The 57,297-nt window shown below is 43.9% G+C and carries 55 protein-coding genes and 1 other RNA gene (2 of these 56 cut by a window edge); 28 read left to right on the forward strand and 28 right to left on the reverse strand.

The features are described from left to right. From VRU48_RS02640 to VRU48_RS02655, 4 genes are all read left to right on the forward strand, one after another. Window positions 1-349, forward strand: partial view of a M56 family metallopeptidase gene (locus VRU48_RS02640; protein WP_330106374.1) — the 3' portion only. It extends 1,631 nt beyond the left edge of the window; 349 of the gene's 1,980 nt are visible here — the last part of the coding sequence; its start codon lies beyond the left edge, outside the window; it ends in the stop codon at window positions 347-349. A gap of 27 nt (window positions 350-376) precedes the next feature. Then, window positions 377-2,827, forward strand: a complete 2,451-nt coding sequence (locus tag VRU48_RS02645; RefSeq protein WP_330106375.1) for an outer membrane beta-barrel protein — start codon at window positions 377-379, stop codon at window positions 2,825-2,827. Window positions 2,828-2,975: 148 nt separating this feature from the next. Continuing rightward, window positions 2,976-3,869 carry an NAD(P)-dependent oxidoreductase gene (locus tag VRU48_RS02650; protein ID WP_330107751.1) on the forward strand — a complete coding sequence of 298 codons (894 nt, stop codon included), beginning with the start codon at window positions 2,976-2,978 and terminating at the stop codon, window positions 3,867-3,869. A gap of 118 nt (window positions 3,870-3,987) precedes the next feature. Then, on the forward strand, window positions 3,988-5,082 hold the full coding sequence (locus VRU48_RS02655) for a serine hydrolase domain-containing protein (RefSeq protein WP_330106376.1): 1,095 nt from the start codon (window positions 3,988-3,990) through the stop codon (window positions 5,080-5,082). Here VRU48_RS02655 and VRU48_RS02660 read toward each other — a convergent pair whose 3' ends face one another. After that, entirely contained in the window at window positions 5,083-5,799 is a 717-nt protein-coding gene (locus VRU48_RS02660; protein ID WP_330106377.1) for a L,D-transpeptidase family protein, read from the reverse strand. 8 nt (window positions 5,800-5,807) lie between these two features. Further along, on the reverse strand, window positions 5,808-6,143 hold the full coding sequence (locus VRU48_RS02665) for a MerR family transcriptional regulator (protein WP_199139355.1): 336 nt from the start codon (window positions 6,141-6,143) through the stop codon (window positions 5,808-5,810). A 118-nt stretch (window positions 6,144-6,261) separates the two neighbouring features. On the opposite strand from VRU48_RS02665, the gene alaS reads away from it, so the two are divergent. Beyond that, complete coding sequence (gene alaS, locus VRU48_RS02670; RefSeq protein WP_330106378.1) at window positions 6,262-8,868, forward strand: alanine--tRNA ligase; 2,607 nt, start codon at window positions 6,262-6,264, stop codon at window positions 8,866-8,868. Window positions 8,869-8,971: 103 nt separating this feature from the next. After that, window positions 8,972-10,156 carry an ATP-binding protein gene (locus VRU48_RS02675; protein WP_330106379.1) on the forward strand — a complete coding sequence of 395 codons (1,185 nt, stop codon included), beginning with the start codon at window positions 8,972-8,974 and terminating at the stop codon, window positions 10,154-10,156. A gap of 64 nt (window positions 10,157-10,220) precedes the next feature. Here the strand turns inward: VRU48_RS02675 and VRU48_RS02680 are convergent, their stop codons facing one another. Together VRU48_RS02680 and VRU48_RS02685 are read right to left on the reverse strand one after the other, a co-directional pair. Continuing rightward, window positions 10,221-10,718 (reverse strand): hypothetical protein, encoded by a 498-nt coding sequence (locus VRU48_RS02680; RefSeq protein WP_330106380.1) that lies wholly within the window; start codon window positions 10,716-10,718, stop codon window positions 10,221-10,223. Between the two features lie 18 nt (window positions 10,719-10,736). Further along, window positions 10,737-11,195, reverse strand: coding sequence for a hypothetical protein (locus tag VRU48_RS02685; protein ID WP_330106381.1), 459 nt, complete (start codon window positions 11,193-11,195; stop codon window positions 10,737-10,739). Window positions 11,196-11,336: 141 nt separating this feature from the next. On the opposite strand from VRU48_RS02685, the gene gatB reads away from it, so the two are divergent. The 5 genes from gatB to VRU48_RS02710 all read left to right on the forward strand — a co-directional run bounded on the left by gatB (window position 11,337) and on the right by VRU48_RS02710 (window position 17,472). Beyond that, on the forward strand, window positions 11,337-12,800 hold the full coding sequence (gene gatB / locus VRU48_RS02690) for an Asp-tRNA(Asn)/Glu-tRNA(Gln) amidotransferase subunit GatB (protein ID WP_330106382.1): 1,464 nt from the start codon (window positions 11,337-11,339) through the stop codon (window positions 12,798-12,800). Between the two features lies 1 nt (window position 12,801). Beyond that, window positions 12,802-13,911, forward strand: coding sequence for a TlpA disulfide reductase family protein (locus VRU48_RS02695; RefSeq protein ID WP_330106383.1), 1,110 nt, complete (start codon window positions 12,802-12,804; stop codon window positions 13,909-13,911). A 103-nt stretch (window positions 13,912-14,014) separates the two neighbouring features. Continuing rightward, the gene (locus tag VRU48_RS02700) at window positions 14,015-14,704 is read left to right on the forward strand and encodes a response regulator transcription factor (protein WP_199139343.1); all 690 of its coding nucleotides are present in this window, start codon (window positions 14,015-14,017) and stop codon (window positions 14,702-14,704) included. Window positions 14,705-14,873: 169 nt separating this feature from the next. After that, on the forward strand, window positions 14,874-15,596 hold the full coding sequence (locus VRU48_RS02705; RefSeq protein ID WP_330106384.1) for an RluA family pseudouridine synthase: 723 nt from the start codon (window positions 14,874-14,876) through the stop codon (window positions 15,594-15,596). An 85-nt stretch (window positions 15,597-15,681) separates the two neighbouring features. Further along, a complete protein-coding gene (locus tag VRU48_RS02710; RefSeq protein ID WP_330106385.1) occupies window positions 15,682-17,472 on the forward strand; it encodes a chloride channel protein in 1,791 nt (596 codons plus the stop codon). Window positions 17,473-17,560: 88 nt separating this feature from the next. Here VRU48_RS02710 and VRU48_RS02715 read toward each other — a convergent pair whose 3' ends face one another. Together VRU48_RS02715 and rnpB are read right to left on the reverse strand one after the other, a co-directional pair. Next, window positions 17,561-18,964, reverse strand: a complete 1,404-nt coding sequence (locus VRU48_RS02715; protein WP_330106386.1) for a sigma-54-dependent transcriptional regulator — start codon at window positions 18,962-18,964, stop codon at window positions 17,561-17,563. A gap of 58 nt (window positions 18,965-19,022) precedes the next feature. Beyond that, window positions 19,023-19,397: RNase P RNA component class A (gene rnpB, locus VRU48_RS02720), an RNA gene on the reverse strand. A gap of 51 nt (window positions 19,398-19,448) precedes the next feature. Between rnpB and VRU48_RS02725 the strand changes: the two genes are divergently transcribed. Continuing rightward, window positions 19,449-20,645: a hypothetical protein gene (locus VRU48_RS02725; protein WP_330106387.1), complete on the forward strand. Its 1,197-nt coding sequence runs from the start codon at window positions 19,449-19,451 to the stop codon at window positions 20,643-20,645. Window positions 20,646-20,685: 40 nt separating this feature from the next. On the opposite strand, the gene VRU48_RS02730 is transcribed toward VRU48_RS02725, so the two are convergent. The 6 genes from VRU48_RS02730 to VRU48_RS02755 all read right to left on the reverse strand — a co-directional run bounded on the left by VRU48_RS02730 (window position 20,686) and on the right by VRU48_RS02755 (window position 25,128). Then, window positions 20,686-21,108 (reverse strand): c-type cytochrome, encoded by a 423-nt coding sequence (locus VRU48_RS02730; RefSeq protein ID WP_330106388.1) that lies wholly within the window; start codon window positions 21,106-21,108, stop codon window positions 20,686-20,688. A gap of 1 nt (window position 21,109) precedes the next feature. Beyond that, window positions 21,110-21,763 carry an SCO family protein gene (locus tag VRU48_RS02735; protein WP_330106389.1) on the reverse strand — a complete coding sequence of 218 codons (654 nt, stop codon included), beginning with the start codon at window positions 21,761-21,763 and terminating at the stop codon, window positions 21,110-21,112. Between the two features lie 70 nt (window positions 21,764-21,833). Further along, entirely contained in the window at window positions 21,834-22,814 is a 981-nt protein-coding gene (locus VRU48_RS02740; protein WP_330106390.1) for a transporter family protein, read from the reverse strand. Then, window positions 22,804-23,835, reverse strand: a complete 1,032-nt coding sequence (locus tag VRU48_RS02745; protein WP_330106391.1) for a cytochrome-c peroxidase — start codon at window positions 23,833-23,835, stop codon at window positions 22,804-22,806. Before VRU48_RS02745 ends, VRU48_RS02740 begins: the two co-directional genes overlap by 11 nt. Window positions 23,836-23,840: 5 nt before the next feature. Then, on the reverse strand, window positions 23,841-24,614 hold the full coding sequence (locus tag VRU48_RS02750) for an MbnP family protein (RefSeq protein WP_330106392.1): 774 nt from the start codon (window positions 24,612-24,614) through the stop codon (window positions 23,841-23,843). A 136-nt stretch (window positions 24,615-24,750) separates the two neighbouring features. Next, window positions 24,751-25,128 (reverse strand): hypothetical protein, encoded by a 378-nt coding sequence (locus VRU48_RS02755; protein ID WP_330106393.1) that lies wholly within the window; start codon window positions 25,126-25,128, stop codon window positions 24,751-24,753. 240 nt (window positions 25,129-25,368) lie between these two features. On the opposite strand from VRU48_RS02755, the gene VRU48_RS02760 reads away from it, so the two are divergent. Then, on the forward strand, window positions 25,369-27,363 hold the full coding sequence (locus tag VRU48_RS02760) for a beta-mannosidase (protein ID WP_330106394.1): 1,995 nt from the start codon (window positions 25,369-25,371) through the stop codon (window positions 27,361-27,363). 320 nt (window positions 27,364-27,683) lie between these two features. After that, the gene (locus tag VRU48_RS02765) at window positions 27,684-29,465 is read left to right on the forward strand and encodes a hypothetical protein (protein WP_330106395.1); all 1,782 of its coding nucleotides are present in this window, start codon (window positions 27,684-27,686) and stop codon (window positions 29,463-29,465) included. Between the two features lie 92 nt (window positions 29,466-29,557). Here the strand turns inward: VRU48_RS02765 and VRU48_RS02770 are convergent, their stop codons facing one another. Then, window positions 29,558-31,291: a phospho-sugar mutase gene (locus VRU48_RS02770; protein WP_330106396.1), complete on the reverse strand. Its 1,734-nt coding sequence runs from the start codon at window positions 31,289-31,291 to the stop codon at window positions 29,558-29,560. Between the two features lie 250 nt (window positions 31,292-31,541). On the opposite strand from VRU48_RS02770, the gene VRU48_RS02775 reads away from it, so the two are divergent. Beyond that, complete coding sequence (locus VRU48_RS02775; protein ID WP_330106397.1) at window positions 31,542-32,855, forward strand: aspartate kinase; 1,314 nt, start codon at window positions 31,542-31,544, stop codon at window positions 32,853-32,855. Between the two features lie 14 nt (window positions 32,856-32,869). Here VRU48_RS02775 and VRU48_RS02780 read toward each other — a convergent pair whose 3' ends face one another. Further along, window positions 32,870-33,037, reverse strand: coding sequence for a hypothetical protein (locus VRU48_RS02780; protein ID WP_330106398.1), 168 nt, complete (start codon window positions 33,035-33,037; stop codon window positions 32,870-32,872). A gap of 5 nt (window positions 33,038-33,042) precedes the next feature. On the opposite strand from VRU48_RS02780, the gene lysA reads away from it, so the two are divergent. Continuing rightward, a complete protein-coding gene (lysA, locus tag VRU48_RS02785) occupies window positions 33,043-34,218 on the forward strand; it encodes a diaminopimelate decarboxylase (protein ID WP_330107752.1) in 1,176 nt (391 codons plus the stop codon). 121 nt (window positions 34,219-34,339) lie between these two features. Here the strand turns inward: lysA and VRU48_RS02790 are convergent, their stop codons facing one another. The 5 genes from VRU48_RS02790 to VRU48_RS02810 are packed head-to-tail and all read right to left on the reverse strand — an operon-like array spanning window position 34,340 to window position 39,254. Then, window positions 34,340-34,555, reverse strand: coding sequence for a YidH family protein (locus VRU48_RS02790; protein WP_330106399.1), 216 nt, complete (start codon window positions 34,553-34,555; stop codon window positions 34,340-34,342). A 48-nt stretch (window positions 34,556-34,603) separates the two neighbouring features. Further along, window positions 34,604-34,954: a DUF1801 domain-containing protein gene (locus VRU48_RS02795; protein WP_330106400.1), complete on the reverse strand. Its 351-nt coding sequence runs from the start codon at window positions 34,952-34,954 to the stop codon at window positions 34,604-34,606. A 39-nt stretch (window positions 34,955-34,993) separates the two neighbouring features. Continuing rightward, window positions 34,994-35,374: an SRPBCC domain-containing protein gene (locus VRU48_RS02800; RefSeq protein WP_330106401.1), complete on the reverse strand. Its 381-nt coding sequence runs from the start codon at window positions 35,372-35,374 to the stop codon at window positions 34,994-34,996. Then, entirely contained in the window at window positions 35,361-38,039 is a 2,679-nt protein-coding gene (locus VRU48_RS02805) for a DUF3857 domain-containing protein (protein WP_330106402.1), read from the reverse strand. Before VRU48_RS02805 ends, VRU48_RS02800 begins: the two co-directional genes overlap by 14 nt. Before the next feature lie 24 nt (window positions 38,040-38,063). After that, window positions 38,064-39,254: an acyl-CoA dehydrogenase family protein gene (locus tag VRU48_RS02810; RefSeq protein WP_330106403.1), complete on the reverse strand. Its 1,191-nt coding sequence runs from the start codon at window positions 39,252-39,254 to the stop codon at window positions 38,064-38,066. 127 nt (window positions 39,255-39,381) lie between these two features. Between VRU48_RS02810 and VRU48_RS02815 the strand changes: the two genes are divergently transcribed. After that, window positions 39,382-39,747 (forward strand): dihydroneopterin aldolase, encoded by a 366-nt coding sequence (locus VRU48_RS02815; protein ID WP_330106404.1) that lies wholly within the window; start codon window positions 39,382-39,384, stop codon window positions 39,745-39,747. 1 nt (window position 39,748) lies between these two features. Continuing rightward, a complete protein-coding gene (locus VRU48_RS02820; protein WP_330106405.1) occupies window positions 39,749-41,155 on the forward strand; it encodes an FAD-binding oxidoreductase in 1,407 nt (468 codons plus the stop codon). A gap of 220 nt (window positions 41,156-41,375) precedes the next feature. Here the strand turns inward: VRU48_RS02820 and VRU48_RS02825 are convergent, their stop codons facing one another. Further along, window positions 41,376-41,864: an acyl-CoA thioesterase gene (locus VRU48_RS02825; protein ID WP_330106406.1), complete on the reverse strand. Its 489-nt coding sequence runs from the start codon at window positions 41,862-41,864 to the stop codon at window positions 41,376-41,378. A gap of 75 nt (window positions 41,865-41,939) precedes the next feature. On the opposite strand from VRU48_RS02825, the gene VRU48_RS02830 reads away from it, so the two are divergent. The 3 genes from VRU48_RS02830 to VRU48_RS02840 all read left to right on the forward strand — a co-directional run bounded on the left by VRU48_RS02830 (window position 41,940) and on the right by VRU48_RS02840 (window position 45,439). Next, complete coding sequence (locus VRU48_RS02830; protein WP_330106407.1) at window positions 41,940-42,374, forward strand: Hsp20/alpha crystallin family protein; 435 nt, start codon at window positions 41,940-41,942, stop codon at window positions 42,372-42,374. 280 nt (window positions 42,375-42,654) lie between these two features. Beyond that, entirely contained in the window at window positions 42,655-43,968 is a 1,314-nt protein-coding gene (locus tag VRU48_RS02835; RefSeq protein ID WP_330106408.1) for a nicotinamide mononucleotide adenylyltransferase, read from the forward strand. A gap of 505 nt (window positions 43,969-44,473) precedes the next feature. After that, window positions 44,474-45,439, forward strand: coding sequence for a glycoside hydrolase family 43 protein (locus VRU48_RS02840; RefSeq protein ID WP_330106409.1), 966 nt, complete (start codon window positions 44,474-44,476; stop codon window positions 45,437-45,439). Between the two features lie 104 nt (window positions 45,440-45,543). On the opposite strand, the gene VRU48_RS02845 is transcribed toward VRU48_RS02840, so the two are convergent. Next, a complete protein-coding gene (locus VRU48_RS02845) occupies window positions 45,544-45,981 on the reverse strand; it encodes a GNAT family N-acetyltransferase (RefSeq protein WP_330106410.1) in 438 nt (145 codons plus the stop codon). Window positions 45,982-46,099: 118 nt separating this feature from the next. Next, window positions 46,100-46,591: a YajQ family cyclic di-GMP-binding protein gene (locus tag VRU48_RS02850; RefSeq protein ID WP_330106411.1), complete on the reverse strand. Its 492-nt coding sequence runs from the start codon at window positions 46,589-46,591 to the stop codon at window positions 46,100-46,102. Between the two features lie 210 nt (window positions 46,592-46,801). Between VRU48_RS02850 and VRU48_RS02855 the strand changes: the two genes are divergently transcribed. The 3 genes from VRU48_RS02855 to VRU48_RS02865 all read left to right on the forward strand — a co-directional run bounded on the left by VRU48_RS02855 (window position 46,802) and on the right by VRU48_RS02865 (window position 50,448). Further along, a complete protein-coding gene (locus VRU48_RS02855) occupies window positions 46,802-47,386 on the forward strand; it encodes a hypothetical protein (protein WP_330106412.1) in 585 nt (194 codons plus the stop codon). 114 nt (window positions 47,387-47,500) lie between these two features. Beyond that, entirely contained in the window at window positions 47,501-49,558 is a 2,058-nt protein-coding gene (gene ppk1, locus VRU48_RS02860; protein WP_330106413.1) for a polyphosphate kinase 1, read from the forward strand. A 5-nt stretch (window positions 49,559-49,563) separates the two neighbouring features. Further along, entirely contained in the window at window positions 49,564-50,448 is an 885-nt protein-coding gene (locus VRU48_RS02865; protein ID WP_330106414.1) for a Ppx/GppA phosphatase family protein, read from the forward strand. Window positions 50,449-50,511: 63 nt separating this feature from the next. On the opposite strand, the gene VRU48_RS02870 is transcribed toward VRU48_RS02865, so the two are convergent. The 4 genes from VRU48_RS02870 to VRU48_RS02885 are packed head-to-tail and all read right to left on the reverse strand — an operon-like array spanning window position 50,512 to window position 52,966. Next, complete coding sequence (locus VRU48_RS02870) at window positions 50,512-51,117, reverse strand: alpha-ketoglutarate-dependent dioxygenase AlkB family protein (RefSeq protein WP_330106415.1); 606 nt, start codon at window positions 51,115-51,117, stop codon at window positions 50,512-50,514. Further along, entirely contained in the window at window positions 51,104-51,349 is a 246-nt protein-coding gene (locus VRU48_RS02875) for an Ada metal-binding domain-containing protein (RefSeq protein WP_330106416.1), read from the reverse strand. The genes VRU48_RS02870 and VRU48_RS02875 overlap by 14 nt, the downstream gene beginning before the upstream one ends. Before the next feature lie 53 nt (window positions 51,350-51,402). Next, entirely contained in the window at window positions 51,403-52,116 is a 714-nt protein-coding gene (locus VRU48_RS02880) for a 2OG-Fe(II) oxygenase (protein ID WP_330106417.1), read from the reverse strand. A 1-nt stretch (window position 52,117) separates the two neighbouring features. Then, window positions 52,118-52,966 carry a methylated-DNA--[protein]-cysteine S-methyltransferase gene (locus VRU48_RS02885; RefSeq protein ID WP_330106418.1) on the reverse strand — a complete coding sequence of 283 codons (849 nt, stop codon included), beginning with the start codon at window positions 52,964-52,966 and terminating at the stop codon, window positions 52,118-52,120. A gap of 186 nt (window positions 52,967-53,152) precedes the next feature. Between VRU48_RS02885 and VRU48_RS02890 the strand changes: the two genes are divergently transcribed. Genes VRU48_RS02890 through VRU48_RS02905 form a run of 4 tightly spaced genes read left to right on the forward strand, consistent with a single transcriptional unit; the run spans window position 53,153 to window position 56,267 of the window. Further along, complete coding sequence (locus VRU48_RS02890; RefSeq protein WP_330106419.1) at window positions 53,153-55,036, forward strand: DUF7477 domain-containing protein; 1,884 nt, start codon at window positions 53,153-53,155, stop codon at window positions 55,034-55,036. A gap of 6 nt (window positions 55,037-55,042) precedes the next feature. After that, the gene (locus tag VRU48_RS02895; RefSeq protein WP_330106420.1) at window positions 55,043-55,459 is read left to right on the forward strand and encodes a MaoC/PaaZ C-terminal domain-containing protein; all 417 of its coding nucleotides are present in this window, start codon (window positions 55,043-55,045) and stop codon (window positions 55,457-55,459) included. Between the two features lie 11 nt (window positions 55,460-55,470). Next, the gene (locus VRU48_RS02900) at window positions 55,471-55,983 is read left to right on the forward strand and encodes a GNAT family N-acetyltransferase (RefSeq protein ID WP_330106421.1); all 513 of its coding nucleotides are present in this window, start codon (window positions 55,471-55,473) and stop codon (window positions 55,981-55,983) included. Beyond that, window positions 55,980-56,267, forward strand: coding sequence for a SemiSWEET family sugar transporter (locus VRU48_RS02905; RefSeq protein WP_330106422.1), 288 nt, complete (start codon window positions 55,980-55,982; stop codon window positions 56,265-56,267). Before VRU48_RS02900 ends, VRU48_RS02905 begins: the two co-directional genes overlap by 4 nt. A gap of 78 nt (window positions 56,268-56,345) precedes the next feature. On the opposite strand, the gene pgl is transcribed toward VRU48_RS02905, so the two are convergent. Then, a complete protein-coding gene (gene pgl, locus VRU48_RS02910) occupies window positions 56,346-57,065 on the reverse strand; it encodes a 6-phosphogluconolactonase (protein ID WP_330106423.1) in 720 nt (239 codons plus the stop codon). A 53-nt stretch (window positions 57,066-57,118) separates the two neighbouring features. After that, window positions 57,119-57,297 carry the 3' end of a glucose-6-phosphate dehydrogenase gene (gene zwf, locus VRU48_RS02915; protein ID WP_330106424.1) on the reverse strand. Its footprint extends 1,336 nt past the window's final position, so the window shows 179 of its 1,515 coding nt (coding positions 1,337-1,515); its start codon lies off the right edge, out of view — the gene reads right to left on this strand; its stop codon occupies window positions 57,119-57,121.

Raw genomic sequence — 57,297 nt, forward strand, 5'->3', positions numbered from 1 at the left:
GCCTTTAACTCCTTTGCAAGGAAACCTCGATGTTCCGGCTGCGGTTAACCCGCCTGCAACACCAGTGGCTCCCAAAACATCGACCAAGGTAGGCAGAACCACCGAAAGCATCTCCGTAACCGATGGTGGCGACATGAGCGGAAAGGAATTTTCTGACCAGGTGAACCGCGAAATGCTCAAAGACGGAATCATCAAAACCACAAACAACTTGAGTTATCGCTTAGATGGAACCAGTTTTGTGGTAAATGGACACGCCATCGATGCAGAAACACATCAAAAGTACAAAGCCAAATACCTGAAAAAACCAGGAACAGCACTAGTTTACAATTACGAAGTGCGTTCTAAATAATCCCTTACCAAACTAACTTCCCCATTTATGAAACTGAAATTATTGGCTTTTTTAGCTATATGGATAAATATTGCCCTAACAGTTCGGGCCCAGCAGCCAGCAGCCAAAATATATGGCACCGTAAAAGACAACGACGGCAAAAATTTTGAATATGCAACCGTGGCTTTGTATCGGGCAAAAGATTCGGTATTGGTTAAAAGCGCCTTTACCGAAGCCGATGGCAAATTTAGCTTTGAGCAATTGGCCAACAATACCTACCTGATTAAGATTGCGGCCATGGGCTACAACAATTACAAAAGTGCACTGTTGCAAATTGATGCCGGCCAGCAAAACATCAACCTTGGCGATATCAAACTCAGCGCAACGGCCCATACGTTAAAAGAAGTAAGCATTACGCAGAAAAAGGCATTTGTAGAGCGTAAAATAGACCGAACAGTGGTTAATGTAGATGCTTTGATTTCAAATGCAGGTACCACGGCGCTCGATGTACTGAGCAAGTCGCCGGGAGTTTTGGTTGACCAGGATGGGGGCATCAGCCTGAAAGGCAAAAAGGGCGTCAATGTTTTCATCGACGATAAGCCGGCCTATTTATCAGGTGCCGATTTGGAGAATTACCTAAAATCCTTGCCCTCATCAGCCATCGATCAGATTGAACTCATGACCAACCCGCCAGCCAAGTACGATGCGGCAGGCAATGCGGGGGTTATCAATATCAAAACCAAAAAAAGCAAAGTGGTAGGCTTTAACGGCGGATTGAATTTAGGCCTAAACCAAGGCGAACTGACCCGCTCTAACAACAGCTTCAATTTTAATTACCGCAACAACAAAATCAATGTGTTTGGCAACCTGAGCTATAACCTGAACAACAGTTTTACCGATCTTGACCTGAACCGCGTTTACAAAAAACCAGATCAGAGCATAAAATCGTTCTTTAACCAGAACAGTTATTTCAAAAGGCATGGCAATGCCTTTAACCTGAAAACAGGCTTGGATTTTTATGCCTCAGAACAAACCACTTGGGGCGTAGTACTCAGTGGCATGACCCGGGTTTCGAACCAGGTCAACAACAACACCAGCAACCTGTTTAATCCGGCCATGCAACCCGATTCGATCATCGTTGCCCGAAATGTTGACGATATCAATTTCAAAAACGGAGGCGTTAACTTCAACATGAGGCACAAATTCAAGAAAGAGGGAGGAGAACTTACTTTTGATGCCGATTACATTACCTATCGCAACCAAACCGATCAGGTGTACTACAACTATAGCTATTTTGCAGATAAAACCCTCAAATCGCATGATATTTTGAGTGGAGATCTTCCTTCAAACATCGATATTTATTCATTAAAGACCGATTACAGCTATCCTTTGGGCAAAACCTGGAAACTGGCATCGGGCCTGAAAAGCAGCTATACCAAAACCGACAATACTGCCGATTACCGCAATACGGTGAATAATGTGACCTCGCCAGACTACAACAAAAGCAACCACTTTTTGTACAAGGAAAACATCAATGCGGCTTACCTGAACATGAGCAGCGAAGGCAAACGGTTTTCCGTACAGGCCGGCTTGCGCTTAGAAAATACGGTTTCCGACGGCCATCAGTTGGGCAATGCCATGAAACCCGATTCAAGTTTCAAAAGAAGCTACACCAGTTTGTTCCCCACTTTCTACCTTACGTATAAACTCGATACCTCGGGCCACCACCAATTGGGCTTCAATTATGGCAAGCGGATTGATAGACCATATTATCAAGACCTGAACCCGTTTTTCTCGCCTTTAGACAAGTTTACCTATTATGTAGGCAATCCTTTCCTGAAACCGGCCTATACGCAGAGCATTGAAATTTCGCATAGCTTTAAAAACATGCTGACGACTACGTTTAGCTACAGCAGCATTAAAGACGAGGTAAACGAAACCATCGAAATTGTTGATGGTACCTATTACAGCAGGCCTGGAAACGTGGGAAAAAAGAAAATCCTCAGTATTTCGATGGATGGGAATTTTGACCTCACCAAATGGCTCAGCATCCATGCTTATGCCGAATTCTCGAATTTCCGTTCTAAAACCGATTTCTATACTGGGTTCTTAAAAACCAACGGTAACTTGTTTGCCGGAAATACCAATGTGCAGCTCAAATTTACGCCTACCTGGAGCGGCGAATTGAACTACAGGTACCAAAGCAGCTTTCGCGATGTGCAATTTGATATAGGGGCACTACAAGAAACCGGATTGGCCGTGCAAAAAAAGCTCTCGCAAAAAACAACTTTGAAATTGGCCATGAACGATATTTTCAGAACGCGTGTTTTCAATGGGGTAATCAACAACTTGGCCAACACCGAAGCCAATTGGCGCAATAGGAGCGATTCGAGAAATGTGGCCCTGAGCCTGAGCTATCGTTTCGGAAAAACCTTCTCTACGAAGGCCAGAAGTGAGCAATCGGGCGCAGAAAGTGAAAAAAACAGGGTGAAAAATTAGTTTAGTTCAGATAGATTTCGTCATGTAGGACTTGACTTGGGATAAAACCTGAGTCAATGTCCAATGGCGATATAGCAGTGAGATGCCGTTTAGGCATCTTTTTTTATGGTTATAGGTTTTGCTGTTAACGGCGATTATTGCCTAAACAATCCCTAACTTTGTTGCTTTTCAACCTTTCAACACTACAAAAATGGAACAAACGCAAATCGGCTGGATAGGCCTGGGTAAAATGGGCATTCCTATGGCCGGCAATTTAATCAAGGCAGGCTATCCCGTTTCGGTTTACAATAGAAATCAGGCTAAAGCCGATGCCTTGTTGCAAGAAGGTGCTGCCTGGGTTGATTCGCCTGCTGAACTCATTCAAAAAACGGCAGTTGTGTTTTTAATGGTCAGCGATGATGTTGCGGTTAATGAGATTTTTAACGCAGAAAACGGATTGCTTTCCAATAATTTAAGTGGAAAGATCATTGTCAACATGAGCACGGTTTCTCCCCAAATCAGCAAGGAAATGGCCGAACTATGCCAGCAAAAAGGGGCTTCTTATCTTGATGCACCAGTATCTGGCAGCGTAAAGCAGGCCCAGGAAGGATCCTTGGTTATCATGGTGGGTGGCGAGGAAGAACCCACAGAACAAGTAAGACCATTGTTTGATGTGTTGGGCAAAATGGCTTTAAGACTAGGTCCTACAGGGGCAGGAAACGCGGCCAAATTGGCCATTAACAGTCTGCTGGCACTTTACGCTTTGGGCTTGGCCGAAACCGTTGTGTTTGCCCGTAATCAGGGTGTTCAGGTTGCCGATTTGCTCCAGTTGCTCAATAACGGCGCGCTAAGCAATGTGTTTACCAAAATAAAAGGCGATGCCATTCTGCAGGATAATTACGAAGCGGCCTTTGCACTTAAGCATATTGTAAAAGACCTTGGCTTGGCCAAAAAAGAAGGCCTGCAGTCGCCATTGGCGCAAACCGCTTTCGCTACATTTGAAGCCGCCAATAACCAATTGGCCGAAGAAGACATCATTGCCGTTATCAAAACGCTGGATTAAAAACAATACAAATGGTTTTTACCTATGGAAATAAATGCACTGGTCGCTACCGACTGGTGCATTTATAGTTTATAGCCAGCAGATTAAACCTTTTCTAAATTTTGGCATCTTTAAAGGTATGAAAACGCTTAAAATTTCCCTGCTCTGCCTGTTTTGCCTTGGTGTGCTGCAAAGCAAAGCCCAATATAACTTCAGTAAAGTCGATGCCTGGCTCTCGGCCAATGCCGATAATTTCAGTGGGCGTGCCTTTCTGACGATTTACAAAGACGGAAAAACAGTTTATGCCAATTCGGTTAACCAACCTAATGCCAGGCAAAAAATAGGCGCTCGTCTTTTGGCCAGGCAACAACAGAAAGCAGTGAGTTTGGACAATTATACAGCTACAACGGTTTTATCCATTGCCAGTTGCAGCAAATGGCTGAGCGCGGCCTTGGTGATGACTTTTGTTGACGAAGGCAAGCTGAAGCTAAGCGATACGGTAGGCCGGTTTTTGCCGGTGTTAAGCCAAAATGGAAAAGGAAAGATTACCATTAGCCAATGCCTTTCGCACCTAACGGGTATTAAAGCTGCCGCTCTGAGAGATGACCTTGCAGACATGAGAAAAGCCAACAACATGGACGAAACGATTGCTTTTATCGCAGCTTTGCCCATGGAGGGCGAACCCGGAAAAGTATTTCATTACAGCAATGTTGGCTTGCAAATAGCAGGAGCAGTGCTGGAAAAAATAAGTGGCAAGAGCTTCGAAACCCTATTTCAGGAACGAATTGCCCAACCTTTAGGCATGAAGAATACAAGTTTTGGCCAGAAGAAGGTGGTTTTGCCCGCAGGTGGTGCTAGCAGTACCGCCGAAGATTATGTTAGCTTTTTAACCATGATCCAGAATAAAGGACTGTACAAGGGCAAAAGGATCTTAAGCGAAGCCAGCGTTGCCCAGATGCAGGTAAACCGCATAACTGCCGATGTAAAAGTAGCTTATACCCCTGCAGAAGCGGGTAGTGGTTTGGGCTATGGCTACGGCGAGTGGGTAACCAAAAGCTCTATCTTGGCCAATTTGAGCCCTTATGTAAGCAGTCCGGGTTTGTTTGGCGGTTTTCCCTTATTGGAGAAAGAGCACGGCTATATAGCTGTTTTAATGACTTATAACCTGAAAAATAAAGGAAGGCAAGCACAGTACGAAACCCTAAGGCAATTGATTAACGAAGCCGTAAAATAATTATTTCTTGATTTCTATAGGAGTATCTTGGTAAACCAATTCCCTAAATTGGGTCATGTCGGCATTACTTAAGGCTACGCAGCCATTGGTCCAGTCTTTTTTCTTTTTCACGCCTTTAGAAGTGCCATGCACCATAATGTTGCTGCCCGGTGTTAGGCCCTTTGCTTTGGCTCTTGCCGAATCGATTTTATTGGGGTAGGAAATATGGAAAGAATGAAAGGTAGAACTGTTCCATCTTTGCCAGTCCAGTGTGTAGGTTCCTTCGGGCGTACGGCCATCGCCTTCATATTCTTTTTGGCCTACCGGATTAGGCCCAAGTGCAACGGGGAAGGTTTTTACGGTTTTGCCGTCTTTGAGCAAGTACATTTTTCGCTCGCTTTTGATAACCAGTACTTTATTCACCAGATTACGGCGCCTAAAGTTTTCTTCTGCAAGGGCAACGGCTTTGTTGTAGTCGCTTTTCATTCCCCATTTTAATATCGACTTCACAGAGAAGAGTATTTTGAGGTAGTTTTTGGTTTGGCCAGCCGTATCGCCGGTTATTTTTTTATAGGCCAAATAATCGTCTAAATCGCCTTGCGTAACCACAATGTTTTGTTGCTTGGCAAAGGTCGACGAGGTATCGGCAAATAAAACCTTGGCCCTTTGGTCGTTTTGGGCATTCGAATGGCACGAAACGCATAATACAGTTGCAAAAAACAAAAAGAGCCTGAGCATACGAGCGATTAGATTTCTTCGTTCAATTTAAGCAAAAAATCTTTCAGGCGCTCTAAAGAAGCGATTACCTTCTGGTTTTCCTTCACGTCGCTGCTGTTGTTTTTCAGGTGTTCTTTGGCCCCTTTTAGGGTAAAGCCCTTTTCGTCTACCAAGTGGAAGATGATTTTCAGGTTCTCGATGTCTTCAGGTGTAAAAAGCCGATTTCCCTTCTTGTTTTTCTTGGGCTGCAGTACGTCGAATTCCTTTTCGTAGAACCTGATTTGCGAAGCATTTACGCCAAACATTTCGGTAACCTCGCCCATGGTATAATACATTTTATTGATTTCTCTCTCTTTGTACGGCATGTTCTAAACTGATAATGAGTAATTTGTGGCTTTTATTTGAAGTATTCAAATGTAAAGGGATTTTAGTAGAATACCGCAATAAAATTTTAATTTTGTTCTCCTAAATTTTCTACACGAGATGACAGCAAAAGAAATAAGACAAACCTATCTGAGTTTTTTCAAAAGCAAACAACATCATATTGTTCCTTCGGCGCCCATAGTGGTTAAAAACGATCCAACCCTCATGTTTACCAATGCCGGCATGAACCAGTTTAAAGATTTGTTTTTGGGCGAGGCTGCCATCAAATATCCGCGTGTTGCCGATACCCAACGCTGTTTGCGCGTTTCGGGCAAGCACAACGACTTAGAGGAGGTGGGTATCGATACCTATCACCACACCATGTTCGAAATGCTGGGCAACTGGAGCTTTGGCGATTATTTCAAGAAAGAAGCCATTGCCTGGAGCTGGAAATTGCTAACCGAAGTCTACAAAATTCCGAAAGACCAATTATACGTTTCAATTTTTGAAGGCGACGAGAAGGAAGGCCTGCCACGCGATACTGAAGCCTATGAGCTTTGGAAGCAATATGTACCCGAAGACCGCATTATTTTAGGCAACAAGAAAGATAATTTCTGGGAAATGGGCGATACCGGACCTTGTGGACCCTGCTCGGAAATCCATGTGGATTGCCGCAGTGCCGAAGAACGTAAGGATGGCAAGGGCAAGGATCTCGTTAATGCCGATCATCCACAGGTTATCGAAATCTGGAACAATGTATTTATGCAGTTTAACCGCTTGAAAGACGGTTCGTTAAAGCCGCTTCCGGCACAGCATGTGGATACCGGGATGGGTTTTGAGCGTTTGGTGCGTGTGTTGCAAGGCAAATCGTCAAACTACGATACCGATGTTTTCCAGCCATTGATCCAGTTTGTGGCCGATAAATGCGGAATCGCCTATGGCCATGCCGAACAAACCGATATCGCCATGCGCGTAATGGCCGACCACATTCGTGCCATTTCTTTTGTTATTGCCGATGGTCAATTGCCGTCAAACAACAAGGCAGGCTACGTGATCCGTCGTATTTTGCGCAGGGCCGTGCGTTATGCCTATACTTTCCTCAACCTGAAAGAGCCTTTCCTGAACCAATTGGTACCTGTATTGGCCGAGCAGTTTAAGGGTGTTTTTGACGAGCTTTACCTGCAAAAAGACTTTGTGCAAAAAGTGGTTTTAGAAGAGGAAGTTTCCTTTTTGAGAACTTTAGCTACAGGCATTCAACGCTTTGAACGTTACGAAACTAAAGATGCTATTGATGGCAATTTTGCCTTCGAATTATATGATACCTTTGGTTTTCCGATAGACCTTACCGAGCTGATGGCCAGAGAAAAAGGCTGGTCGGTTGATATGGAAGGTTTCAACAAGGCCTTAGAAGAACAAAAGAACCGTTCGCGCGCCGCAACCGCTATCGATACCGAAGATTGGGTAATTGTGAATGAAGGCAACGATACCGAATTTGTAGGCTACGACGACTTTGAGGCCGAAACAGAAATCTTAAAATACAGAAAGATCAATGCCAAAGGCAAGGAACAATATCAAATTGTATTGCGCCAAACCCCTTTTTATGCCGAAAGCGGTGGTCAGGTAGGCGATACCGGCCGTTTAGAAGACCACAGTCGCCTGTTTTCGGTAGCCATTACCGATACCAAAAAAGAAAACGGCATTGTTGTGCACTACGCCGATACCCTGCCAACCGATGTAGAAGGCAAATTTTGGGCAGTAATTGACGAAGACAAACGCGCTTTAACAGAAGATAACCACTCGGCTACACATTTGCTACATGCCGCGCTTAAAAAAGTATTGGGTACGCATGTAAACCAGAAAGGAAGTTTGGTTAATGCCGATTACCTGCGTTTCGATTTTTCGCATTTCGCCAAAATCAGTGACGAAGATTTGCAGGCCATAGAGCATATCGTAAACGGAAAGATCAGGGAAAACATCGTGCTTAAAGAGCAAAGGAACGTACCTTACGACGAAGCCATTAATTCGGGTGTAACAGCGCTGTTTGGCGAAAAATACGGCGATTTTGTACGGATGATTACATTTGACGATCATTTCTCGAAAGAGCTTTGCGGCGGTACGCACGTAAAGGCCACCGGACAGATCGGTTATTTCAAGATTGTTTCAGAAAGTGCTGTAGCTGCTGGAGTTCGTCGTATCGAAGCCATTACAGCGGCCAAAGCCGAAGAGTTTATCGTTAACCAAAGCAAGGAAATTAATCAGTTAAAAGGGCTTTTAAAGGGCAATCAGAGTATGAGTGCTGCGGTGCAGGCCTTGATGGAGGAAAATGCCAAGCTGAAAAAAGAAGTTGAGAAAAGCATTTTGGCCAAAGCTGGCGATATGAAACAAGACATTGCAGCCAAAGCCGAAAATATCAATGGCGTTAATTTCATTGCCGTGCACGTTGATTTGCCTAACGCCGAAGCCGTAAAAAATCTGGCTTTTGAGGTGAAGGCCATGGTGCCACATCTTTACCTGGTATTAACTACACTGATTGATGCCAAGCCGGGTATTACCGTAATGATTTCGGAAGATACCGTAAGCGAACAACTGAACGCGGCAAAAATTGTACGCGAGTTGGGCAAGGAAATTCAAGGTGGCGGGGGCGGACAGCCATTTTATGCTACCGCAGGCGGTAAAAATGCCGAAGGATTGGAACAGGTATTAATTAAGGCCAAAACATTTTTATAAGATTATTTAAAGAGGCGAAAGCCTCTTTTTTTTATACGCTATTTTTATTTACTCAATATATTGAGTAATTTTACTCAGTATATTGAGTAAATTGTAAAATACTATGGAACGTATTGAATTACAGAAAGTTATAAAGGTGATTTATGAGCCAAAAAAGTTTATACAAGTGCTTGTTGGGCCTAGGCAGGTTGGCAAAACTACCTTGGTAAACCAATTGGTCGAAAAAATCAATATGCCTTATCTTTTTGAATCGGCTGATGCTGTTCCGGCTTCTGATCAGGTGTGGATTGAGCAATTATGGAACAGTGTTAGGCAAATGATGCGCGATGAAGCGCAGACCGAATATCTACTGGTTATCGACGAAATTCAGAAAATTAACAATTGGAGCGAAATCGTAAAGCGCCTTTGGGATGAAGATGTACGTTTAGGCTTTGATATTAGGGTTATTTTGTTGGGCTCTTCTCGGTTGCTTATTCAGCAAGGACTAACAGAATCTTTGGCGGGCAGATTCGAACTTACTTATTTGGGCCACTGGAGTTTTGCCGAAATGGAAAAAGCCTTTGGTTTTACCGCCGAACAATATGCCTGGTTTGGGGGCTATCCTGGTTCGGCCCATTTAATTGGCGATGAAGAGCGTTGGAAAAAATACGTGACAGATGCGCTTATAGAAACCAGTATTTCTAAAGATATTCTAATGCTGACCAGGGTTGATAAACCCGCATTAATGAAGCGCCTGTTCGAATTGGGTTGCTTGTACTCGGGCCAGATACTCTCCTATACCAAAATACAGGGCCAACTGGCCGATGCGGGCAACACCACTACGTTATCTCATTACTTACAGCTTTTAGATACAGCTGGCCTGTTGGGTGGCATTGAAAAATTCGCGGCTGATATCATCAGAAAGCGTTCTTCAAGCCCTAAGTTTCAAGTGCATAACAACGCCCTGATCAGTGCGCAACACAATGCCTTTTTTGAGGAGGTAAGACAGCAACCCGCCGAATGGGGCAGGATTGTAGAATCGGCTATTGGTGCTCATCTGCTCAATTCGGCTTTGGTAGAAGGATATAAGATATTCTATTGGAGAAACAGAAATGACGAGGTCGATTTTGTATTGGAAAAACGTGGCAGAATTGTCGGTATCGAAGTGAAAAGCGCTGGCTTTGTAACCAGGACATCGGGCATGGATGCCTTCAATAAGATGTACCTACCCCATAAAACCTATTTGGTGGGTGCCGGTGGCATTCCATGGCAAGAGTTTTTAAAGATGTCGCCTTCGCAGCTGTTTTAACTGAAAGAGAAACCAAACAAAAAGGGCTTCAAATTATTGAAGCCCTTTTCAGTGTTATTTTAGGCTAATGTTTGTCTTTGTCGTGGCCTTTGCCATGTCCGTTGTTTCCATTGCCTTTGCCATACATTTTTTTGGCTTGTCCTGGAGGCATGCCGTGCGGATGTCCCTTTACAACGTAGTACCTTTTGTCGTCACTGTTTCTGATAACCATTTGCCTACCGCCCCAGTTTTTGTACTTCACATATTTAACCCTGTCATCGTTGAAGTTTAAATAAGGCCTGTCTCTGTTAATGACTACTTTGTAGCCGTTATAAAGATCGTAGTTGTTGTATCGGGCAGGTAAGTTGGCGCTGAAAATCCATCTGCCTCCATCCAAATAAACGAATTGGTGCTTTGGTACGTAATAGTAGCTTTCTATATCGGGCAGATAGTAATACTGGGCATAGTCATAGCCTGTTGGCCCCCATAAAGGTTGCGAGCCGATATTGATGTTTACGTTGATTTGTGCCTTGGTGCTTACTGATGCAATTCCGAGCATGAGTAAGAATATTAGCTTTTTCATGATTGTGCTATTTAAAGATTAGTCCCTGTGGCCTTTGCTGCCTTTGTGCTTGCCACGGTCGTGTTTGTCGAACCTTTGTTCGTGTCTTTCGTACCTAACGCTACGGTATTGTGGTCGGCCAAATGCCGAATGTCTTGCCTCCGGCCTCGAATAGTTTGTATAAACACGACGTTCTAAATAAGGATGTGGCCTGTTGATCACTACTTTTCTGGCATTATAGAGGTTATAGCTCCGGTACCTGTTTGGCAAATAGGCTCTGTGCACCCATCTGTTTCGCTCTAGGTAAACAAACTGGCGGGTGGGTACATAATAATAGCTGTTGATTTCTGGCAGATAATAGTAATCTACATAATCGTATCCTCGAGGGCCCCATTGTGGCTGTGCGCCAATGTTGATGCTTACGCTAACTTGTGCTTTTGCAGGTTGGTATAGGACACTGGCCAAGCCAACTGCTGCGATTAGGATGAACTTTTTCATAATTTTCGATTTTGCGTGTGCCAACGTAAATCCAATTCTGTGCCACAACCAGAATATTACCTTATTTCAATGAAATTGATACATTTTTCATTTATCTTTGGCAAGCATTCAATGCCCATTTAAACAGAAAATTGCCCATTAATGAGTACAAAAACTGCCGCAGAAAGTGTAAGCTATGAATTGGTTTCTGGATTGGAAATACATGTACAGTTAAATACACAATCTAAAATCTTTTCTTCAGATAGTGCTGTTTTTGGGGCCGGTCCGAACCAACATATTTCGGCAGTTTCATTGGCTTTGCCAGGCGCTTTGCCCAAGCTCAACAAAGAAGTAGTGGCCAAAGCCATCAGGATAGGTCTGGCGCTCAATTGCCAGATCAATCAATACAATTTCTTCGACCGCAAGAATTATTTCTATGCCGATTTGCCCAAAGGCTATCAGATTACCCAAGATAACAGTCCGATTTGCAAAAACGGCTATCTGGATGTAGTATTGGCCAACGGCGAAGAAAAACGCATTGGCATTAACCGCATCCACTTGGAAGAAGACGCCGGAAAAAGCCTGCACGACCAAGATCCGCAGTATTCTTATGTGGATTTGAACAGGGCAGGTGTACCGCTGATTGAAATTGTAACCGAACCCGATGTACGTTCGGCCGAAGAAGCGGCGGCCTTGCTTACAGAAATCAGAAAACTGGTGCGCCACCTGAACGTGAGCGATGGCAATATGGAAGAAGGTTCCCTGCGCTGCGATGCCAATATCTCTATCCGTAAAAAAGGAGAAAACAGTTTTGGAACACGTTGTGAGGTAAAAAACCTCAATTCAATACGTAATGTACGCCGGGCCATGGATTTCGAGTTTGGCCGTCAGGTGGAGGTGCTGGAAGCCGGCGGAGCCATTAAGCAAAGCACCTTGAATTTTGATGCAGATGCTGGTACTACTTCGCCGATGCGGACCAAGGAAGAGGCCAACGACTATCGTTATTTTCCCGACCCAGATTTGCCTCCAATAGTTATTTCAGACGAGTGGCTCAACGAAATCAAGGCCAATATGCCTGCCTTGCCCAACGAAATAGCCAAACAGTTAATGGCCGAGCTTAGCCTGAATAAGGCCGAAGCAAACATGCTGGCCGAAGACAGCGAGTTGCTGCAGTATTTTGAACAAGGTAAGGAAACAGTAAGCAATCCCAAAAGTTTAATCAATTGGTTGCTTGGGGCTATCAGATCGTTGCTAAGCGAACAAGAGATTGGCATAGCCGATTATCAGGTAAAGCCCCAACAGCTGGCGCAGGTAATCAACCTGGTTGACGCCAAAAAAATCAGTCAGCAAAACGCCTTGCAACAATTATTGCCGGCCTTGGCCAAGCAGCCAGATCAGGATGCAACGAATCTTGCCGAACAGCTCAATTTGCTGATCGTAGAAAATACCGACGAGCTGAACCAGTTTATTGAAGAAGTGCTGGCCAAGTATGCGCCACAGGTACAGGCATACAAAACCGGTAAAAAAGGCGTTTTAGGATTGTTTGTTGGCGAGGTAATGAAACTGGCCAAAGGAAAGGCGGATGCCAAGAAAATCAATGACCTTATTATAGAAAAATTAAAATAACATGAAGAAATTAAGCTACGTCTTGGGTTTAGCCCTGGCCTTAACCGCCTGTAAAGACAACACCAAGTTTGTAATTGATGGCAAGATAGAAAATCCGGGTGCCGAGAAAAAAGTATTTCTCTATGGCATGGGCGACAACAATATGAAGGTGCTGGACTCGACCACGCTTTCTGAAAAAGGAGAGTTCAAATTCAGCAACGTATCGCCTGAAGCCAACTTTTTTAGGGTAAACATCGGTACCAGCGAATATATTTTGGTAGCCAAGAACGGCGATAAAGTTGATTTTAAGGCCGATTTGAGCAATCCAAAACACGATTATACCATGAGTGGCGCAGAAGATGCCGATAAGCTGATGGAATTTAACAAGCTAAAAACAAGCTATAGCGACAAAATAGAGGTTATTAAATCCGATTTTGAGAAAAAAGTAGCTGCCAATCCGGCCGAACGCGAGGCTCTGGTAGCGCAGATTTCGCCGGTATACATGAAAGCGGTTGACGATTTGAACAAAGCTATCGTCAAGTTTGCTTTAGACAATACCAAATCGCTGGTTAGTTTTTATGCCATCAGCCTGATCAATCCAACCGGAAACGAAGATTCGATGGTTGCCTATGCCGAAAAGGTAGACGAAAACCTGAAAAAGAACAACAGCGCAGTTAAAAACTTCGTAGAAAAGGTAAGCAAGCTCAAGGCCGTACAGGTAGGGCAGCAAGCGCCTGATTTTACCATTAACGGATTAGATGGCAAGCCTGTGCATTTGGCCGATTTTAAAGGAAAATATGTATTGCTCGATTTCTGGGCATCGTGGTGCGGACCATGCAGAAACGAAAATCCAAACGTGGTTAAGGCCTACAACAAATACAAAGACAGGAACTTTACCATTTTGGGCATTTCGCTCGATAAAGACAAGAGCGCTTGGGAGCAGGCCATTAAACAAGACGGGCTGACTTGGAACCATGCCGGCGAATTAAAGGATTTTGAAGGTTCAACGGTAAGATTGTACCAGGTAGAAGCTATTCCGAGTTCGTTTTTGCTTGATCCTAACGGCAAAATCGTGGCGAGAAACCTAAGAGGCGAAGAATTGGATGCTTTCTTAAACAAAACCTTACCTTAAGCCTAAATCAATGTTAAAAATATTACATGTATTAACAATTTGTTAACTTCGCTTTAACGTTGTAGTACAATTGTATTCTTACTTTCGTAATAAAAAATAAACGATGAGTACAGCCAAACAAAAGATATTAATTGTTGATGATGAGCCGGATATTTTAGAGCTGATCGAATATAATTTAAAGAAGGAAGGGTACCAGGTATTTTTAGCAAGCAACGGCCAAGACGGCATTTCTGTAGCTAAAAAAGTGCATCCCGATTTGATTATCCTCGATATCATGATGCCTAAAATGGACGGGATTGAGGCTTGCCGTTTAATGCGGGCCATTCCGGAGTTCAAGAATACTTTTATGGTGTTCTTAACCGCCAGAAGCGAAGAATATTCTGAAATTGCTGGTTTTAATGTAGGTGCCGACGATTATATTGCCAAGCCGATCAAACCAAGAGCTTTGGTGAGCCGTATCAATGCCATATTGCGCAGAAATGCCAGTGGCGACGAGGTTTCTGATAACAAAGTTGAAATTGGCGATTTGGTAATCGATAGGGAAGCCTATTTGGTTTTTAAAGATGGCGAAAAGGTAATCTTGGCCAAAAAAGAATTCGAATTGCTGTACCTCTTGGCCTCTAAGCCGGGCAAGGTCTATACCCGCGAAGCCATTCTGAAAAACATTTGGGAAGATTCGGTGGTGGTAACCAACCGCACCATCGACGTGCATATCCGTAAACTGAGAGAAAAATTGGGCGAAAACTATGTGGCTACCGTAAAAGGCGTGGGCTACAAATTCGAACTTTCTTAAACCATAAAGCATTTTATAGCGAAAAGCCTTGGCCTTGGTGTCGAGGCTTTTTTGTTTTCTGTCGTTGTGAAGAGAAACAAGGAAGCCTGTTTGCGGTAGGCAGGAACATCAACGAATGAACCAATGAACGGATAAAATTCGTACTTTTGCAGAAATATTCAATTACTGAGTGAAATATCCTGCATTTAAAGACCTGATCCTATTCGAAAACGATGACTATATCGTTGTAAACAAACCTCCGTTTATTGCTTCGCTCGACGAGCGCAGTGCGCCTGGCAAAATCAACATTTTGCGCATGGCCAAGCAATACGCAGACGATGCACAGGTTTGCCATCGCTTGGATAAGGAAACTTCTGGGGCTATTGTTATCGCCAAACACCCCGAAGCCTACCGGTCGCTTTCTATGCAGTTTGAACGCAGAAAGGTAAACAAGATCTATCACGCCGTAGTAGATGGCCAGTTTCAGTTCGACAACCTTTTTGTCGATTTGCCCATTTTAAACGATGGCAACAAAAACGTAACCATCGATAGGCAGGAAGGCAAGCGCGCCGAAACCTATTTCAACTCTTTAAAATACTATAAGCATTATACTTTGGTAGAATGTAAGCCGGTTACCGGCCGGATGCACCAGATACGCATCCACTTGGCTACGCAGCGTGCAGCCATTTGTGGCGATGCCATGTACCGTGGCAAACCGGTATTTCTATCGAACATTAAAAAAGGCTACCGTTTGGCCAAAGACGAAGAAGAACAGCCTATTATGAAGCGTTTTGCGCTCCATGCCAAGCAGATTACCTTTAAAGGCTTAGACGGTCAGGATATTACGGTAGAAGCGGCTTATCCGAAAGATTTTGCCACGCTTTTAAAGCTGCTCGATAAATTCGATGCGTAAAAGGTACGTGTAAAAATAGGCTATCGGCAGGTAGCCCCATCATGCGCTCTATATTTATTTGATCACCCAAAATCAACTTTGTCTGATGTATGCAGGATTTGTAGCTAATGTTAACCGGCTTAATGAGTATAGAAAAAGTAAAATCTCCAACCGGAATTTTCTGGTTGTTGCGGCCCTGATTGTTGGCGTTTTGGCCGGCTTGGCGGCAGCGCTGCTCAAAACCATTACCCATCATATCGAAAAGTTTTTGCAAACAGACCTGCATTGGCAATACAAATACTATTTATACCTGCTGTTTCCTTTAATCGGTATTTTTCTTTCGGTGGCTTATGTACGTCGTTTTATCAGAAAAGGAAAGTTCGAAACCGGTTTAACGCCATTGCTGTATACCATTTCTAGAAATTCGAGCAAGTTGGAGCTCCATAATTCCTATTCGCAAATTATTACGGCCGCCTTAACCGTAGGTTTTGGGGGTTCAACCGGACTGGAAGCGCCTATCGTAACCAGTGGTTCGACTATAGGCTCGGCAGTGGGCCGTTTTTTGGGCCTTTCTTACCGCGAGATTACGCTTTTGCTGGCTTGTGGCGCAGCAGGGGCCATAGCTGGGGCTTTTAACAGTCCCATTGCGGGAATTGTATTTGCCATAGAAATCCTGTTGCCCGAATTTACCATTCCGGCTTTCATACCTTTGCTTTTGTCGGCAGCCACGGCAGCGGTAGTAGCCAGGTTCTTTTACAACGAGCAATTGTTTTACCTGGTAACCGAAGGCTGGGAGGTAAACGCATTGGGCTTTTATGTGGTTTTGGCAGGCCTAATCGGCTTGTTCTCCATTTATTTTGGCAAGGCTAATTACGCCATCAAAGGCTTTTTCTATAAAATCAAACATCCCTACAAAAAGGTAATTATTGGCGGATTGATGCTGGGCGCCTTGGTTTTCCTGTTTCCAACTCTATACGGCGAAGGCTATATCACCATCAAGAACCTGTTAAAAGGCGATACTACGGCAGTCATCAACAACAGTATATTTGCCGATTACAGCATTTTTCCGGCGGTTATTCTGCTTTTTACAGTCATTACCGTGTTTGCCAAGTCGGTGGCTACGCTGGTTACGCTTGGCGCGGGCGGTAACGGTGGTATTTTTGCGCCGAGTTTGATTATCGGCGGACTGATTGGCTTTAGTGTGGCTTTTAGTATCAATACTTTAGGGATTGCTCATGTAAATACAGCCAATTTTATTGTGGCCGGCATGGCTGCATCGCTGGGGTCGATTATGCACGCCCCTTTAACGGGTATCTTTCTGATTGCCGAAATTACCGGAGGCTATGTGCTGATGGTGCCTTTAATGATTACCACGGCTATTGCCTACCTCATTAACCGCAGTGCCAACAAATATTCCATCTATACCAAGCCTTTGGCCGATAAAGGCCAGCTTTCGCACCACGAAGACAAAGACACTACGGTACTGAACATGATGAAGCTGCGCTACCTGGTAGAAAAGGATTACCTGGTGTTAAAGCAGGGCGATTTGATCAAGGATAAAATGGGAGAGGTGCTGCAATCGAAACGCAACCTGTTTCCGGTAGTGGATGAACAAGGAAAACTCTTTGGCCTGTTGTACGTAGAAGATATTCTGAAGGTAGCCGTCGGACAATCGATAGACGAAACCTTAGCCATCGACGAATTGGTACAGCCTGTGCCTCAATTATTACCTATCGATGCCGATTTGAAGCAGGTACTCCAGCTGATGGAAAACGAAAATGTATGGATTTTGCCGGTAGTTGACAGCCAGGAGGAATATGTTGGCTTTGTTTCAAAAACCGCCATATTCAATAAATACAGAGCCATGTTGAGCCGTCAGGCCGATTATTTGAGTTAGCCACATCTAGGGCTAAAGCTATCAAAATAAAAAAGTCAGTAGTGTTAAATTTAAGGCTACTGACTTTTGACTTCGAACTACCGATTAATTATTCGCTTCTTTTTAAACCGAACTTTTCGATTTTGCTGTACAGGTGACTTCGTTGAATTTCGATGTCGTCGGCGGTTTTAGAAACGTTCCAGTTGTTTTTTTCCAGTTTGAACTTGATGAATTCTTTCTCGGCGTGGTCTTTATAATCCTGAAAATTCGAAAACCTGTCGTAATCTATTGCCGAGCCTCCATGCGTAGCCGTGGCATGTCCATTTCCGTTTGCAGCGCCAATGTTGGTGCCGCCAGTAGGGTTGGCAAAAGCTACTACATCATTTTCAGTGATGACTTTGTCGCTCAAGATGATCAAACGCTCAATCATGTTGTGCAGTTCACGTACGTTACCGGTCCATGGCAGGCCTTTAAGTGCATTCATGGCGGCATCGTTTATTTTCTTTACCGGCATGCCGTAATCGTTGCAGATTTCTTCTAAAAAGTGTTGTGCAATGACCGGAATATCGTCGGTTCGTTCTGTTAAATGCGGTACGTGGATGTTGATGACGTTGAGGCGATGGTAAAGGTCCATCCTGAAATTGCCATCCTCAATCTCTTTTAAAAGATCTTTGTTGGTGGCTGCAATTACGCGAACGTTTACATCCAGTTCTTTTTCGCCACCCACACGGGTAATTTTATGTTCTTGCAGGGCGCGCAATACCTTGGCTTGTGCCGAAAGGCTCATATCGCCAATCTCATCCAAAAACAAAGTACCACCATTGGCCAGTTCAAATTTGCCGATACGTTGTTTAACGGCAGAGGTAAACGAACCCTTTTCGTGGCCAAATAACTCACTTTCGATGAGTTCTGAAGGTATGGCCGCACAGTTTACCTCAATTAAAGGGCTCTCTGCACGGTTCGATTTTTCATGAATCCATCTCGCTACCAGTTCTTTACCGCTTCCGTTGGCTCCGGTAATCAGTACACGGGCTTCGGTAGGGGCCACGCGGTCGATGGTTTCCTTGATGCGGCCGATGCTTTCAGAATCGCCAAGGATATGACGGGTTTTGCTTACTTTTCGCTTTAAAACCTTGGTTTCGGTAACCAAAGTACCGCGGTCTAAGGCATTGCGAACGGTAATTAAAAGCCTATTCAGGTCAGGTGGTTTAGAAACAAAGTCGAACGCGCCTTTTTTGCTGGCTTCAATGGCTGTTTCTACGGTCCCGTGGCCAGATATCATGATAAACGGCAGGTCTGGTTTGAGGGCAAGCGCATTTTCGAGCACTTCCATACCGTCCATTTTGTTCATTTTGATGTCGCAAAGAACAAGGTCGTAGTTGTTCTTTTTGATAAGCTCCAGCCCGTCTATGCCGTTGTCTATATCGTCAACGTCGTAGCTTTCGTATTCCAAGATTTCGCGCAAGGTACTCCTTATCGCCCGCTCATCATCAATTATCAGCAATTTTGCCATGGGTGTGTTCTTCTTTTTAACTTTTCGCTAATATATTGTTTTTATTTAATCGTCAAATAAAAAATGCAAACCGATAAGCCGGGTTCTGTCCCCGATAAATCGGGTTTCTATCATTAATCTAGTATAAATGTTGCCATTTATCTCTAACGACCTACCCACTAACATCGGGCGAGCAGCCCTACGTGCGTTAGCCTATTTGGTCTTTCAACTCCCGGGGTTTACCAAAACGCTAATCGCTTAGCGAGCTCGTGAGCTCTTACCTCACGTTTTCACCCTTATCCCGATCAGATCGGGACGGTATATTTTCTGTGGCACTTTCCGTCACTCAGGTCTTCAATCCCAAGTTCCTTCCCGTTAGGAAGCGAGATGCTCTATGTTGCCCGGACTTTCCTCCTTTCTGTTTAACCAGAACGGCGATAGAATGGTTTGCATTTTTGCAAAGATAACCATTATATTTAATGATGATATCATAACGCTCATCCCAATGGAAGGTTTCGCCGCAGAAAAAGCCAAATTGGCTTCGCAATCCAATACCGTTTCGCCACAACACAGCACCAATGGAGCCTATTTGGTTGATAATAGGCCCAGCTCGGGCAACGCAGTTGTACAAAGGGTTAAAGGACTTGCTGTAGGAACAATGGTTGAAGTAACCAACGGGAATAAACCCTGGTATGGAGAGATCAAGGAGGACAAAGGCAATAGCTATGTTATACGTTTAGGCGGCGGCGATGATAAAAACCTGCACGAAGTAGCACAGGAACACGTGAAGGCTCATCCGACCTATGCAGCCATGAACAAGAAAAGGACATTGACGCTTGATGGGCAGCATGGCACAAACACGGCTAAGAATGTAGAATCGTTAGCCCAAGGCTTAGATTTTCAAAAGCAAGGGGCCAACGACGCTACCCAGTACAGCGGACCAGGCTTTTACTATTTTCCAAAGGGAAATTCGATGGATAAAGATGCGAAAGGATATGGACATGGGCATAAATTAGATATTTATACAACGGGACTTCATCAAGAAACGCGGGTTGCTGGAGATGTTGAAGGCGCGATCAAAACCTCCGCAAGTCTCGAGCTAGGACTGAGGGGCTTGAAAGGAAATGAGCTGGCACTAAGTTCTGTTAACCATCCGATGAACATGTGGGCAGAACGCCAAAGCGATCAAGGACGGGAAAAAGTAATCAGACCTCATTTATACGATAAAGGCCAATTGCTTCATGCCTTAAAAGTAGCGGCTGCATTGCCGGTGATGGATCCCAAAGGGCACCTGAAAACCAAGGAAGGCGAAAGAGACGATACGATTCTCGAATCAATTGGCGGAGAGGCCTATCACAACACCACTGATCCTGTTGAAGAAGCAGATAAGATGGATGACGCCGGAAGCCATAAGTTTACGGATTATGAAAATGCAGATAGACCAGGCCACGAGCTCATAGAAAATAAATATGGAGATCTAAAAATGCCCTATGCTATTTTTAAGGTATTGGTTAATGTAGCCGAATTTGATTTTAAGGCCAGGGCACATGATCCGGCAAAAGCCACAGCGCCTCAGGTAACCAGTGTAGGCGATAGCTTGGGCGAATCGATACTTCCATCTAAAGAAGAATTAGCGGCCATTATCAAAGCCGCAGTAAAGGCAAATCCTGATTGGTATCATGCGGAAGACCATGAAAAATGACAAAAGGCCTTCAAATTCGAAAGCCTTTTGATTTAAATTTCTATTTACAGTTTTGCAGATCGGCGGTAACCTTTTGGTAATCGTACATGCCTTGGTTGTTGCCAAACGAATTGGTGATGTAAACCATTACCTGTGCCACATCGATATCGTGGAGGTTCGGAAAATCGGGCATTTTGCCTTGGTAGGCTTTGCCGTTGATGGTAATAGGCTCGCTAGTGCCGTTTTTGATGATACAGGCTAGTTTAGCCTTGTTATCCTTTAAAAACACCGTATCGGTCAGTGGCGGAGCCAATTCGCCTAAACCCTCGCCGTTTTCGCCATGGCAGTTTTGGCAGTAGGTTTTGTAAAGATCCTTGCCGTTGGACATATACTTGGCCTTTTCTATTTCGCTGGCATCTTGGCAGGAATAGATTATTGCGGCTACAGTAAGCCAGAAAACGGTAAATAAAACGGTTTTGCGCATGTTATTCTTTTTCGGCCAATAAAGTAGCGATGTCTTTTTTCAGCTTTTCTACCTCTTCGGTTTTGGTGCCATCGTAAGCGCCACGCATGCGTTTGTGCTTGTCAACCAATACCAGCCAGCCTTGGTGGATGTAGCCGTCTTTGGCCGTGCTGTCTTCTTGTACGGCGACCAGGTAATTATGCTCGGCCAAATGATAGATTTCGTCTTTGCTGCCATATACAAAAGTCCATTTTTGGGTATCGACACCCAATTTCTCGGCATATTTTTTCAATACCGAAGGCTTGTCGTACTTAAAATCAATAGTATGCGATAAAAAAGCCACTTCGGGATTGTCTTTGTAGGCTTCGTAAACCGTTTTGAGGTTGCGGTGCATGGTAGGGCAAATGGTGGTACACGAGGTAAAGAAGAAATCGGCCACGTAAACCTTGTTTTTAAACTGGTCTTGCGTAATCATTACACTGTCCTGGTTAAGCAGCTTAAAATCAGGAATGGTTTGATATACCGTATCTACTTTTTCAACACCGGCCGCGTCTTTTACTATTTTTGCTTCGCGCTGACCGTAGAAAGGCAGTTTTTTATTGTTGTTACAGGCCACTAAGCCTAGGGCAAATACTACAGAAAAACCTGCAATTGCGATGTTTTTAAATTTGATCATGATGATTAAAATTTAGTTTACAAACATACGCTAAACCCCTAAGATGTTCAGCGTATGCCTGACGATTTGTTTAAGATTTTAATAAATAATACAATTGGTTGATGTTATAGGTAATGCCCAGATAAACCTTGGCAGCACTTTGCGGATGATCGGTTTTGGCCTGCCACATATTGGTTTGCATGCCCAGGTTCAGCGCAATGTTTTTGTAGTACAGATCGGCGCCGATGCCACCCATCAGGTTGTTCATTTCGTGCTCTCCGGTTTTGATGCCTTTATAGGTTTCGCCGGCTGAATTTTCGTAAAAGAACTGTACTGACGGCATAACTTGCCAGTTTTTGCTCAATTTTTGGGTATAAAAGAAGTTGAGAAAAGTGGTGCTGCTGTTGGCAATACCTTCCCGCTCGCTGTTTTCTCCGTTTATTTTGTAGGAAGTATTCAGGCTCATCCCGAATTTTTTGAAGCCCAACAGGTAATTCGCGTAAATAAAACCATCGGTACTGCCGGTTCCGGGTTGCATCAGGGCCGAATAGCGGATGCCGTCTAAGGTCTTGATGTTGTTTTTCCCGGTAGGCAATTTTAGGCCGGCACCAACAATTAAACGCTGGTTAAGCACAGGCTGGTCGAGTTTTCTGATCAGGTGATAGCCCGCATACAGATTGATATCGCCCATACCCGAAATGGAAGAGGTATAGCCATTGTAACGCTCGCTATTCGAATTATAGGGAATAATGGCATTCAGTTCGATACGTTTGTGCAAGAAATAACGGCCTCGCAATTCCATGGTACGGTAAGCTTCATAATCCTCCGGATTGTTGTTGTGGCCGGTTAGCGGTTGGCTTCTATCGTCTTTAGGGATGAAGAAACTGCTTCCCTTTGGAAAAAACTGATGATTTTGACCTCGATAACCGTTAAATGAACGGTAGCGGTACAGCAGGCCAAAACTGCTCTGGTTGTCGTAGGGCGTTAAGCCCATAAAGCAACCGCAGATATCGCAGGCAAATGCACTGGTGCTGGTAAGGCATAAGGCGAGGAGCAGGAATTTACTCCTCACTAAAGATTTTATTTTTGATGAATTCATCGTCGGTTAGTGTTTTTAGAAAAGAAATGATTTGTTGTTTTTGTGTGGCCGACAAGGCTATGCCCGTTTTGAGCAAGGGGTCTAAGTTGGGTGCTTGCTGTATGCCACTGTTGTAGTGTTCCAAAACCTTTTCGAGGGTGTTGAAACGGCCATCATGCATGTAAGGTGTAGACAGCTCGATATTTCTCAAAGTTGGCACCCTGAATTTGCCTTTGTCGCTCTCCAAGCCGGTAATCATTTTACGGCCTTCGTCGGTGCTGTTTACATCCAATCCGTTGTTTCTGTAGCTGCCGTCGGTAAACAAAGGCTCTTGGTGACAACTGGCACATTTGTCCTTAAACAGCTGGTAGCCCTGTTGCTCGTCGGCCGTAAAGGCATATTGCTGTGGATTGCGCATTACCTTGTCGTACTTGCTGTTGGCCGAAACCATCACGGCTGTAAACTGGGTTAAAGCCCTCAACAGGTTTTGCGAAGTAATGGAGTTTTGTCCAAAAGCGTCGGCAAAAAGCTGTGGATAGGGGTTGGTGCCTTTCAGCAGGCTGACAATGGTATTCAAGTCGGTTCCCATTTCGCAGGCATCGGTAATGGCATTTATAGGAACAATTTCAAGGTTTTTGGCACCGCCATCCCAGAAAAACTCCTTTTGCCAAGCCAAGTTGAACAACACCGGCGCATTGCGCTTGCCCAAACAATTGTTTACGCCATGGCTTACGCTGTGGTCTAATTGCGCAAAGGCCGCAAATTGCTGGTGGCAGCTGCCGCACGATACGCTTTTATCGGCCGAGAGCCTCACATCGTAAAACAGCTTCTTACCCAACGCAAAGGCCTTATTGCTTAAAGGATTGCCCTCAAAGTTGTAGGTTGGCGAAGGAAAATTGGCCGGTTTTACAAAAGTAATCGGTTCTTCTGCCGGTTTATTGGCTTCCCGCTTGCTGCAGGCATACAGCAGAGCCATACTCGCCAGCAAGGCTAAATAGATTTTTAGATGTTTCATACGCCCTAATTATGGATATGATCTAACTGAAATAAGCCATCGGCATAATTATCGGCCACAATAACCGAGTTGGCACCGCCCATGGTAAAGTTCAGGCTGCCGAATTTGATGTTTTGATTGCCGGTAAATAAGCTGGCCACATTTACTTTAAAGTGCAGTTGTGGCTTCTTATCGACCCTAATCCTCAACGGATTGGCAGGGCTAAACGAGGTGCTGAACGTTCTGATGGTGTTATTCGGGTCAACAATGCCTCCAATGTGGAAAGTAAGGCTTTTGTTGGCCGCGGTCGATTGTGGCGAAGTGCCCTCAAACTTAACGAAGATATAGCCGCTGTTCCAGGTCCAGAACATGCCCAACGCCGGATCTAGCGCGCCAGTTTGCGCGCCAGCTAGGTTTCTTTCCTTGTCTACGCCGATAATGAAGGAAATTTTGGTGTAATCGCCTGCAGGGACGTTGTTAAGGCTATTGAGCAGGCTTGCCGGTTTGGAGGCATCCACCAATATATAGCTTTCGGGTGCACTGTAAACCGAACCATCGGCTTTGGTCAGTTTGATGTTGCTCACATAATATTTGAATACAGATACGTTAAAGCTGTCGCCGTTGGCATTGGTGTAGTTCTGTGTTTCCAGTACGAGTGGACTGCCGTTTACTACGTTGTCGAATTCGAGGGTAAAAGCACCTTTCTCGTCGGCAGGTGTAACGGTTTCGTCTTTTTTGCAAGAAGTAAATACGAGGGTCAAAAGCACAGCAAATGAGATGGATATATTTTTGATATTCATTTTTTTTAAGATTAATAAGGTTAGGGCATAACAAGCCCATCAATTGAATTGAAAAATCAATAGGTAGCTTGGGCCAATTGCATGGCAAAGCCAATCGCTCGAAAGCGAATAAACAATTAACCGTAAAATGATGGAGTTAGCCCAACTGGGGCGGGTGGAAGATGGAAACAGCCGTTTTGATCGGCTTTTTTTGCAGATAGTTAGGTACGGCCGTGGCCAAACGAACTTCTAAAACCGGTGCCAAGAATGCTACGGTTTCCGGAGCCAAACTTTCGACCATCCTTTTTAGGGTTTCCTGATCCTGCTTGTTCTTTTGCTCCAGTTCTTTCAGCTTGATGTCCATAAAGCACTTGCCCTCGCAATGTAGCTCGGGTTTGTCTTTATTGGTACATAAAACGGAAGAAATATAAGCCTTGTTAAAGGCATAAGAAGTGGCCAACAGCCAATAGTTAAAGCAGTTGGTGGTGATACCAACGACTAAAAAAATTGCGATGAGTTTTCTGTAGCCAGCCATTGGGCGCAAAAGTAGGAATTAAATCCTTGCGAAGCCATAAAATGGATATGTTTTTTGAACAGTTTGCAGTTTCGATCTGAGGTTGCCATTTTGCCATCGAACAATTTAACCATACAGCAATTGAATACTTTAACAAATAAGCATTTTAACCATTTAACAATTTTAACAATTTTAACAATTGAACAACCTAGCAATTTATCCACTACCATAAATCACCAAAATTTTGCCATCTTTAAGACTATGAAAAACAGGTCCACCCAATTTGCTTTGATGTTGTTCCTTGCGCTCTTTGCTTGCAGGACAAACGCACAGGTAGTTATCCAAAAACTCCATGTCAACTGGCAGTTTCAGGAGCAGGACGATGCCAAATGGTATCCGGCAAAGGTTCCAGGCGAAGTGCATACCGATTTGTTGCGCAACAAACTGATTCCAGATCCATTTTATCGTGATAATGAGAAGAAAGTGCAGTGGGTAGAAAAAGAGAATTGGGATTATAAAAGCAATTTTGGCGTTGAAGCAGGGGTTTTCAGTCAAAAGCAAATCGAACTGGTTTTTGATGGCCTCGATACTTACGCCGATGTATATTTAAACGGGAAGCTCATTTTACAGGCCGATAACATGTTTCGCCAATGGCGGATAGACGTTAAAAAATGGCTCAAGGCTAAAGATAACCAACTGCGAATTAGGTTCTATTCGGCACAGAATAAAGTCGATTCGATGGCCAAAGCCGATCTGCCTTTTGTTATTCCAGACAATCCCCGTGCCTATGTGCGCAAGGCCCAATTTCATTTTGGTTGGGACTGGGGACCAAAACTTACTGGTTGTGGCATTTGGAAAGAGGTGCGATTGGAGGCCTACAACCAAAAACCTGCAGAAAAGCCTTTTGTAGCCCCTGTTCAGGTAGAATTGGTCCAAAAACCCGACGATAAAGGCAGTTCGTTCTATTTCAGCATCAATGGCAAGCCCACTTACATGAAAGGCGCCAATTATATTCCCTCAGATGCTTTTGTAACGCGGATGAAAAAATCCGATTACCGAAAAATGTTGCTCATGGCCAAAGAGGCCAATATGAATATGCTGCGCGTTTGGGGTGGTGGTATTTACGAATCAGACGATTTTTATAACCTCTGCGATTCGCTGGGCATTTATGTTTGGCAGGATTTTATGTTTGCAGGTACCATGGTGCCCGGCGACAAGCATTTTATAGACAATGTGCGGGAAGAAGTCAAATATCAGGTCAAACGTCTAAGACACCATAAAAGCATCGTGGTATGGTGTGGCAACAACGAAATAGACGAAGCTTTTAACCGCTGGGGCTGGCAAAGCCAGTTCAGGATGCGGCCACAGGATTCGGTTAAGCTTTGGCAGGATTATACCCGATTATTCAGAGATAGTATTCCGAAATGGATTAAGGAAGCTGGCGATGCAAGGCCTTATGTCAGTACCTCGCCAAAATATGGATGGGGTGTTAAAACGAGCATTACCGAAGGCGATAGTCATTATTGGGGAACCTGGTGGGGTGGCGAGGATTTCGAAGTTTTTGAAAATAAAACCGGTCGTTTCATTAGCGAATACGGCATGCAGGCCATGCCTAACTACTCAAGCATCTTGGCTTTTACGCAACCACAAGACAGGTATTTGGCTTCTGATGTAATGCAAAGCCACCAAAAGGCGGGTAATGGTTACCAAAAATTGAACGGTTACCTCAAGAATTACATGATTGATGCAGACCGGATTAGCAAATTATCGGTTGAGGATTATACCTACCTGACCCAATGCGTGCAGTACTATGGTTTTAAAAACATGATCTTGATTCACCGAAGCAAAGAACCCTACAACATGGGCACCTTGCTGTGGCAGCTCAACGATTGCTGGCCGGTAGCCAGCTGGAGCATTACCGATTATTACAATCGTGCGCCAAAAGCGGCCTGGTATGCCGTAAAAGAGGCTTATCGAGATGATGTGAGGCCGACAAGAGATACTGTTAGACCAAAAGATCTGAAACTGAGCGACCCGCAAATCAGCTATCAGGTTAAAGGCAATCAAATCGTGTTGCAAGCCAAAACCTTTGCTAAATATGTTTTTGTGGATATAGCAGGCTATACAGGCAAACTGAGCGATAATTATTTCGATTTGGAACCTGGCAAAGAGAAGGTAATTACTTTTGATTTGAAAGGATTGGACGGTAAAAAGCCCGTCGTTAAAATAAAATCGCTTTGGGAAGTGGTGAAATAGACTAAAGCATAAAGACCAAAGACTAAAGTTTGTTTTGCCAAGAGCGATTAATTCCCCTCCACTGGAGGGCTGCCCAAGGAGCGGGGTGGTTAGTTGGCAAATAACTCCGAATAGATGTTTTGTTTAATCGCAAAAGGCATGAAGTTTTCGCAAAAAAGAAGCTAATGAATTGAACCTATTGGTAGCAAGTGTCAGCATAAAACCAAGAACAACTTAAAACGAAATAATGAGTGCGGAAAATCCGTAGGCAAAAAGGGTGAAAATACCTAAAACTAGGTTGGGTCTATCTGTTAATTTAGTTTCATTAATCATTCAAAACAATGAAACAGAAACAGTTATGTCTCGCTGTAATTGCGCTACTCATTTGTAGCCATGTATCGGCACAGTTTAAAATCGATCTCAGTAAGCCACTGCAACCTAAGGTAACGTTGCCAGACGTTCCGAAACCTAAGCTGCCGAAAATCGTCATCGGCAAGAAACCCTTGGAGAACTTTAATAAAGTTGTTCAGGATGCGGTAGACGGAGCGGGCAAGCTTATTCCGGAGAAAGTGCAAAAGCTAGCTACTCAGCTTGTGGGAGAAAGCGCTAAACTTTCCGGTGATGTCATTAATATTTACAGGGTAAACAATCAGGTTATATCTCAGCTAACGCTCAACGGGCTTGACCTTTACAAAGATATTTCAGAGCCGGTTACTGAACAGCTGATTAAGCTTAAAGATGGCACGTTGAATGCCGTAGGAGTTACTTTGCCAACCGATATCGATAAGGTTTTGAACGAATATATCAGCCAAAACCAAACTGGATTTGAACAGTTGTATAAGCTTTATTCAAAATCCCTTGAAATAGAGGATAAATTACTTGACGGCAGTGCGCAAAGCCTGAAAGAGTTTGGTAAGTACCTGCTGCTTTCAACTAACGGGTTTCCAGGAATGAAGAAAGGAATGCCTTTGCCTAAGCTCCAAGGATTAACAACGCTCAGTATGAACCCACGTTTGCTGCAGATTATGCTGGACCAGTTGCTCAAAGATGCCTACCGTACTGGCAACGACCATTCAAAGCCTTTTCAAGTGATTGCAGTTTCATCAGGCTCGCTAAGGTACGACGACCAGCATAGTGCTTTTGTGCTGGAGCTCAATGATGCGAAAATAAGACACAATCAGCCAACAGGATTTGCAAGATTATCTGCTACACTTAATATTAAAAAGTTAAGGTTGCAAGTTATACCCGTTTCTATGGCTAATGGAGCCCTTACGGTAAAGACCAGACTATGTTATCTCGATGTAGAAGACCTTTTGCCCAAACTTGATGAAATGCTGTGCTGGGTCTTTGAAGATAACGTGATGAGCAAGATAAGCAAAACCTTTATGGTATCCGAACTGTTGAATACCGAAGCCAAAATAGAAAAGTCTAACATAGACCACCTTATCTTGCGTAGCCAACCATTTGATGCATCTGTTTTTGCAACCAGCCAGCAAATGGGAATTGTGTATAAAGACAAAGTCAATACGGTGCAAGATACAGAGCTATCAGGCCATGATATGGAAGTTAAATTTAACGAGGGTTTTGTGCTTAAGCTCATTAACAATGCCTTAGACAGTACAAAGGGGGTGAAAGTAGCCATTGATAAGAAGGCCACAGAATTTGACGAAAGCAAGAACCACATTTTTCTGAAGCACATTAACAAAGTAGATTTCAAGGCCAATGGCGCTTTATATATCGGAGCAGAGTGTTCCGTGCACTTTAGGCGTTTTTTGGGTAAAAAGCCTAAGATCAACATCCTGTTTTCAAATGTTGGGCTTAACCTTTATCCTGTATTGGAAACCTCGGCAAATGATGCCAAGCTAAAAATGAGCCTTGTTCCCGTAGTCGATTCGCTTGCCTTGACGGGTAGTTCAGTAAAAAGTAGGATCATTAGGCGCATAGCCAAGCTGTTCAAGGCCTCAAAAGCTTCGATAGTACTACAAGATATGCCTTTAAAATCGCTCATGACATTCAATTTTAGCAATCCGCTTAAACCAGAAGAAAAACTTTTGCCAATAGCGCGTGATTTAAAGCTGTTGAAATCAGAAAACGATTGGCGCGTGATATTGGATTTTAAATAGAAAACGATTTTTGGGAAGAAGCAATAACGGAAAAAGGTTGGCATTTCGCCAACCTTTTTTAATATACGTATGGAAGTAATGTCGAATACGGATTACGCCTGCAAATCTTCCATAATGGTTTTGATCTTGGCATTCAGTTTTTCTTCGGTTGCCTTAAAATCGGCTTTGTTGGCCAAGGGTTCATTTACGCTACAGTAGAACTTGATTTTAGGTTCCGTACCACTCGGGCGGGCCGAAATAATGCTGCCATCGGCGGTAATGAACTGCAAAACATCTGATTTAGGGAAACCCAATTCCTTGCTCGATCCGGCTTTAATGTCGGTTTCCTTGTTCAGTTCGTAATCTTTTAGGGTTACTACCTCAGAACCGCCCAATTTGGCAGGTGGGTTGTTCCTGAACTTCTCCATCATAGCCTTGATTTCTTCGGCTCCCGTTTTGCCTTTTTTGGTAATCGATACCAAATCTTCCTTGTATAGGCCATAAGTTACATACATATCAATCATGGCTTGGTATAAACTGCTGCCTTTGTCTTTGTAAAAGGCGGTCATTTCGGCAATAAAGGCACAAGAAATCACCGCATCCTTATCTCTTACCAAATCGCCTACCAAATAGCCATAGCTTTCTTCGCCACCAGCAATAAACGTTTTTTGGCCTTCCAGACTGGTCATTACCTGCCCAATCCATTTAAAGCCGGTTAGGGTATTGAAGTATTCTACGTTTTTGGCGTCACAAATGGCTTTGATCAGGCTAGTGGTTACAATGGTAGAAATTACATACTCTTTGCCGGTTAGCTTGCCCTTTTCCTGCCAAGCAGTTAAGATGTAGTTGATGAGCAAACTTCCAGTTTGGTTGCCGTTAAGCAATACAAATTCGCCATCGTTGTTTTTAACGGCAATGCCTACGCGGTCGGCATCCGGATCGGTAGCCAATACCAAATCGGCATCAATTTCGGCCGCTTTTTTCAAAGCCAAGGTTAAGGCTTCTTTTTCTTCAGGATTTGGATAAACCACCGTAGGGAAATTGCCGTCGGGCTTGCTTTGTTCTTCCACAACGGTTACATTGCTAAAGCCAAACTGCACCAAGGCCTTTGGTACCAGGGTAATCCCCGTGCCGTGGATAGGAGAATACACAATTTTAAGGTCGTGCTGACGCTTAATGGCATCAGGCGATACCGAAAGTGCCGTAATCTTATCCAAGTAAAGCTGATCGATGGCTTCGCCAATCAATTCGATGTTGCTGTCTACACGTTCAAATTTCACCTCGTCAATGTTTTGGATGGCGGCCACCTCGGCCATCACCATTTTATCGTCGGGCGAAGTAAACTGGCCACCGTCGTTGCCATAGGCCTTATAGCCGTTGTATTCTTTCGGATTGTGCGATGCCGTGAGCATTACGCCACTTTTGCAGCCTAACTGGCGAATGGCAAAAGAAAGTTCTGGCGTTGGCCTCAAAGCCTCGAAAAAATAAACGTGGATGCCGTTTGCCGAAAACACATCGGCCGTAATTTGGGCAAAATAGTCAGAGTTGTTGCGACTGTCGTGTGCAATGGCTACACTGATTTTTTCGCCTGGATACTTTTTGTTCAGGTAGTTGGAAAGCCCTTGGGTGGCTGTTCCAATAGTGTATTTGTTGATGCGGTTAGAGCCTGGGCCCATGATGCCGCGCAGGCCTCCCGTGCCAAATTCGAGGCTTTTGTAAAAAGAGTCGGTCAGCTCGGTAAAAGCTTCGCTATCAAGCAACGATTGGATTTTATCCTTGGTGGCTTGGTCGTAATTGCCCTTAAGCCATTGATTAATAGTGTTTAATGTAGATTGTTCTAGTTGCATACACAAATCTGGTTGATGTTTGAGATAAGACAAAACAAAATTAAAATTGCTCGTTCTGGGTTAAAACGCTTAACAGTCAGAATTTTATTTTGTGAGTTTAGCGGAAATTAGCCGTCTTTTCTTTAATTTCACGCCCCGTTACAATATTAAGAAAAATACCTATTCTAAAAATTAAAATGAAACCATTTAATTTTTTTGCAAATAAAAATTAAATAGCTTCATTACCGATAAAAAACAATATTAAACTTAAATGAAAATATTAAAATTCGGAGGCACGTCTGTAGGAAGCCCTGAGCGCATGAAAAAACTGTTGGATATCATCAATCCGGCAGAAGAACAAATCGTAGTATTATCGGCCATGTCGGGTACTACCAATAGTTTGGTTGAAATTTCAGGAAAGCTGCTCAAGGGTGATAAGAAGGAGGCCATCGAATTGATCAACAACCTGCACCAAAAATACAACGAGGTAGTGGCAGAACTTTTGCCGGCAGGCGATTTCAGAGAGCAGGGACAGGAAGTAGTCGATTATCATTTCAATTTCCTGATGGGGTTGTCGAACGATTTGTTTACCAACATCGAAGATAAAGTGGTGTTGGCGCAAGGCGAATTGCTGTCTACTACTTTGTATCACATCTATTTAAAATCTATCGGCGTGCCATCGGTTTTGTTGCCGGCACTCGATTTTATGAAGATAGACGAAGACAACGAGCCCGATATTCCATTTACCACGGCACATTTAACCCCCTTGCTAGAGAAATACAAAGGCAATAAGCTTTTCATTACGCAGGGCTTTATTTGTCGCAACAGCTTTGGCGAGGTAGATAACCTGCGCCGTGGCGGCAGCGATTATACCGCCTCTTTATTGGGCGCCGCCATTATGGCCGAAGAGGTGCAGATCTGGACCGACATTGACGGCATGCACAACAACGATCCCCGTATTGTAAAAGGTACCAAACCTATTTCGCACCTGTCGTTTGACGAGGCAGCCGAGCTGGCCTATTTTGGCGCCAAAATCCTGCATCCGCAATCGGTTTTTCCGGCACAGAAATACAAAATCCCGGTTCGTTTGCTCAACACCATGGAACCTAAGGCTACAGGAACCGTCATCAGCACCGAGAGCGAAAAGGGAAAAATCAAGTCTATTGCGGCGAAAGACGGCATTACGGCCATCAAGATCCAATCGAGCCGCATGTTGTTGGCTTACGGTTTCTTGAGAAGGATTTTCGAAATCTTCGAGCGTTTCAAAACCCCAATCGATATGATTACCACTTCTGAGGTGGCCGTATCGCTCACCATCGATTTTACGGATAATCTGGACGAAATTGTAAAAGAACTGAACTCTTTCGGCAGCGTAGAAATCGACAAAGACCAAACCATCGTTTGCGTAGTGGGCGATTTTGGTGCAGAGAAACACGGTTATGCCGCCAAGGTGCTGGATTCGATCAAGCACATTCCGGTAAGGATGATTTCTTATGGTGGCAGCGCCTATAACATTTCGCTGCTGGTAGGTACCGAAAACAAAACCGAAGCTTTAAGAAGCCTGCACGACCGTATTTTCGAATAATCGATGCAATAGCTTTACTTGAAGAAGTAATAAACAAAAATAATAAACAACAAAAGCAGGATAGAGAGCCTGACTCTTCTTTCAAATTCGCGTCGTGTAATATTTTTTACCCGATAATCGAGGTAATTGATGGCATAGATGCCGGCCAGGAAGAAGAGGAATACTGTGAATAGAAATTTCAACGATGATGTTTTCCGATAAAGATAGAGCACATTTTTCTAATTTAGAAACGCCGTTTTATTATTACGACCTTAATTTGCTGCAAAGCACTTTAACGGCCTGTAAAAAAGCGGCCAGCGCTTATCAGTTTCATGTGCACTATGCCATGAAGGCCAATTTTAACCCTAAGGTTTTGGCCAAGATCAAAGATACCGGCTTTGGTGCCGACTGCGTGAGCGGTGGCGAGGTGAAAAAAGCCATCGAAGTGGGCTTTGTCAAAGAAAAGGTGGTGTTTGCCGGTGTGGGCAAATCGGATCGCGAAATTAACGATGCTTTAGACCAGGATATTTTTTGCTTCAACGTAGAATCGATCCAGGAACTGCAGGTGATTAACGAACTGGCCGAAAAGAAACAGAAAAAAGCCAAGGTGGCCATCCGCATCAATCCCAATGTTGATGCCCATACGCATGCCAATATTACCACTGGTTTGGACGAGAACAAATTCGGCATCAATTCGTGGGATATGCCGGCCTGTGCCAATATCCTGAATATTTCGGCCAATTTGGAGTTCGTGGGCATCCACTTTCACATTGGCTCGCAGATTACCAATTTAGATGTTTATAAAAACCTTTGTACCCGTGTAAACGAATTTGCCACCTGGTTCGAAGACCACGGCTTTAAAGTGAGCATACTCAACGTGGGTGGAGGCTTAGGTATCGACTATTACCATCCAGACCAACAAATCCCTGATTTTGAGGCTTATTTTAAGATTTTTGCCGATTTCTTGGAGGTAAAGCCTTACCAAGAAGTGCATTTTGAATTGGGTAGGGCATTGGTAGGACAAAGTGCCTCGCTTATTTCGAGGGTATTATACGTGAAGAACGGCAAAAAGAAAAATTTTATCGTGTTGGATGCCGGCATGACCGAACTGATGCGTCCGGCTTTGTATCAAGCCTACCATAAGATAGAGAATATCAGTCAGCAGTTGGCAGTTGGCGGTGTGCAATCGCCAAACCTAATCAAATACGATGTGGTTGGGCCAATCTGCGAAAGCACCGATTGCTTTGGAAAGGAAGTAGAACTGCCAGAAAGCTTCAGGAATGATTTAATTGCCATTAGAAGCGCCGGAGCCTATGGCGAGGTGATGGCATCGCACTATAACCTGCGAGAAACTATAGCTACGGTTACCAACGAAGACTTGTAAGGAAATACACTTGCGAAGTTTTAAAAACTTCGCAAATGTATTTCGATAAAATTTCGCAAGTGTTCATCGATAAATTTTGCAATGAAATAAACCTCTAGCGCTCTACCTTCTACCTTGCTCCTCAAGCCTTCTTCTTCGATCCTACAAAAACAATAACGCCTGCAATCAGTACAATGCCACCTGCATAAGGAGGCCAGTTTACGGTTTTTTGTTTGTCGGCTGAAATTTGGATAGGGCCAGCATCTACCACTTTTTCTTTTTTGGTATAGGTAAAACCGGTCCATGCCAGCATGACAATGCCTATAATCATTAAAATAACGCCTATTGTTCGTCCCATAATGTTGATAGCTTTTTTGCTATAGAACAGTTTGGGCAGGTTAAGGTTTTATTTATTGTGAATAGCAATGGCTTGGGTTAGGATGTCCCTGATGTGTTGGATGGGCAAATCTGCACCAGGATCAATCGGTAGCACTTTGATTTTGGTTCTGTTTTCCTGAATCAGTGCAGGGTGGCTGATCAAGATGCCATCCATAAAACCGATATAAGGTTGGCCAGATTTTTTATCTATCCGGGTATAACAGAGCATTTTTCCTCGGTAATAAAAGAAAGGAAAACTGAATTTCCATTCTTTGGTAATTTGAGGGTCATGACCAGCGATAACATCCCTGAGTGCCAGCAGGCAGCTTCTCAAAGGCTCTTCCTTGCTAAGATAATAGTTGTCGAGCTTGCTGGTCATGGTTAATGCGATTTAATAAAGACCGCTTTCAAGGCTATGCTATTCGTTTTCGAAAAAATCGGCCAGTCCGCCAAGGAAATATTCTTCAATGCCTTCGGTAAAATCCTCAAAATCCTCGTCCGGAATGTTGGTTTGCCTAAACTCCAACGATGTTCCCTTGCCATCTGGATGCAACTTGATGGTCACAATAGAAGGTTCTCCATCGCCAAAATACCATTGTTGTACAATTTTCTTGTTGGGTTCAAACTCCAGATTTTTGCCTACGATATCGCCATCCCAAAAAGAAAATTCGGTGTTCGGCTCTTCGGTAAATTCTACTTCGGCACCAGTCCATAGCTGGATGCTCTGCGCTTTGGTCAAAGCCAAATAAACCTCGTCTGGCGGTGCAGGCAGAGGCTGGTATTTTTTATAGTCTTTCATTGTTTTCTTGTGGTGTTTGTTCGTTCACTTCTTGTATGCTTTGTCCTTCCTGATTAGGCGTTGGCACATTAATATTACGCGAAAGATCCATAATTAGTGCGTTGCGCCATTCGGAAGCTGGGTAAGTAAATACAAAAGTCTGTTTTACCCTGCTCGATTTGATGAAATAGGTGATCCATAAAGCCGACATGATCAGCTGAAAAACAAGCGTTCTGATATTCTTGGCTACATCGTAATCCAAAGTTGTTTTGGCATTCAGTATGGCGATTAAGATTACATCGATAAAAATAAACACCAAATAACCGGCCCTGTAAATAATAAAATATTTAGGAAATGATTTCATGCGTTTAAAGAACATCATCAGCATAAAAATACTGAATGCGAAAGTAAATACATTCACCATGCATTCGAAAATATTGCTTGCCTTAAACAGTAGCGCTCCATTGCCGTTCAGGTTTTTGGCCATATCCCATGTGCTTTGATCGAAAGTGCCTGAGCTAAATATGGTATAAAGCAATCCTATTGGTGCAAAAACAAGTCCAATGGCCAACAAAGCCAGCCATCCGCCAATAGGCAGGGCACTTTTGATTTCTTCCAGCTGATAGGTTCCCTTTCTGTAATACAAAAACACGCAAAGTATGGTCGCCAAAATCAAGGTAAAAAGGCCTATGGCTACCATTAATCCGTTAATATCGGCATTGTCTGAGGTTGCAGCGCCACTGTTCCAATATAGTCCGTAGGAAACGTTGTTGATGATGCTTGCGCGGTCTTTAATGTATTGTTGGATGGCCGTTGCAGGAATTTCTTCGGCTAGGTTGCTGTAGTCGTAATCAAACGTCAAGGTGTCGCCTTCGTGCCTGATATCGTATTTAAAACTGTAGTAAGGCTGGCTGATATCTCCCTTTTCGTCGTCCAGTTTCCAATAGCCCGGCAAGATCACTTTCAGGGTTTGGTGTACGTTTGAAGGATATTTAAGCGTCATTGGAAAACTTCTGCTCCTGTTCAGTTTCCTCAATTCGCCCGAAATCATGTCGCCGTAGAAATTGGCATTGAATTTTGTTTGGGTTTCGGCATCCTTCTGCCAAAAATTCTCAATCTCATACTTTTCTACCAGCGTTACAACGTTGTTTTTCTCATCGTCGATGATTTCCATGTTTTTGACCGATGCAATACCCGGGTAGAATTTGGCATAGTATTCTGCAAAGTTTTTTTCGAGTCCGTCGGCACCCGATGAGCTGATTTCGCTCCGGATATCGTCGGCACAATTGGCCGTGTAAGTTGTCCTGATCTCGAATTCAGACTTTTTACCCTCTAAGGTATCGGCCAGTTTAATGGTCGACTGCGAATTGATTTTTCCCTTGGGATTGCTTTTGACCAATTCGAGCCTATCGTTGCCCGGTTTTACCACCAGTACATTGGCCGTATAGGGAAAATAAATATCCTTGATTGGCCCACGCTGATCGGAAATAGTAGGGTCTATCCAGATTTTCCGGCCTTCAAATTCAACCACCACTATGGCGTGGTTAAATGCACCCGGTGTAGGCAACAGTGTTGTTGTTTTTTCTTTGAGGTAAGTGCTCAGATAAACGGGATAAGCTGTAATACCGTTCGATTTGAGCAGGTTGATCAATAAAATAGATTTGTCTTTGCAGTCGCCGTAACGTTGCTTCAGTACTTTTTCGGGCGAGTTTGGACGATGCGAATATTCACCCATTTCTATTCCCATGTACCTCACCTGGTCTTGCACAAATCGGGTAGCCAACTCTAAGTAAGCTGTGGCATTACCTTTTGAGGCTGTTTTTAGCTCCTTCACCTTGCTGTTGAAGGCAGGCGCCGCGCTAAGGTCGTAGGCATTGATTTGTAGCGCCCAATCCACAATGTCTTTCCAGCTTTTGTACTCGCTTACCTGTACACGGCCCAAAGGATCGTACCAGCTTGGCTCAAAATCCTGTGTTTGAAAGGTATTGGTCAGTTGGCCTTGCCATTCGTATACTTTTAAATCGCCTTTGGCTTTGGTTTTTAGGGCAGGTACCTTGTTGTAGTTCCTGAACTGGAGCGCCCTGTCTTTGTTCGCAATCAGGTTGGTGTAGATGTTAACGATCTTGCTGCCACCTTCAAAATAAAAATGATTGTAGTAATTGTTGCCAAAAACAGGGTTTTCTCCTTTTAGGGTATAGGCATACTCGATGCGGTCGCCTTTTCTTACGTCATCTAGAATAAGATAGGCGTTAAACGTGCCGCTGTAAATAAACCTCGAAAGCTCCTTTTCGTTTTGAATAACCTTGAAAGCACTGGCCTTGAGCTTATCGATGGGTTGGTTGTTGCGCCAAACGATTACTTTATGGAAAGTGAGCTGCTGATAGGAGGGATCGTAGGTTACGCTCACCTCGGAGCCGTTTTGTGCGCCGTTATCAGAGGCAATTTCCCTGATCAGGTGGGTATACTGCTGCCTGGTTTCTATGTTGTTCTGCAGTTCGTACAACGACAGGTAGTAGCCATCCTGGATATCGCGGCTAGCCAGTTTTTGATCAGAAACGCTTATTTTTTCGAGCCATTCGGATTCTTTTTTATCAACAGAAAAGCCTTGCCGTTGGGCAAAGCTAATTAAGTTTATAAATAGAAATAGGGTTACAAGTAAGGTTTTTCGAGGCGTAATGTTTAGCATTAGTTGTTAAAAATAGATGGTTTTTTATTTAAAGGCGTTTAATCCGGTTACGTCCATGCCGGTAATGAGTAGGTGCACATCGTGTGTACCTTCGTAGGTGACTACCGATTCGAGGTTCATCATGTGGCGCATGATCGAGTACTCGCCGGTAATGCCCATGCCGCCCAACATCTGGCGCGCGTTACGGGCAATATCCAAGGCAATTTCTACGCTGTTGCGCTTGGCCATAGAAATCTGCTCGGAGCTGGCTCTGTTTTCGCTTTTCAGCACGCCCAGTCGCCATACCAACAGTTGTCCTTTGGTAATTTCGGTAATCATTTCGGCCAGTTTTTTTTGCTGCAGCTGGAAGCCACCAATCGGCTTGCCAAACTGGATGCGCTCTTTTGAATAGCGCAAAGCCGTATCGTAGCAGTCCATGGCAGCGCCCAAAGCACCCCAGGCAATGCCATAGCGGGCTTGGTTAAGACAGCCTAGTGGGCCTTTCAATCCTCTGATGTCTGGAAATACGTTTTCTTTGGGAACTTTTACATTGTCAAATACCAATTCGCCGGTAGCCGAAGCCCTTAAGCTCCATTTGCCATGTGTTTCTGGCGTAGTAAAGCCTTCCATGCCACGTTCCAGGATCATGCCCCTTATTTTGCCTTCCTCATCTTTGGCCCAAACCACGGCTATATCGGCAAAAGGTGCATTCGAAATCCACATTTTGGCGCCGTTCAGTACAAAATGATCGCCTTTGTCTTTGATATTGCTGACCATGCCGCCAGGGTTGGAGCCAAAATCGGGTTCTGTTAAGCCGAAACAGCCCATTAATTCGCCTGTGGCCAATTTTGGTAAATATTTTTTACGTTGTTCTTCGGTACCGTAGGCATAAATAGGGTACATCACCAAAGAGCCCTGAACCGAAGCCGTAGAGCGGATGCCCGAATCGCCACGTTCAATTTCCTGCATAATGATGCCGTAGGCGGTATAATCAAGTCCAGCGCCACCATACTCCACCGGAATGGTCGGGCCAAAAGCGCCAATTTCGCCGAGTCCTTTGATCAAGTGTTTGGGAAATTCGGCACGTTGTGCAAAATCCTCAATAATAGGGCTTACTTCTTTCTTTACCCAATCTCTTACCGTTGAACGGATTAGCAGGTGTTCTTCAGATAAAAGCTCGTCCAATTGGTAATAATCTGGTGCTTCGTAAAGGTCTTTTTTGGCTGATTTGTTCATGCTTTACACTATATTTGGTTATACGATGTGATGAAACCAAAGGTAATAATTTAAAGAATTGAGTAGTTAAAACCGTTCAAAAAATTAATTTTGCCCAGTATTTGTTGCTTTAAATCGTTTAAACCTCATGTTTGTACAGACTGTAGCCTTAAGAGACGTTAAATTTTATGCTTTTCATGGGTTCTATCCCGAAGAACAGCTCACCGGAAATCATTTTTTGGTAGATGTTGAGGCTACGTTTGTTCCCCAGGAAGGCGACACGGAAGACCTGTCGAGAACCGTAAATTACGAAGTGATCAATACGGTGGTAAGGCTGGAGATGCAGCGCACCCAAAAACTGCTGGAAACGGTAGTTCAAAATATCATTGCCGCTATGATCGATATCTATCCGTTTGTGCGAACCCTTACGGTGGGTATCAGAAAGCTACATCCGCCCATGCCTGGCGAAATAGGCCATTCGTTTGTTCATTTAAGTTATACTTCTCCCAATTAAAATGCAATACACCCCAATTACCAGTACAATTTTAGCCGCTATTGAAGAAGCCGTAGGCACAGCCAATGTTTTTGTTGATCAAGAATCGCTACAAAATTATGCGCACGACGAAACCGAAGATCTTCGCTATTTCCCAGAAGTAGTGGTGAAGCCCAAAGATACGGCCAGTATTTCGGCTTTGCTCAAATTGTGCAACGAAAACCATGTTCCGGTAACGCCTAGAGGCGGAGGCACGGGTTTGAGCGGCGCAGCCTTGCCGGTTTATGGAGGCGTATTGCTGTCGATGGAGCGTTTCAATTCGATTATTGCCATCGATACGGAAAACCTGCAGGCTACGGTTGAGCCCGGGGTAATTACCGAAGTGTTTATGAACGCCGTTGCTGAAAAAGGCCTGTTATATCCCGTTGATCCGAGCAGCAAAGGTTCTTGCTTTATTGGGGGCAATGTGGCGCATGGTTCTGGCGGACCAAGGGTGGTGAAATACGGAACCATTAGGGAGTATATCCTTAATTTGGAAGTGGTATTGGCCAATGGCGATGTGATTTGGACGGGCGCCAATACGCTTAAATATGCTTCCGGCTATAACCTTACCCAGCTGATGATTGGTTCGGAAGGTACTTTGGGCGTGGTAACCAAAATTGTAACGAAATTAATTCCGGCCAGTACACAAAGTGTATTGATGTTGGGCTCTTTTGCCACCAACGAATCAGCCTGTGCGGCGGTTTCGGCTATTTTTAGGGCTGGTATTACACCGTCGGCGCTAGAGTTTATGGAGCGTAAGGGCGTAGAATGGGTAATTCAGTTTGACGATATCAAGTTTGACCTTAAAGCTGACGTGAATGCTTTTTTGATGATCGAATTTGACGGCGATGATTTAGATACGATATTCAAGGACTGCGAAAAGGTAAATTTGGTGCTCGAGGAACACGGCTGTACCGAAGTACTCTTTGCCGATACGGCGCAGCAAAAAGAAGATTTGTGGCGCATGCGCAGAACTATGGCCGAGTCTGTTAAATCTAATTCTGTTTACAAGGAGGAAGATACGGTGGTGCCAAGGGCAGCCTTGCCTCAATTGATCAATGGCATTAAAGAAATAGGGGGCAGGTATGGTTTCGAGAGCGTTTGTTATGGCCATGCCGGCGATGGCAACCTGCACATCAACATCATTAAAGCGGGCATGAGCGATGAAGACTGGAAATACAAGCTCAAAGATGGCATTGTAGAAATATTTGAATTGACTACGGCTTTGGGAGGCACTATTTCTGGCGAACATGGTATTGGTTTGGTGCAAAAAGATTACATGCCGATCAAATACAGCGAAATCCATTTGAACCTGATGCGCAATATCAAAAAGGTATTTGATCCGAATGGGATTTTAAACCCGGGTAAAATAACGCCGGATTTGTAGTTTTTTGTCGCCTAAGACGCCTGAGTTCGGCTAAGAAGAGGGAGTGATGTACCGCTGTGTTATTTTGTGTTTTCCGTTGGAGAAGCGGGAGAAAAAAGAATGTGTTTGATGCCTAACGGCAATTTAGCACGAGGGCCATCTAACAATTTAGCCATTTAACCCTATAGCCATTTAACAATATCACAATTTAGCAATTCCTCTACAAGTTGCCAGCTAGCCATTAACTACTCAGCTGTTCAAACTCAATCATTTTGCTTCTTTCCTTTTCAGGGATGGTGGTAGGGCTTTTGGTGGCATAATCGAAAGTTACACATACCGTTTTGCCTTTGCTGCACAGGATTTCCTTTCCGTTTACGGTTTTAACAATCAGGTATTCGAGGTCGAAGCTCTTGTTGCCTATTCTCGAGGTGCGTACGTACATGCTTATTTTATCTTCCAAGAAAATAGGAGCGATGTAATCTATCGAAGCCTGGCCTATCACTACGCCGGTGCTTTGCCAATCCCAGTTAATGGCGTGTTGCCAATATTTGGTGCGCCCAATTTCCATGTAGGTAAAATAGATGGCATTGTTCACATGGCCCATTACATCGAGGTCGGCAAAGCGAAGCTCTAGGTTCGTTTTGTACTTAAAACTGTCGAGGTTGCCGAATATTTCTGACTTTTTGTCTTGTTGTTTTTCTTTTTTACGCCAAAATGTCTTAAAAAACATGAATAAAGGGTTTGGAATAGGGTTTGAATAAGGACAATTATAATTTGAAATAAAAAATAAACGGAGGAATATAAAATGACTTTAGTAAAATTCAACAACAAAACAAGAAACACCGCCCCTTACTTTAACAATGTATTCGACTCTTTGTTTAGCGATGCCTTAAATAAAAACTATGGCGTAAACAAAGTGCCTCATGTAAACATTTACGAAGGTACCAACGAATACAAAATCGAATTGGCTGCTCCAGGCTTGAGCAAGGAAGATTTTAAAATCGATTTGAAAAAAGACAACCTTTCGGTTTGGGTAGAGAAAAAAGCCGAAAACACCGACGTGCAAAAAGATTTTACACGCAAAGAATTTGAATATACCTCATTTGCGAGGTCGTTCGTGTTGCCAGAAGGCGTTGATGCCGATCAGATTACAGCAGCTTATGTAGATGGTATCTTAACCATCACCATCGGTAAAAAAGACGAAGCTAAATTGGCACACAAAGAAATTGTAGTTTCATAATACAATAGTTTGATTTTGAGTTTAAGGTTGATAAGGGCGCACCGGATGGTGTAGCCCTTATCTTTTTTTATGGTCTTTCGACTTGGTAACGAAGCAATCTTTTGGCAATGAATGGGGTTGATGAAAGATTGTTTCCTCCGATAATTTTGATTGTTATTGAAACAGGCTCGCAATGACAGTTTGCTCAACTGAAAACGGCGAGCTGAAAACTGTCAGCTGATCAAACTATTTAGAACAGTTATTAGTTGATTTTCGGTATAATTTCTTATATTTTTGCAGCATGGAAAGAGAAATCCTTGATACAAAGCGTAAAGCCTTAAAAATAAACCTCAACGAACAGATTTACGGCACGTTTGCAGAGATAGGAGCCGGGCAAGAGGTGGCCCGAAACTTTTTTACGGCAGGAGCGGCTTCAGGTACCGTTGCCAAAACCATGTCGGCCTACGACATGACTTTTAGCGACGCCATTTATGGGGCAGAGCCATCTGGGCGATATGTGAGCCAAAACAGGTTGCAGCGCATGCTCGATCATGAATTTGGTTTGTTGAACGAGCGTCTTTCAGGCGAAAAATATGAAAGCCGTACTTTCTTTGCCTTCGCCAATACCGTTACCACCCTCAATTTTAAACGTACCAACGAACCCCATGGCTGGATCGGAATCCGTTTCCAAACCGAACCGGGAGGTTTGCCAAACGAAATATTTTTCCACGTGCGTCTGCTCGATACCGATGTAAATATGCAGCAGCGTGTATTGGGCATTATTGGCGTAAACTTGGTTTATGCGGCGTTTTATCATTTTGAAGATCCTAAGCTGATGATCGAATCATTGGCAGATAACCTTACGGTCGGATCGGTAGAAATTGATTTGATTTCGGTAAAAGGGGCCGCTTTTGGCGAGGTGAACAATATTTTGCTCAACCTGTACCTGATCATGAAGGATTTCTCGGCGGCCGCCATTTTCGATGCCGAAGGACATCCCCGCCAGGCCAAAGACCTGCTCTACAAAAAGGATATCATGATTTTACGGACCAAATACGGCCAAAAATCCAACCCCAACTTTAACCTTTTCAACAAGGCCACCGAACAGTTTACACGTACCAACGACGTGGAGCCGGGCAATTTGAGCGTGCTGATTGAGGTTTTGTTGACCAATGTGCTTACCGACGAACAGGAAACCCCTGACGATATCGACTTGGAAGCCGTAGCCAAAAGGGCTGAAGATATGTGCAATACTGGTAACTTGGTTATTGTGTCTAATTTTACCCGTCATAACCGATTGGCCAAGTATTTGGATCGTTGCCGACCAAAAAGCGTGGGCATTTCGACCAACATCAACAATTTGAAATTCGTATTCAATTCGACCAATTTTGGCGAGAACTACTCTAGCCAATTATTGGCTTATGTAAGCGATATGTTTACCAAAAACGTGAAGCTTTTTGCCTATCCGTTTATGGACAAAAAAAGCAACACGGTAATCACCACCTGCAACATGCCGGTAACACCAGAAGCTAAGCCTTTGTTCGATTTCTTGTTGATTAACGGCTATATCACCGATATCAAAGACTACAGCGAAGAGGACGTAAAGACAGCGTAAAAGATACCTTACGTATTTGCAATTAAGTATATCTAGGCCACAGATTAACGGATTTTTGTTTATCGACTCTGTTTGTTGCTTGTACATCATAGCGCTTAAATTTAACCCAACTCGTCCTGTGTCAATTTGATCTGTCAATCTGTGGCTAACGATTGCCATATGCTCCAACCCATACGCTTTACGCTCAACATAAATATAAGTTACAGATTAAAAATCCTGTTGTTGCTTAAACTATATTAGGCCACAGATTAACGGATTTTTGTTTATCGACTGCTATTTGTTGTTTTCCATCATACCGCTTAAATTTAACCCAACTCGCCCCCTGTCAATTTAATCGTCAATCTGTGGCTAGACTCATCGTGCTATTGCGGATATGCTCTACGCGCTATACAAATCTCTAGTGTCGAAGCTTCGCCATACGCAAATCGCCCTGCGCTACGATAAAATATAAGATGCCACCCCCAATTCTATTGTTTGCTTAAAGAGGATGTCGTATCTTGGTAAGATGAAACTAAATCGATTTATCCTTGCTTTTTTCTTGGCGCTTCCATTTTTTGCCGATGCCCAAACCTCGGGTAACCCTGTGTTTCCGGGCTGGTATGCCGATCCGGAGGCTGTTATATTTGGCAAAACTTATTGGATTTATCCCACTTATTCGGCCAAGTATAAAGAGCAGGTTTTTATGGATGCCTTTTCATCCAAAGACCTGATCACCTGGACCAAGCATCCGCGTATTATCGATACGGCTGCCATTAAATGGGCCAATAAAGCCATGTGGGCTCCTTCCATTACCCAAAAAGATGGCAAGTACTACCTGTTTTTTGGCGCTAACGATATCCAAAGCGATAAAGAAGTGGGAGGCATAGGCGTTGCGGTAGCCGATAAACCCGAAGGTCCGTACAAAGACCACTTGGGTAAGCCTTTAGTAGGTCAATTTTACAACAAGGCACAACCGATCGATCAATTTGTGTTTAAGGATAAAGATGGGCAATACACTCTTATTTATGGAGGCTGGTCGCATTGCAATATCGCGAAGCTGAATAATGATTTCAGTGGTTTTGTGCCTTTTGCCGATGGCACTACCTTTAAGGAAATTACCCCAGAGGGTTATACCGAAGGCCCTTTTATGTTCATCAGAAACGGCAAGTACTATTTCATGTGGTCTGAAGGTGGCTGGACAGGCCCCGATTATTTTGTGGCCTATGCCGTGGCCGATTCGCCAATGGGGCCTTTCAAGCGCGTGGGAAGGATATTGAAGCAAGATCCGGCGATAGCCACTGGGGCAGGCCATCATTCGGTGATGCACGATGCCAAGAAAGATCTATGGTATATTGTTTACCACAGGAGGCCATTGGGCGAAACCGACGGCAACCATCGGGTTACCTGTATCGATTTGATGACTTTTGATAAAGATGGGTTGATCAATCCGGTACAGATTACCAAAGAAGGGGTGAGGAAGAATAAACTTTAGGTGGAAGGCAGAGGGCGAAAAGCTGAAAGCTGAAAGACCAAAGCCGAAAGGCAATAGACCATGGACTATCAACTATCGACTATGGACCATGGGCCAAAGACCTCTCACTTCCCATAGATATTCGGTACCACAATAGCCATTTGCCTTTCGGGGTTTTCGAGGGCCTTAAAACCGAATTGTTCGTAAAGCCCGTGGGCATCTAAAGTGGTTAGGTGATAACGTCTTAAACCCTGCAAATCTGGATGGAAAAGCATCAGCGACATTAGTTTTTTAGACAAACCTAGGCCTCGGTAATCATTTTTTACATAAACATCGCATAAATAGGCGTAGGTAGCCTTATCGGTTACCCAACGTGCAAAGCCAGCTTGGGCTCCGTCTTTATAAATACCAAAACAGAGCGAATTTTCGATGGCTCTTTTAACAATCTCGAACGGAATGTTTTTGGCCCAGTAAGATTCCTGGCTCAGGTATTGGTGTACCGCTTTAATGTCGACCAAATTCCTGTCGTCCGAAAAAATGAAACCGTTTTCTTGGATTTCCATAAGATTTAAGGTGGGAGGTTAGAAGGTAGAGAGCCGAAAGCTAAAAGACCAAGGCGGAAAATCATTTTCGATTTACGACTTCGGGCTACAGACTTTGGACTACAGATTTCCCCCTAAGTTAGTTCCTCATGTTGATAAACTGCAAGGGTTGGCCAAAATCTTCGCCACGGCACAAAGAAATCACTTTCTGCAAATCGTCGATGTTTTTGCTTTGTACGCGAACCTGGTCGTCCATCATGGAAGCCTGTACTTTTAGCTTGCTGTCTTTGATTTTGGCAACGATTTTCTTGGCTGCTTCCTTGTCAATTCCCTCCTTGATTTTGATTTCTTTCCTGATCATATTGCCCGATGCGATATGTTCTTTTCCAAAATCCAAACTTTTGGGATCTAAATTTTGTTTCATCATACGAGAGATGATCGAATCGGTGATGGCCTTTAAGCGCATGTCGTCTTCGGTTACAATGGTAACCTGATTGGTTTTTTTATCCAAGTCGATGGTGCTTTTAGAACCGTTGAAATCGTAGCGGTTTAAAATCTCTTTTTTGGCATTGTTGATGGCGTTGTCTAAGGTCTGCGCATCTACTTTGCTTACAATATCAAAACTGGGCATAGGGTTAGCTTTAGTTAAAGAAATTAGTTAGATTTAATACATCAATAGATGACGTTACAAAAAACGCTAAAAAATAGGTGAAACCCTCATGATTTTACAATAAAATCGAAAAGATGGTCGATTGCCCGTAAAAATCGGCCAATTTAGATGTACCGAAGACCTCGTTGATAGAGATAAAAACAAAAAACACTTCACATAACTCCAAAACAAATGAAAGCCAGTAAAACCAAAGCCAAGAAAAAAACGGCTAAAAAAGCTGTCAAAAAACAAATAGAACAAAGTCTGACCGAAAAATTCCTGGAAGCAGTTAAAGGCCTGGGCCATAACGCCGAACTCATTGCCGATGATATTGCCAAGGCCAGCAAGGCTGCAGCCAGAAAGCTTTCGAAAAAATTTAAGGAAGTAAAGCAAGCCGTAGAGCATAAAATGGAAGACTTGAAAACGCCCGAGGCTGTTGCACCAGTAAAAACCACAAAGAAAGTGGTGGCCAAAACGGTAAAAAAAGCAAGCAAACCAGTTGCAAAGCCTGTTAAAAAGGCGGTAGCCAAGGCAAGTCCGGCAGTAAGTAGCGTAAAAGTAGAGAGCATTGCCAGTGCGCAAAAAGTAGCGGCAGCCATGACAAAGGCACCGGTAAAGAAAGCAACAGTTCAACCAAAGGCGATGGAAAATAAAACCGCCACCAACCAGGCACAAGACGCCAAAAAGGCAGTGGTAAAGGCAGTAACCAATAATCCTGTAAAAAAAGTACCAGCCAAGGCCATACCTGCCAAAAAAAACACCGCGGCCAAGAAATAGGCCTTGGTTAATTCTTTTGGAGAGATTAGTTTATAATTAACACTAACTTAACACTGAAATTCGCAGATTTGAAAATCCGCTGATCAAATCGGGGGATTTTTTTGATTTGACTACATGGCTAAAAAAAAGCTACCATTTTTAAATAGAGAGATCAGTTGGCTATATTTTAATGAAAGAGTATTGCAAGAGGCTGCCGATGAGATAGTTCCTTTAATTGAGCGCATTAAATTCCTGTCTATCTTCTCTTCTAATCTGGAAGAGTTTTACCGCGTAAGGGTAGCAACGCTGAGCCGTTTGGTTAACCTGAACGAGAAAGCCAAGGCCTTGCTGGGCTTCAACCCCAAAAAGGTACTTAACGAAATCAAAAACATCGTGGTAAAGCACGAGCGCAGGTTCGAAGCCCTTTTTCAGGCTACTTTGATTAACGAACTGGCCCAAAACCGCATTTTTATTTTAAACGATACCCAGCTGAACGTAGCCAGGGGCGAATTTGTAAGGAACCATTTCAGGGATAAGATTTTGTCTAACCTGGTTCCGATCATGATCGATTTAGACGATCCTTTTCCAGAACTCAAAGACCGTTATCTTTATTTTTTCGTCAGGCTAAAGAAAAAAGGAGCCAAGAAAGGCGAAAAGTATGCGCTGATTGAATTGCCTGAAAACCTGCCACGTTTCTTGGTGCTGCCAGAAACCAACGGACTAAAGTTTATCATCTTGGCCGAAGACATTATCAAATATTGCTTAGACGATATTTTTTATGTGTTCAATTACAATCAGATCGAAGCTTTTTCTATCCAGCTTACCCGCGATGCCGAATTGGACATCGACAAAAACGTGAGCGATAAGTTTATCGAAGAGCTCAAAAATAGTCTCGATAAACGTAAAAAAGGAAAGCCGATGCGTTTGCTTTACGATGCCGAAATGCCTTTCGAAATGCTGAGCGTTTTAGTCAACAAAATGAAAATAGAGGCCGAAGGATTGATACCGGGTAACCGCTACCACCGTTTCGGCGATTTTATTGCTTTTCCTAACGTAGGTTCGAGCGATTTGGAATACGCGCCTACCATTCCATTAAAAGTTCATGGCCTGCACCGTACCGAAAGTATTTTCAACAAGCTGCACACCAGGGATTATGTGGTTAACCTGCCTTACCAATCGTACGATTACATCATTCTGTTTTTAAGGGAAGCTGCCATCGATCCGAAAGTAACCGAAATCAACATTACGCTGTATCGTTTGGCCGAAAATTCGAAGGTAGTCAATGCTTTGATCAATGCGGCCAAAAACGGCAAGAAGGTAAATTGTTTGGTCGAGCTGAAAGCCAGATTCGACGAAAAGGCCAACATTTTTTGGACCAACCGTTTGATGGAAGAAGGGGTCAACGTCAATTATGGCCTAACCGATTACAAGGTACACTCTAAAATTTGCCTGGTTAAGCGCATGGAAAAGGGCAAGGCCGTTTATTACGCCAATTTGGCTACCGGCAACTTTAACGAAAAAACCGCCCGCATTTATTGCGACCATAGCATATTTACCGCCAAGAAAGAAATTACACAAGATCTGCTCAAACTGTTCAATGCTTTGAACAAACGTACGGTGGTTAAGGATTTTAAGCACCTGATTGTATCACCATTGGAGTCTAGAAACAAAATGTATGCGCTCATTAATCGCGAAATGCGTTTTGCCAAGGCTGGCAAGCCGGCTTATATGATTTTAAAGGTAAACAGTCTGGCCGATGAGGGTATCGTGCAGAAATTGTACGACGCCAGCAATGCCGGTGTACAAATCAGGCTGATTGTGCGTGGCATTTGTTGCCTGGTTCCGGGAATACCTGGTTTTAGCGAAAACATTACGGTAATCAGCATCATCGATAAGTTTTTGGAGCATGCGCGCGTTTTTATTTTTGGCAACAACGGCAAGGAAGAGATGTTCCTTTCGTCGGCCGATTTAATGAGCCGCAACTTTGAACACCGCGTAGAGGTGGGATTTCCGGTACTTGACGAAAACGTAAGGCAAGAAATCAGGGATATCATCGAGTTCCAGCTGCAAGACAATGTGAAGGCCCGCGACATTACCAAGCTAAACAACAACAAATACCATAAAAACCGGTTGAGCACCAAAATCAGGGCTCAGGTTCAAACCTATAACTACCTCAAAAACAAACACCAGTAAAATCCATGCTAAGATACGCCGCCATCGATATAGGTTCTAATGCCGTTAGACTGCTCATTGCCGATATTACCCAAAACGAAAAGGGTTACGGATTTAAGAAGAATACCCTGGTTAGGGTGCCTTTGCGCCTAGGCGATGATGCTTTTTTGGATCACAAAATCTCGCCCAAAAAAATCGACGACCTGATCAAAACCATGAGCGCCTTTAAAAACCTGATGGACGTTTATCATGTATCAGAATACCTGGCTTGTGCAACTTCAGCGATGCGCGAGGCCGAAAACGGGTCGGAAATTATCAAAACCATCAAGACCAAAACCGATATCGATCTTGAAATTATCGAGGGGCAACGCGAGGCGAATATCATCTACTCCAACCACATTGAGCAAAACCTCGACAGCAAGAAAAATTACCTGTATATTGATGTAGGCGGTGGCAGTACCGAGCTTTCGGTGTTTGTAAACAAGCAGCCCTTGGCTTCTAAATCTTTCAATATTGGTACCATCCGTATTTTGGATAACCAGGACAAGGACGAAACCTGGGACGAAATGAAAGACTGGGTGAAGGCCAATACCAAAGACTTGAAAAATCTGGCGGGCATTGGTACCGGAGGCAATATCAATAAGCTTTTCCGCATGTCGGGCGAGAAAGAGGATATGCCATTAACCTTTTTAAAGCTCAAAACCATGTACAACGAGTTGAATTCGTATTCGTTGAAAGAGCGCATCAGTCTGCTTAAATTGAATCAAGATCGGGCCGATGTAATTATTCCTGCCTGCGAAATCTATCTCACTTTAATGAAATGGACAGGCATTAAGCAAATTTATGTGCCTAAGGTTGGCATGGTTGATGGAATTATCAATTTGCTGATCGAGGAGAATTTGGAATTGTAAAACTGCTTTGAATAACCCTTGCGAAGTTTTCAAAACTTCGCAAGGGTACTCGCTAATATAGCGCTAAACAATCATCCTGAACGTAAGGTTGACCCTGGCCTTGTTGACCAGTTTGGTAGGGGGCAGGCGATGCAACCAATGTGTTTGGGTGGTGCCTTTCATCACCAGTAAACTGCCGTTTTCTAATAATAGCGATACCGTTTCCTTGCTTTGTTTATGCTTGAAGGCAAATTTGCGTTCGGCACCAAAGCTTAAAGAGGCAATAGCTCCGTCTTTTTTCAGGTCTTTTTCTGCATCGCTATGCCAAGCCATGCCTTCATCGCCGTTATGGTAAAGGTTAAGCAGGCAAGAATTGAACTGTTCGCTCGATTTTTCCTCTGCCAAGGCTTTAAGTGCCAACAATTCGCTGGTCCACGGCAAGGCTTGTTTGGTTACTTTAGAGTAGGTGTATTCGAAAGGCTTATCGCCATACCAGGCTACCTTGCGCTTGGTTAAAATGTGTTTGCCGTAAATGATAGCCTCGTCATTTTTCCATTGGATGTTTTGGAGCAGGTTTTGAAAGTACTCGTTTGCTTGTTGGGGCAATAAAACCCGCCCATAGTAATTAACGATGCCGTCTTTAGGTAGCAAATTGGCTTTCGTATCGATTAGGGTGCTAAACAAGTCCATTTTTCCAGTTTTGGTAGTCGCGCAACAGGCAACGTGCGCAAGGCCGATAGCCCAAATTTACAGCTTCTGTTACAGATTGAAAGAAAATACGGTTCTCGCTTTTCATTCTTTTGCCCGATGCGCAGCTCAGCAATCCGTAAATTTTCAATTTTTTGTTGCCCGCCAATTTGATATCGCCACTGGCTCGTTGTATGGCTATTTCCTTCAGTTGTTGGTAAGGATATTTGTTCATTGGTTTAGGATAGTTGCACCTGCGACGTTTTTGAAACTTCGCAAGTATTCTCGTCAAGTGGTTGCATCGTGAAAAATAATGCCCAGGGTATGTCGTTCGCCACTGTGCACTTCGCTTACCCCATGGCGCATGGCCGTACGGTAATAGCCCCTAGTGCCTTTGGTTGGCCTAAAATTGGTAGTAAAGGCAAGTACATCACCTCTTTTGGGCTTCAGTACAATGGCTTTCGATTGTGCCCGTAGGTTTTGTTGGGTCAGCACAAACTCGCCTCCGGTATAGTCCTGTTCGGGCTCGTTAAGGAAAAGCAAAATCTGGATAGGGAAGAAGGTATCGCCATAAAGATCCTGATGCAAGGTATTGAAACCGCCTTTTCCGTATTTTAAAATGAGCACTGTGGCCTTTTGCTGGCCGTTTTCATGGCAAATGCTTAAAAAATCTTCATGCCGATCGGGATAATGGGTGTCGATATTCAAGGCCCGCATCCAGGCATTGGCAATGGGAGCCAGCAATTGATAAAAATGCGTTCTTATCGTTTGGATGGTTTCGGGAAGGGGATAACCAAAGTATTTGTATTCGCCCAAACCAAAGCGATAGCGCTCCATAACCACTGTTTTCCGGTAATGGGCCTGCTCCGGATAAAGTGCAATCAAATCGGCGCACAATTGTGCTGGAAGCAGGTTGGGCATCAAGGCGTAGCCCCGCTCGTTCATGTCTTCTGCCAGTTTCATCACGTTGATGCTGGCCAGTTTTTCCTGTAAATCCATCATCTTAAATAGCCGAATCGATTTGTGCGGCTTCCCAACCCAGCATGGCGTTTTTCCTGATTTGCCCCCAGTGGTATTGGCCAAAATGGCCCGACGATTGAATGACACGATGGCAAGGGATGAGAAAAGCAATGGGATTATCGCCAACGGCAGAACCTACAGCCCTCGAAGCATTGGGATTACCCACCGCCTTGGCCAAATTTCCGTAGGTAGTGAGCTGACCGAGCGGTACTTTGAGCAGGGTTTCCCATACTTTGAGCTGAAAAGGCGTTCCTTTCAGGTGCAGTTTGATTTTTGAAGGCTCGCTCCAGTTCTGATCGAAGATTTGCAGGGCCGATTCCTGTATTTCGTCCTTTTTTTGCTGATAACTGGCCAAAGGAAATTGTTTTTTCAGTTCGTCGAATGCTTGCGCTTCGTTATCGGCAAAGGCCATGTAGCAGATGCCTTTGGTGGTAGAGGCAATAAGCAGCTGTCCGAACGGCGTTTGGGCATAGCTGTAATTGATGCGCAGGTTTTCGCCTCCGTTTTTAAATTCGCCAGGGGTCATGCCCTCTACGTTTACAAAAAGATCGTGCAGACGTCCGGTACCCGATAAGCCGGTTTGCAAGGCCGCATCGAACAATGTAGACTGTTGGTCTTTTAATACCTGCTTGGCATAATTGAGGTTGAGGTATTGCAGGAATTTTTTCGGACTTACACCTGCCCATTCACTAAACAATCGTTGAAAATGAAAAGGGCTCAGGTTTACTTTTTCGGCCAATTCATCTAAATCGGGTTGCGATTTAAAGTTTTCTTTCAGATAGCTGATGGCTTCGGCTATGCGGTAATAATTGATGTTGGCTTGTGTATTCATCTTTTTATGATTTGATTATTCAAAGGTACCGCACCTGTGCCTGCAATGAAACCCGAAACTTGCTCACTTGATTGAGCCGAGGTTTATAAACCAGCCATATTGGGCTCAAAAATACAAACTGGTTTGTATTTTTTAAGTTGTTTGGGCAAGCTAGCTTTGATTGTTTAAATAACCATTCCTACTGTGATGAAAAAGACGCTTTTTCTTTTGTTTGTTGTGGTTCTCTCACAATTGGCCAAAGCACAGAACTGTCCGCAAGGTACCGTTCAGTTTGCGTTTACGCCAGCTCAAAACGTTCAGGTAGTGGCTTGCAAGCAAACGGAGGTGAGCTTGGGCAAGCAAAGCGTATTTTGGGGCGTAAAAAACCTGACCAACGACAAGCTTTACGTCAAGTTTGTGAAAGTGGTTACTACAACTTGTGGCAAGGTAATGAGGTCTAACGGAGATACCTACCTTAAGCCCGGTGAATTTGTGGGTGGAACAACATTTTCTGGCGAGATTACTTTCGAAACCCAGGTTTGGAAGGAAGATTGCAACGACCCCAAAAACCGCATCCAATCTATTGCCTACGAAGGGTTGACTATTCGCAATATTTCCGAGGAAGAACGCAAAAAAGAACAGCAACGTAATGCTACGGCACCTAAAAGCAACCAAAGTCCTGCTGCTCCAAGCAAGACCACCAATACCCAGCCAAGTACTACTACTGCTACCGGCAATGTGCCAAGACCACAGGAGCAACCGCGCCAGCCTCAGGTTTCGCAGCAACAAATTGCCCAACAGCAGCAACGGCAGCAATTGATACAGCAACAGCTTAATCAGCTGAGCCAAAAAAGCCAGGCCCAAGCCAATGTAGCCAACAGTTTGCTCAGTGGTTTGGCTTCCATCTTAAACAGTAGCCAGGCGCGCAATGCCAAACGGAACATCGCATCAGACAACGACGAAAGAGACCGGCAATTTGAGGAACTGAAAAGCCAATTGAAAGAAGGCAACGGACATTTGGTAGCATGCAGCAGCTGCGATGGCGAAGGCTATACCGAATGTCGGGTTTGTGGTGGCGAGGGCGAAAAAAAATGTTCGAGCTGCAATGGCAAAGGCGGAGAAACCTGTCCGGTTTGTAGAGGTTCTGGCAAAGGTTCTTTTAACATGGCCTGCACCTATTGCTTTGGCAAAGGCACCAAAGATTGCCTGATTTGTGGCAACACCGGCAAGGAACTGTGTACTACCTGCAACGGCTTGGGCAAAAGGTTTTGTACCTCGTGCAGGGGAACTGGGCAGAAATTTGAACGTGATTATGGACAGCCTGCTCCGGCTTACAATCCAACTCCCGCTGAACCTGTACCCAATTACAATTACAGTGCACCAGTAGTAAGGGCCGTGCCTTTTGAGATGCAGTCTTTCCAGCTCGATTTCAGCCAAGACTGGTTAAAGAAAAAATGGAACGAAGAGCATTACCATATCACCAGTATTTTGTCGAACAAGGGCAAATACACTTTGGTCATGTCGACCAATTCTGGTTATACTGCGCAGATTTACCGCACCAAAAAGACATTTCCGGCCGATACGATTAAAAAATACTGGGATTTGGGTTATCACATTACCGATTTAACGGGCGATGCCATCAATGGTTGGCGCGTCGTACTTTCCAAAAATTCGGGGCTTAATGGCCAATCCTACAAATATGATACTGCCTTGCCATTGGCTTACATTAAGGAGTATTGGGACAAGGATTATTACATCACCTCGACGGCATCCGATAAAAATGGAACTTGGGCGGTGGTCATGTCAACTTCGGCTCCGTTTACGGCACAATCTTACCAATACGAAACCGCTGTTCCGGCAGCGTTCATCAAAACCTATTGGGACAAGAATTATTACATCACCAGTGCCGCGGTTAATAAAGGCGTGTGGCTGGTTGTGGTTTCGCAAACGCCTTTGTACAAGAGCCAGTCGTACAAAGTCAGTGATGTTTTTCCAACCGATTGGGTAAAGGAATATTGGGACAAAGGCTATCGCATTACCACTATTGCCGAATCGGGCAAATGGCTTGTGGTGATGTCGCAGTTTAATTAGAAAATTATGCAAGCGCCGAAAGTAGGAGATGTGTTTAAGCATGACTTCATATTTACCGATGATCAGATATTAACTTATGCCATGCTCTCTGGCGATAGTAATCCCATACACGTCACTGCGCAATATGCTGCGCAAACCGATTTCGGACGTTGCATTGTACATGGTTATTTTTCTATCAGTGTTTTTTCCAAAATCTACGGAACGCTTCTTTATCCCGACGGACATATTTTGATTAGCCAATCTGCCAAATACATTAAGCCCTTATTTACGGGAACTGATTATGTAGCGGTAATTACGGCAAAAGCGCTGTTGCCAACAAAAAACAGGGTAATGTACCAAAACGATATTATTGATCGATACACCGGCGAACTTAAAATAACGGGTGAAGCTGTTTTAATGAATAAGCAGTACTATAACTGGTAAATAAGATAGTTATGGGTAACAAACTGGAAACCATTAGTATCAGGTTGGCGCTTGACGAGGATTTTGAAACTATTTATGCCATTTGGCTCGAAGGAATCGAAAATTCATTTGATAAAAAAGCTGCCGATGAGCAGGCTGTCAGACAGAAATTCAGATCGAACTTTCAAGAACGCCAAGGCATTTTCAATTATTGGGTTGCTGTTGATGTTAATCGGGATATATTGGGCTGGCAATCGCTTATCAGGTACTCTAACAATCCTTTTAGGCAAAATACCTATGCCGAGAGCAGTACCTACATTGCAAAGCAGACCAGAACCAAGGGAGTGGGAAAGCTATTGCTCGAATACATGTTAAAAGAAGCCGAAAAAAGCGAATTGGAATATGTAATTGGCTTTGTTTCACTAACCAATGTGGCCGCTAGAAAGATTACCGAAGAAACCGGATGGATTGAGGTTGGGATTATTCCGCCCCCAAAGAAAGGCGACTATATTTTTCCCAAATCTTTTTTAGTGAGGCCGGTATGACACGAGATATACTCATCCAGTTGGTAGGTGCCCTTACGCTTATCGCATCTTATGCGATTAAGCTCATCGGTTTTCCTGAACAGATTCAAAAAATCAGGAAATCCAAATCGACTAATGGCATTTCAAAATCGCTTTTCGTCACCTCTTTTATCTCTTTCGTGCTTTGGACTGTCTATGGTCTGTTAAAGGAGGATTGGGTAATTGTTTTGGCACAGGGCCTAGGTGCCTTAGTTGGCGGAATACTTTTGTTCTATATATGGAAGTATGGACAACAAAAAGAATGACGTTTAAGGAAAGGCATCATCAAAAAGCCCAACGAGTTATCATTAACTTGTTGGGCTTTTGGTTTTAGACTAATTTAATTAAAGCATGCTCGTAGCCGCCTTGTCGGTAAACCAGTCTAAATGGCCGTTTACCGGTGCAATGAGTTGCGAAGGGTAGAGGTCGTAGTTTTTTTCGCCCTTGCCCAATACATGGCTTAAGGCATTGGCTTTGCCTTCGCCAAAAGTAAGGAAAGCCACATTTTTGGCTTGGTTGATCAGTGGAGCAGTAAAACTAACGCGATAAGTATCCAGTTTTTCTACAAATACAGCCGCTACCGTTTTAGCCGTATTTTTTACCAAATCGGTGTGAGGGAAGATTGATGCCGTATGCGCATCGTCGCCCATGCCCAGCAAAATCAGATCGAATACAATTTCTTGGCCTCCAAAATGCTCATCCAAAGCCTTTTTATAGGCTTGCGCGGCTTCGGCTGGTGCCAAGGTGGTATCTACATAAAAAATATGTGATGCTGGTGTTTGCAGGTTGTCGAAAAGATTTTCCTTGGCCATTAAGCCGTTATAGTCTTTATGGTTAGGCAGTACGGTTCTTTCGTCGCCAAAAAAGAAATAAACTTTGCTCCAGTCTATTTGGTCTTTGTAAGTGGTTGAAAGCGCCTGATACAATGCCTTTGGCGAATTGCCACCAGTCAGCACAAAATCAAATCTGTCTTTAGCCACAATGGCCTCATTGGCGATTTTGATGATGTAATGGGCCAGCTTTTCGGTCAGCTCGGCGGTGGTATCGTAAATGTGTAAGTTCATTTGATATAGATTTCGTCATAGCGAGTCCTTTTTGGGCTCGCTATGACGTTGGGTTATTCTTTTTCTTTGATGGGTAGGGTAAACCAGTGGAAACCATCCCTTGCAATCAGGGCTTCGGCTTCTTCCGGTCCCCAGCTGTCGGCTGGATAATTAGGGAAGTTCAGCGAAGTTTTATTTTCCCAGGTATTGATAATCGGCATCACCAATTCCCAAGCGGCTTCTACCTGATCGC

The organism is Pedobacter albus (assembly GCF_036324255.1).
GTDB classification, from domain to species: Bacteria; Bacteroidota; Bacteroidia; order Sphingobacteriales; family Sphingobacteriaceae; genus Pedobacter; species Pedobacter albus.

What these genes read in the sequence shown, in the direction of transcription:
- VRU48_RS02750 (WP_330106392.1), bottom strand. Translation starts at nt 24,614, where the DNA reads ATGAATATCAAAAATATATCCATCTCATTTGCTGTGCTTTTGACCCTC.
- VRU48_RS02655 (WP_330106376.1), top strand. Translation starts at nt 3,988, where the DNA reads ATGAAAACGCTTAAAATTTCCCTGCTCTGCCTGTTTTGCCTTGGTGTG.
- VRU48_RS02795 (WP_330106400.1), bottom strand. Translation starts at nt 34,954, where the DNA reads ATGACCAGCAAGCTCGACAACTATTATCTTAGCAAGGAAGAGCCTTTG.
- VRU48_RS02900 (WP_330106421.1), top strand. Translation starts at nt 55,471, where the DNA reads ATGGGTAACAAACTGGAAACCATTAGTATCAGGTTGGCGCTTGACGAG.
- VRU48_RS02680 (WP_330106380.1), bottom strand. Translation starts at nt 10,718, where the DNA reads ATGAAAAAGCTAATATTCTTACTCATGCTCGGAATTGCATCAGTAAGC.
- VRU48_RS02790 (WP_330106399.1), bottom strand. Translation starts at nt 34,555, where the DNA reads ATGGGACGAACAATAGGCGTTATTTTAATGATTATAGGCATTGTCATG.
- VRU48_RS02850 (WP_330106411.1), bottom strand. Translation starts at nt 46,591, where the DNA reads ATGCCCAGTTTTGATATTGTAAGCAAAGTAGATGCGCAGACCTTAGAC.
- VRU48_RS02805 (WP_330106402.1), bottom strand. Translation starts at nt 38,039, where the DNA reads ATGCTAAACATTACGCCTCGAAAAACCTTACTTGTAACCCTATTTCTA.
- VRU48_RS02760 (WP_330106394.1), top strand. Translation starts at nt 25,369, where the DNA reads ATGAAAAACAGGTCCACCCAATTTGCTTTGATGTTGTTCCTTGCGCTC.
- VRU48_RS02810 (WP_330106403.1), bottom strand. Translation starts at nt 39,254, where the DNA reads ATGAACAAATCAGCCAAAAAAGACCTTTACGAAGCACCAGATTATTAC.
- VRU48_RS02675 (WP_330106379.1), top strand. Translation starts at nt 8,972, where the DNA reads ATGGAACGTATTGAATTACAGAAAGTTATAAAGGTGATTTATGAGCCA.
- alaS (WP_330106378.1), top strand. Translation starts at nt 6,262, where the DNA reads ATGACAGCAAAAGAAATAAGACAAACCTATCTGAGTTTTTTCAAAAGC.
- VRU48_RS02725 (WP_330106387.1), top strand. Translation starts at nt 19,449, where the DNA reads ATGGAAGGTTTCGCCGCAGAAAAAGCCAAATTGGCTTCGCAATCCAAT.
- VRU48_RS02695 (WP_330106383.1), top strand. Translation starts at nt 12,802, where the DNA reads ATGAAGAAATTAAGCTACGTCTTGGGTTTAGCCCTGGCCTTAACCGCC.
- VRU48_RS02820 (WP_330106405.1), top strand. Translation starts at nt 39,749, where the DNA reads ATGCAATACACCCCAATTACCAGTACAATTTTAGCCGCTATTGAAGAA.
- VRU48_RS02825 (WP_330106406.1), bottom strand. Translation starts at nt 41,864, where the DNA reads ATGTTTTTTAAGACATTTTGGCGTAAAAAAGAAAAACAACAAGACAAA.
- VRU48_RS02745 (WP_330106391.1), bottom strand. Translation starts at nt 23,835, where the DNA reads ATGAAACATCTAAAAATCTATTTAGCCTTGCTGGCGAGTATGGCTCTG.
- VRU48_RS02835 (WP_330106408.1), top strand. Translation starts at nt 42,655, where the DNA reads ATGGAAAGAGAAATCCTTGATACAAAGCGTAAAGCCTTAAAAATAAAC.
- VRU48_RS02880 (WP_330106417.1), bottom strand. Translation starts at nt 52,116, where the DNA reads ATGATGGATTTACAGGAAAAACTGGCCAGCATCAACGTGATGAAACTG.
- VRU48_RS02730 (WP_330106388.1), bottom strand. Translation starts at nt 21,108, where the DNA reads ATGCGCAAAACCGTTTTATTTACCGTTTTCTGGCTTACTGTAGCCGCA.
- gatB (WP_330106382.1), top strand. Translation starts at nt 11,337, where the DNA reads ATGAGTACAAAAACTGCCGCAGAAAGTGTAAGCTATGAATTGGTTTCT.
- VRU48_RS02770 (WP_330106396.1), bottom strand. Translation starts at nt 31,291, where the DNA reads ATGCAACTAGAACAATCTACATTAAACACTATTAATCAATGGCTTAAG.
- VRU48_RS02660 (WP_330106377.1), bottom strand. Translation starts at nt 5,799, where the DNA reads ATGCTCAGGCTCTTTTTGTTTTTTGCAACTGTATTATGCGTTTCGTGC.
- VRU48_RS02755 (WP_330106393.1), bottom strand. Translation starts at nt 25,128, where the DNA reads ATGGCTGGCTACAGAAAACTCATCGCAATTTTTTTAGTCGTTGGTATC.
- VRU48_RS02765 (WP_330106395.1), top strand. Translation starts at nt 27,684, where the DNA reads ATGAAACAGAAACAGTTATGTCTCGCTGTAATTGCGCTACTCATTTGT.
- VRU48_RS02840 (WP_330106409.1), top strand. Translation starts at nt 44,474, where the DNA reads ATGAAACTAAATCGATTTATCCTTGCTTTTTTCTTGGCGCTTCCATTT.
- VRU48_RS02775 (WP_330106397.1), top strand. Translation starts at nt 31,542, where the DNA reads ATGAAAATATTAAAATTCGGAGGCACGTCTGTAGGAAGCCCTGAGCGC.
- VRU48_RS02905 (WP_330106422.1), top strand. Translation starts at nt 55,980, where the DNA reads ATGACACGAGATATACTCATCCAGTTGGTAGGTGCCCTTACGCTTATC.
- VRU48_RS02890 (WP_330106419.1), top strand. Translation starts at nt 53,153, where the DNA reads ATGAAAAAGACGCTTTTTCTTTTGTTTGTTGTGGTTCTCTCACAATTG.
- VRU48_RS02875 (WP_330106416.1), bottom strand. Translation starts at nt 51,349, where the DNA reads ATGAACAAATATCCTTACCAACAACTGAAGGAAATAGCCATACAACGA.
- VRU48_RS02865 (WP_330106414.1), top strand. Translation starts at nt 49,564, where the DNA reads ATGCTAAGATACGCCGCCATCGATATAGGTTCTAATGCCGTTAGACTG.
- VRU48_RS02665 (WP_199139355.1), bottom strand. Translation starts at nt 6,143, where the DNA reads ATGCCGTACAAAGAGAGAGAAATCAATAAAATGTATTATACCATGGGC.
- VRU48_RS02815 (WP_330106404.1), top strand. Translation starts at nt 39,382, where the DNA reads ATGTTTGTACAGACTGTAGCCTTAAGAGACGTTAAATTTTATGCTTTT.
- VRU48_RS02830 (WP_330106407.1), top strand. Translation starts at nt 41,940, where the DNA reads ATGACTTTAGTAAAATTCAACAACAAAACAAGAAACACCGCCCCTTAC.
- VRU48_RS02885 (WP_330106418.1), bottom strand. Translation starts at nt 52,966, where the DNA reads ATGAATACACAAGCCAACATCAATTATTACCGCATAGCCGAAGCCATC.
- VRU48_RS02895 (WP_330106420.1), top strand. Translation starts at nt 55,043, where the DNA reads ATGCAAGCGCCGAAAGTAGGAGATGTGTTTAAGCATGACTTCATATTT.
- VRU48_RS02685 (WP_330106381.1), bottom strand. Translation starts at nt 11,195, where the DNA reads ATGAAAAAGTTCATCCTAATCGCAGCAGTTGGCTTGGCCAGTGTCCTA.
- VRU48_RS02645 (WP_330106375.1), top strand. Translation starts at nt 377, where the DNA reads ATGAAACTGAAATTATTGGCTTTTTTAGCTATATGGATAAATATTGCC.
- VRU48_RS02855 (WP_330106412.1), top strand. Translation starts at nt 46,802, where the DNA reads ATGAAAGCCAGTAAAACCAAAGCCAAGAAAAAAACGGCTAAAAAAGCT.
- VRU48_RS02845 (WP_330106410.1), bottom strand. Translation starts at nt 45,981, where the DNA reads ATGGAAATCCAAGAAAACGGTTTCATTTTTTCGGACGACAGGAATTTG.
- VRU48_RS02710 (WP_330106385.1), top strand. Translation starts at nt 15,682, where the DNA reads ATGTATGCAGGATTTGTAGCTAATGTTAACCGGCTTAATGAGTATAGA.
- ppk1 (WP_330106413.1), top strand. Translation starts at nt 47,501, where the DNA reads ATGGCTAAAAAAAAGCTACCATTTTTAAATAGAGAGATCAGTTGGCTA.
- pgl (WP_330106423.1), bottom strand. Translation starts at nt 57,065, where the DNA reads ATGAACTTACACATTTACGATACCACCGCCGAGCTGACCGAAAAGCTG.
- VRU48_RS02700 (WP_199139343.1), top strand. Translation starts at nt 14,015, where the DNA reads ATGAGTACAGCCAAACAAAAGATATTAATTGTTGATGATGAGCCGGAT.
- VRU48_RS02715 (WP_330106386.1), bottom strand. Translation starts at nt 18,964, where the DNA reads ATGGCAAAATTGCTGATAATTGATGATGAGCGGGCGATAAGGAGTACC.
- VRU48_RS02800 (WP_330106401.1), bottom strand. Translation starts at nt 35,374, where the DNA reads ATGAAAGACTATAAAAAATACCAGCCTCTGCCTGCACCGCCAGACGAG.
- VRU48_RS02870 (WP_330106415.1), bottom strand. Translation starts at nt 51,117, where the DNA reads ATGGACTTGTTTAGCACCCTAATCGATACGAAAGCCAATTTGCTACCT.
- lysA (WP_330107752.1), top strand. Translation starts at nt 33,043, where the DNA reads ATGTTTTCCGATAAAGATAGAGCACATTTTTCTAATTTAGAAACGCCG.
- VRU48_RS02735 (WP_330106389.1), bottom strand. Translation starts at nt 21,763, where the DNA reads ATGATCAAATTTAAAAACATCGCAATTGCAGGTTTTTCTGTAGTATTT.